The following is a 57671-nucleotide window of genomic DNA, read 5'->3' as shown; positions in this document are numbered from 1 at the left end:
GGGACCTCCGGCCGCGCTACGAGATCCACCTGTACCGCGACGGCAAGGAGATCCCGAACGCCCCCGTCGACCCGTTCACCACGCTGCCGCGCTACCCGCTGCCGGAGGGCGAGGGCGGCTACCGGCTGACGGCCGCGAACGACCTGCAGCACGTCGAGTGGACGTTCACCACCCCGCCGGGCGAGGACCACGCGAAGCCCGGTCTCAACTGCTATGCCTGGTGGATCGACGGCCCGATCGAGCACTGCCGGACCACTCCCGCCGTGTACGTCAGCTACGACCTCGGTGGCAGCCTGTCCATCGAGAACAAGGTGGCCGCCGGCCGCAGGCACACCTTCCAGCTGGAGGCCTACCACGGCCCCTCGTCCGCGAAGATGCCCGCCATCGCGGGCGTCAAGCTCTGGACGAGCACCGACGACGGCGCCACCTGGAAGCCCGCCGATCTCAAGCGGGGCCGTGACGGCGTCTACACCGCCGGCGCCACGTACCCGGCCTACCGCGCCACCAAGGGCGCGGTGAGCCTGAAGGTCGAGGCGTGGGACGCGGCCGGCAACCGCGTCAAGCAGACCACGCTCCGCGAGTTCGACCTCCGCTGACCCGAGGCCCGGTGCCCGCCCCGTCGGTGACGGGGCGGGCACCGGCGCGCATACCGCTCGATCGCCTTGAGTCCGTTCCGTCGGGTGCTCGGGAAAAGGGCCTTCGACCGGGTCTTGAGGGACGTTCGCCTCGGGTGTGAACCGGCGGCTGGGAGGATGGTGGGATTAAACGGCGAGGTTGTGGCGTGATGGGAGAAATATCGTGATCGTTGTCGGAGTGGACGGGTCCCGGGCCGGGCTGGAGGCCGCCGGATGGGCCGCGAGGGAGGCGGCGCTGCGCGAGGTGCCGCTGACCGTGGCGCACGCCATCGCCGCGTGGGCCGTCGACACGCGTGAGGGCCGCTTCGCCGAGGTGGCCCGGTGGATGCGTGAGGGTGGCATGACGGTGCTGGCCTCGGGGGAGGAGCGGGTCCACAGGGAGGCGCCCAAGGTGAGCGTCGAGACGACGCTGCTGCCCGGAGATCCCCGCACGGCCCTCATCAAGGCGGCGGCCGACGCCGAGCTGCTGGTGGTCGGCAACCACGGGCTGGGCGGCGTGCGCGGGATGCTGGTCGGTTCGGTCGCCTACGGGGTGGCCGGGCACGCGCCCTGCGACGTCGTGGTCGTGCGCGAGCTGCCTCCGTCCCCGCGCCCCGAGGTGGTCGTCGGCGTCGACGGCTCGGCCGCCGGTGAGCGCGCCCTCGACTTCGCCTTCGCCGAGGCGTCGATGCGCGGGGCGCGGCTGCGCGCCGTGCACGCCCGCACCTGGCCGGACGTGCCGGAGCCGACCTCGGTCGGCGGCGAGCTCGACCTGCTCAAGGAGAAGGTGGCCGGCCGGAGCGAGCGCCACCCCGGCGTGACCGTGATCGAGGAGGTCGTGCAGGGCCATCCGGTCGAGGTGCTGCGTCAGGCCGCCGAGGGCGCCGCCCTGCTGGTCGTCGGCTCCCACGGGCACGGCGTGCTGGCGGGCATGGTGCTCGGCTCAGTCAGCAACGCCATGTTGCAGCATGCGCCATGCCCGCTGGCCATCGTCCGCAGCGGCGGGTGACTCAGTCGCCCGACTTCCACTGGGCGATCAGCTTGTCGTAGTCGAGCGTCTCCGGCTTGCCGCGCTCGTCCGCGAGCTTCGGCACCGGGGCGCCCGGCTGGTCCAGCCAGTGCTGGGCGGACTGCTCCGGGTTCAGCTTCGGCGCGCAGGCGCCGCCGTAGCCGCGGCGTTCCAGCCGGGACAGGATGTCGTCCTGCTGCTTGGCGAGGTTGTCCATCGACTGCTGGGCAGTGGTCTCACCGGTGACGGCGGTGGCGACGTTCTGCCACCACAGCTGGGCCAGTTTCGGGTAGTCGGGCACGTTGGTGCCGGTCGGGGTCCACTGCTTGCGGGCCGGTGAGCCGTAGAACTCGATCAGGCCGCCGTACTTCTTGGCGTTGTCGGCGAAGTAGTCGCTCCTGATGTCGGAGTCGCGGATGAAGGTCAGGCCGGCGATCGACTTCTTCAGCGAGACCGTCTTGGACGTCACGAACTGCGCGTACAGCCAGGCGGCGGCCCGGCGCTCCTTCGGCGTGTTCTTCAGCAGCGTCCACGAGCCGGCGTCCTGGTAGCCGAGCTTGTTGCCGTCCTTCCAGTACGCGCCGTGCGGGCTCGGGGCGATGCGCCACTTGGGCGTGCCATCGTCGTTGACGACCGACAATCCGGGTTTGGTCATGTCGGCGGTGAACGACGTGTACCAGAAGACCTGCTGGGCGATGTGGCCCTGGGCGGGGACCGGGCCGGCCTCGCTGAAGTTCATGCCCGCGGCCTCCTTCGGGGCGTACTTCTTCAGCCAGTCGACGTACTTCGTGAGCGCGTAGACCGCCGCCGGGCCGTTGGTGTCGCCGCCGCGGGTCACCGACGAGCCGACCGGGCGGCAGTTCTCCACCCGGATGCCCCAGTCGTCCACCGGCAGCCCGTTGGGGATGCCGGCGTCGCCGTTGCCCGCCATGGACAGCCACGAGTCGGTGAACCGCCAGCCCAGCGACGGGTCCTTGCGGCCGTAGTCCATGTGGCCGTAGACCTTCTTGCCGTCGACGGTGCCGTTGCCGTTGACCTTGTTGGTGAAGAAGTCGGCGATGTCCTCGTAGGCCGCCCAGTTGACCGGCACGCCCAGGTCGTAGCCGTAGGCGTCCTTGAACTGCTTCTTGATGTCCGGGTCGGTGAACCAGTCGTAGCGGAACCAATAGAGGTTCGCGAACTGCTGGTCGGGCAGCTGGTAGAGCTTCCGGTCCGGCCCGGTGGTGAAGCTGATGCCGATGAAGTCGTCCAGGTCGAGCGTGGGGGAGGTGACGGCCTTGCCCTCCCCGGCCATGTAGTCGGACAGCGGCAGCACGTAGTCACCGCGCGAATGGGTGCCGATCAGGTCGGAGTCGTTGACGTAGGCGTCGTAGATGTTCTGGTCGCCCTGGATCTGGGTCTGCAACTTCTCGATGACGTCACCTTCCTGGATCAGGTCGTGCTTGATCCTGATGCCGGTGATCTCGGTGAACGCCTTGGCGAGCTGCCGTGACTCGTACTCGTGCGTGGTGATCGTCTCGGACACCACGTTGATCTCCATGCCCCGGTACGGCGCGGCGGCCTTGATGAACCAGTCCATCTCGGCGAGCTGCTGATCCTTGGACAGGGTGCTCGGCGTGAACTCCTGGGAGACCCACTTCTGCGCGGCGGCCTTGCCGCCGGCCTCGGTGTAGTCGCTCTGACCGGCGCCCTCGCCCTGCGAACAGGCGGCCGCGAGCAGGACCAGCGCGGCCGCGGTGGCCGTCGCCCGTCGTCGTGGGACTTTCCTGTGGAACGGCATGTTCGGGTCCCTCCTGTGTCAACCCCAGATACCGATGACCACCGCCACCAGCAGCGCGCACGCCAGTGCGAGCCACATGGACAGGTCGGTGACGGCGATCCACCCCGCGAGCACGACGGCCGCACTGATGAGGCCGATGTAGAGCCGGTCCCCCCGATCGGTCTCGATGCGCAGAAAGCCCCGCCGCGCGACGGGCGGGGAGAACCGGGCCCATACCGCCATGACGCAGAGCAGCAGGGCGAGGCCGGTGAACACCAGGGCCGTGGGAGGCGTCCAGACCATCCAGTCGGGCATCGTCAGACCCTCCCCAGCGCGAAGCCCTTGGCCACGTAGTTGCGTACGAACCAGATGACGACCGCGCCCGGGATGATCGTCAGCACGCCGGCCGCCGCGAGCAGCCCCCAGTCGACGCCCGCCGCGCTCACGGTGCGCGTCATGGTGGCGGCGATCGGCTTGGCGTTGACCGAGGTGATGGTGCGGGCGATGAGCAGTTCGACCCAGCTGAACATGAAGCAGAAGAACGCGGTGACCCCGATGGCGGAGCGGATCATCGGCAGGAAGATCTTGATGAAGAAGCGGGGCAGGGAGTAGCCGTCGATCGCGGCCGTCTCGTCGATCTCGCGTGGGATCCCGGACATGAACCCCTCCAGGATCCAGACCGCGAGCGGCACGTTGAACAGCATGTGCGCGATGGCCACGCCGAGGTGTGTGTCGAACAGCCCGACGCTCTGGTAGATCTGGAAGAACGGCAGCAGGAACACGGCCGGCGGGGCCATCCGGTTGGTCAGCAGCCAGAAGAACAGGTGCTTGTCCCCGGCGAACCTGAACCTGGAGAACGCGTAGGCCGCCGGGATCGCCACGATCAGCGACATGACGGCGTTCATCGAGGTGTAGATGATCGAGTTGAGGTAGCTGGAGTACCACGCCGGGTCGGTGAAGAAGGTCTGGTAGTTGTCCAGGGTCGCCCGCTGCGGGATGAGCGAGAAGCTGCCCAGGATGTCCTCGTTCGGGCGGATGGACATGCCGAACATCCACAGCAGCGGCAGCATCAGCGTGGCCGCGTAGAGCCAGAAGACGGTACGCGCCCAGGGAAGCTGCCGCCGGGCCCGCCTGGCCGTCGCGACCTGCCCTCCGGCCATCCCGCTCACCTCCCGGTCCTGGTCAGCACGGTGAAGAAGACGTACGAGACGATCTGCACGATGAGGAAGTAGAGCAACGAGAAGGCGCCCGCCGGCCCCAGGTCGAACTGACCGACGGCGATCTTCGACAGCAGGACGCTGAGGAACGACGTGGCGTTGCCGGGCCCGCCACCGGTCACCACGAACGGCTCGGTGTAGATCATGAAGCTGTCCATGAACCTCAGCAGGATCGCGATCGTCAGCACCCCGCGCAGCCGGGGCAGCTGGATGCGGCGGAACGTGGCCCACGCCGAGGCGCCGTCGATCTGCGCGGCCTGGAAGTAGGGGTCGGGGATCGACCGCAGCGCGGCGTAGGCGAGCAGCGCCACCAGCGGCGTCCAGTGCCACACGTCCATGATCAGCACGGTGAGCCAGGCGTCGGTGGAGTCCAGCGTGTAGTTGAAGTCGATGCCCAGCACGTGGTTGATCGTCCAGCCGCCGAGCCCGATGTCGGCGCGGGCGAAGATCTGCCAGATGGTGCCGACCACGTTCCAGGGGATGAGCAGCGGCAGCGCGACGACGACCAGGGCCACCGACACCCAGAACCCGCGGCGCGGCATCGCGACCGCGATCGCCACCCCCAGCGGGATCTCGACCAGCAGCACCTGCGCCGAGAACAGCAGCGTGCGCAGGAACGCGGCGCGGATCTCCGGGTCGCGCGTCACGGCGCGGAACCACTCCAGCCCGACGAAGATCCGGTCGTTCGGGCTGAAGATGTCCTGCACCGAGTAGTTGACGACGGTCATCAGCGGGATCAGCGCCGTGAACGTCACGGACACGACGACCGGCAGCACGAGCAGCCAGGCCCGGTTGTTCCTGGGCTTGGCGTCCGCCCGCCGGTCGGGCTCGTCGCGCGGCTCGGCGGCTCCGCCGCCCGCCTGGCCGCCCGCCCGGCCGTGCGCCCGCCCGCCCGTGACGGCGGTGGTCTGGTCGGTCAACTCTCACCCCTCCCGCTCACGCCTCGCCGCTCCTGCTCACCCGGTCCTCCGGTGCATGTGCCTCCGGCTCGCCCGGCGCTCCGTTCAGGGCGGCGACCGTGCCGCACCTGACGGCGTCGCGGAACAGGTACGCCCGGTCGGCGGCGAACCGCACGAACCCGGCGTCGCCCGGCTCGAACCGGGTGCCGGCGTCCGTCTTCACGACCAGCGAGTGCCCGACCCGCCCGCCCTGCCCGGCCCGCCCGCCCTGCCCGGCCCGCCCGCCCTGCCTGTCCTGCCCGTCCTGCCTGGTCTGGCCGGTCTGGCCGGTCTGGCCGGTCTGGCCGGTCTGGCCGTCCCGCTCGGCCGGCGGGGGTCCGTCGTGGCCGTTCACCAGGACGTGCACGAGGTCGTACGAGCCCATGCGGTCCACGCCGGTCACCCGGCCGGCCACTCCCGGCGTGGACCCGGCCGAGTCCAGCACGGCGAACTCCGGCCGGATCCCGATCCGCACGGGACCGGGCGGCAGGTCGCCCACCGCCCGCCCGACGGCCGCCCGCCCGACCGAGACCACGCCGTCGGAGACCTCGGCCGGCAGCACGTTCATGCCGGGCGAGCCGATGAAGTGGCCGACGAACTCGTGCGCCGGCGACAGGAACAGCTCGGTCGGCTCGCCGGCCTGCACGATCTCGCCGTCCTTGACGACGACCACCTCGTCGGCGAACGTCAGCGCCTCGGTCTGGTCGTGGGTGACGTAGACGAAGGTGTGCCCGGTGTCGCGGTGGATCTCCTTGAGCGTGCTGCGCAGCGTCCACTTCATGGCCGGGTCGACCACGGTGAGCGGCTCGTCCAGGAGCACCGCGGCCACGCCTGACCTGACCAGTCCGCGGCCCAGGCTGACGATCTGCTGCCGCCCCGGATCCAGCCGCCGTGACCTGCGGCGCAGGTGGTCGTCCAGCCCGAGCATCCCGGACACCTGGCGGACCCGGCGGTCGACCTCCGCCTTCGGGTACTTCCGGTTGCGCAGCGGGAAGGCGAGGTTGTCGTAGACCGACATCTCCTCGTACAGGACGGGGAACTGGAAGACCTGCGCGATGTCGCGGCCGGCGGTGGGCACGGCCGTCATCTCGCGGTCGTCGAACCAGATGCGGCCCGTCGTCGGCGTGAGCAGGCCCGAGATGATGTTCAGCAGCGTCGTCTTGCCGCACCCGCTCGGGCCGAGCAGCGCGTACGCCCTGCCGCTCCGCCAGGTCCAGGTCATCGGCTTCAGGGCCCAGGTGCGGCCGCCGTCGTAGCTGTGGCCCACGCCTTCGAGGCGGATGTCAGCCATGCGGGTCGACCTCCGCAGCGGTGGAGGCGGTGGAGGCGGTGGAGGCGGTGGAGGCGGCGGAGGCGGCGAGCAGGCGGCCACTGTTCTCGTCGAAGACGAACAGGTGCGCCGGGTCGACGAAGGCGGTGGTCGACTCGCCGGGGACGAACAGCTGGGTGCCCGGCAGCTGGGCGACCAGATGCCGCCGCCCGGTCAGCAGGAGGTGCAGGAACGTGGCGCTGCCCGTCACCTCCGCGAGCCGGATCTCGGCCGGGAACGCGAGCGTGCCCGGCCCGCCCTCGCCGATCGTGACGTGGTGCGGACGCACGCCCAGGACGACGTCCTGGGCGGCCTCCTGGGTGACGTCCTGGACAGGGGAGTGGGCGGGGCGATGAGCGTGCGGCGCGGGGAAGGAGGTGCCGAGGCACTCCACCCGGCCGTCGCGCACGACTCCTGGCAGCACGTTGAGCGGCGGGTCGCTGAGCGCCGCGGCGACCGCCAGCGTCGGAGGCCGGGCGTACATCTCGGCGACCTCGCCGACGTGCCGCACTCGGCCCTCGCCGAGCACGACCGTCGGCGCGGCGAAGGTCAGCGCCTCGGTGGGGTCGGCCGTGGAGTAGAGGACCACGCTGGACGAGCCCTGGAACATGGTCCTGAGGTCGGCCCGTAGCTGCTCGCGGAGCTTGAAGTCGAGGTTGGCCAGTGGCTCGTCCAGCAGCAGCACGTCGACGGGCCGGGCCAGCGCGCGGGCGATCGCGGTGCGCTGCTGCTGGCCGCCGGACAGCTCCGCGGGCCTGCGGTCGAGCAGCTCGCCGAGGCCCATGAGCTCGGCGACCTCGCGCACCCGCCGGTCGATGCCCGCCCGGGACAGGTCGCGGGCCAGGCGCAGCGGGGAGGCGATGTTCTCGTACACCGACAGTGAGGGGTAGTTGATGAACTGCTGGTAGACGAAGGCGACGGACCTCTTGCGCACCGGGACGGAGGTGACGTCGGCCCCGTTGACCGTGACCCGGCCGGCGTCGGGCGGGAGCAGCCCGGCGACGACCCGCATGAGTGTCGTCTTTCCCGCTGCCATGGGCCCGACGAGCATGGTCATTCCGCTCGATAATTCGAGGGAGATGTCGTCGAGCCAAATCTCTCCGCGCCGCCGGAGGCGGACCCCGTCGAGAATCAGCGCCATGTACCCGGTCCTCTCCGCCGGAGCATGATCAACCGTGCGCCGACAGCGAATGCGAGGTCAGCGCGGTGATCGCGACAGTCGAGACGCCCTGCAACCCCATCTAACATGCTCCGCTTCTACCTGCAAAGGGCAAAGTTGATGTTGAATTCCGTACGCCGGGGCATGGCGCATTAACCGGGAAAGAGAAAGCCCACGTCATACGGCCCGCGCCGGAAAAGGGTGCGGGCCGTATGGATGCCGTGATGAACGGATTCGGAGGGGACGGTCTCGGATGGGACTGTCTTGGACGAACGGAGTCGGGTGGACGGATTCGGGTGGACGCGTTCGGGGGGACCGATCGCGTTACCGGCTGATGCGCACCGCGTCCGCGATGACGTAGCCGGTGCCGGCGGTCCACCGGCTGACGCCCACGACGTTCTGCGTGCCCGCGTTGAGCGAGAACGAGCCGATGGTGCGCCAGGCTCCGCCGCCCGATCTCTGGTCGACGTAGACGGTCTGGTTGCCGCCGGACGCCGCCACGATGTACGGCGCCGAGCTGTTGTATCCGGCGTCCGCCGGATACCAGACCTCGATCTTGTAGGTGCCGGCGCTCGGGATGTCGGCCTGGAACCAGGCCCCGTCACTGCTGGTCACCGGGGTGGCGAAGCGGTAGTCCGCGCCGTTGCGCTGGCTGGAGTAGGAGGAGGTGCCCCAGTTGGCGCTGGCGGTGAACTGGCCGGCCGTGGCGTTGTCGATCGTGGTCGTCCACGTCGGCGGCGTGGTGCCGCCACCGGTCACGTAGTTCATGTACGTGGTCCAGTTCCAGTGCGAGCCCGGGTCGGTGTGCGTGGCTCCGGGCACCTGGTTGTGGCCGATGATGTGGGTGCGGTCCTTCGGGATGCCGTACTTGTCGCACATGTAGCGGGTCAGCGCGGCCGAGGCCCGGTACATCGCGTCGGTGAACCAGGAGGCGTCGCTGACGAAGCCCTCGTGCTCGATGCCGATGGACCGGGTGTTGTAGTTCCAGTTGCCGGCGTGCCAGGCGACGTCCTTGTCGCGCACCATCTGGGTGACGGCGCCGTTGGACGACTTGATCACGTAGTGCGCCGACACCTGGGCGCTCGGGTTCTGGAACCAGGAGATGGTGCCCGCGTACGAGCCCTGGGTGACGTGGATGACCACCCGGTCGATGGCGTAGCTCGACTCGCGGCTGGACACGGTGTAGTTGCTGGAGCTGGCCGCGACCCAGGCCGCGGGCGGGTAGTCGGTGCTCTGCACCTCGGCCTGCGCGTTCAGGTCGCGGGCCTTGGCGTAGGCGCCCCGGTCGGCGGTGACCTCCTGCGCCTTGACCGTCACGCCGCGCGCCTCCAGGCCGAGGCCCAGCAGCTCGTAGACGGCGTCGGCGTACAGGCGGGCGAGTTCGGGGGAGGAGGCGTTGCCGTACTTGGCGACGGCCTGGTACCAGCGGCCGGCGTCCTTCCTGGCGGCCTCGTCGAGGCCCAGCTCGTCGGCGTAGGCGCGCAGGACCGCGGCGCCGCCGAGGATGTTGGCCTCGTCGTCGGAGCGCAGCTCGGCCACCGGCAGCTTGGTGAGCTCGGCGGCCTTCTCGAGCGTGTGCGAGGTGGGGTTGCTGACCAGGTGCATGAGGCCGTAGCCGTTGCTGGCGCTGGGCTTGCCCTCGTGGCCGTCCAGGTGGGTCTCGGCGTAGCCGAGCGCGACGAGCAGGTCACGCGGAACGTCGTGTTCGGCGGCGGCCCGGTCGAAGGCGGCGGGCAGGGGCGCCTCCTTGGCGGCCAGGGCGGGCGGGGCGCCGGTGACCAGGAGGGCCGTGAGGGCGGTGGCGACGAGAGCTGCTAATCGCGTGCGGGCGAATGCCATGGGGAGCTCCTCGTTGGGGGGCAACGGCTTGCACATTAGGTGAGTTCGCTGACAAATGTCGATAATTGACATTACTGGGGAGTTGGAAGAAACTTTTCGCCCGCGCGGACAGACTGTGAAGGTGGGTGTAGGACTCGCAGGTGTCCAGTGTGTCCCGGAAGTGAAGTTGGGCCCCCGGATCGCGTGAAAACTATTGCGCCACGAAGGGTCAGTAGTGAAACTTCTCTTCGTGACCATGCATCGCGGGAGCCGGTCAAGGCGGCTCGTCGAGACCATCGCGGGCGCCGTCCCGCGCGTCGTCCTGGCGGCCCTCACCGCCGCACTCCTCTGCGCCGTCGCGCCCGCCCCCTCGGCCGCGGCCACCCTGACCACCCCGGCCGCCGTGTCGGCGGCCTGCGCCACCGACCCCGCGAAGCCGAAACGGCAGCTCCGTGCGATGTGGATCTCCTCCGTCGCCAACATCGACTGGCCGAGCCGCACCGGCCTCAGCGTGGCGGCCCAGCAGGCGGAGTTCCGCTCCTGGCTCGATCTTGCCGTGCAGAAGCGGATGAACGCCGTCATGGTGCAGGTCAGGCCGACGGCCGACGCGTTCTGGCCGTCCTCGTACGAGCCGTGGTCGCAGTGGCTGACCGGCACCCAGGGCGGCAACCCCGGCTACGACCCGCTCGCCTTCATGGTCAGCGAGGCCCACGCCCGCAACCTCGAACTCCACGCGTGGTTCAACCCGTACCGGATCGCCAACCACGACGACCCCAGCAAGCTGGTGGCGAGCCACCCCGCCCGGCAGCGCCCCGAATGGCGCTTCGCCTACGGCGGCAAGCTCTTCTACAACCCCGGCATCCCCGCTGTCCGCGACTTCATCGAGGACGCCATCATGGACGCCGTCACCAGGTACGACCTCGACGGCGTGCACCTCGACGACTACTTCTACCCCTATCCGGTGAGCGGCCAGGCCATCCCCGACTCCGCCACCTACGCCCAGTACGGGAGCGGCTTCGCCAACATCGGCGCCTGGCGGCGCGAGAACGTCAACCTGCTCATCAAGGAGCTGGACCAGCGCATCCACGCCGCCAAGTCCTGGGTCTCCTTCGGCATCAGCCCGTTCGGCATCTGGCGCAACGCCTCCACCGACCCGCTCGGCTCGGCCACCTCGGGCCTGCAGTCCTACGACGCGATCTACGCCGACAGCAGGCGCTGGGTGAAGCAGGGCTGGGTCGACTACCTCGCGCCGCAGCTCTACTGGCACATCGGGTTCGGCACGGCCGACTACGCGGTGCTCACCGCCTGGTGGTCCGAAGTGGTGCGCGGCACCGGGGTCCAGCTGATCATCGGCCAGGCCGCCTACCGGGCGGGCGCCTCCGGGCAGGACGCCGCCTGGCAGGACCCCGCCGAGCTGAGCGACCACCTGACCGTCAACCGGGGGCATCCCGAAGTGTCCGGCGACGTCTACTTCAGCGCCAAGGACGTCAGGGCCGACCGGATCAGCTCGTTCACCACCCTGGCGAACGCCCACTACACCCGGCGGTCCCTGCTTCCGGCCCGCGGCTCGGCCGCCGCGCCGGCCGCGCCCTCGATCACCTCGGCCACCCGCGGGTCGAGCGGCGTCGCGCTCGCCTGGCAGGGCTCGGCCACCTCCTACGCGGTCTACCGCGTGGACGGCACCCCCGGCGCGGCCGATCCCTGCTTCTTCGCCGACGCCCGCAACCTCGTCGGCACCACCCGGCAGACCACCTTCACCGACACCACCGCCTCGGCCACCGCCCCCTACACCTACTACGTGACCGCGCTCAACCGGACCCACCAGGAGAGCGCGGCGAGCGCCGGCAAGCCCGCGACCGGCTCCGGCACCGGGTTCAGCGTGATCGTGGACAACGCCGGCACCGGCTTCACCGCCGGGTCCGGGTGGGGCACCTCCACCTACTCCACGCAGTTGTACGGCTCCGACTACCGCTTCGCCGACCCCGTCGCCGCCAGCGACCCCGCCTGGTTCAGGACGGCCATCCCCAGCGCGGGCAGCTACCGGGTGGAGATCTGGCATCCGGCCAACGCCGGCTACAACAGCGCCGTGCCGTACATCGTGGCGGCCAGTGGCGGCAACCAGACGATCAACGTCGACCAGCGCTCCAACGGCGGCCAGTGGCGCTCCCTCGGCACCTTCACCCTCGCCGCGGGCACCTACGACGTGGTCGGAGTCAGCCGCTGGACCTCGGCCACCGGCTACGTCATCGCCGACGCCGTCCGCATCACCCGGCTCTGACGTCGGCCTACCTCGGCTATGAACGGCCGCCCGCCGCCGCGACTATCTCGGCAGCGAGCGGCCGTTCGCGTCGAGGTAGTCGCGCCACGAGCGTTTCGGACGCCAGCCGAGCAGGCGCGCCGCCTTCGCGCAGGAGATGCCGGAGGCGTCGGGGCGGGAGAGGGGGCGCAGCTCGATCCGGTCGCCGTACCGCTGCCGCAGCACCGTGGCGAAGTCGTGCCCGCCGGCGTTGTCCGGCGAGGCGATGTAGAGCACCTCGTGGCCCGGCAGGTCGGACTCCGCCGCCAGCACGATGGCGTCGGCCAGGTCATGGACGTCGATGTAGCTCCACAGCCCGGCGGCCTGCTCGGACGCGTCGCGGACCAGCGGGCCGAGGTTGCGCTCGTAGTTGCCCTCGTGCTGCACCCAGCTCGGCCGCAGCGACAGGCACCGGATGTCGGCGCGGCGCACGGCCGCGTCCATGAGCTGCTCGCCGAAGTGCTTCGCGATGGCGTACGGGTCCTGCGGCCGGATCGGGTGGTCCTCGTCCACCGGCGCGTAGTCGGGGAGACAGGGCCGGTCGGCGAAGAAGAAGCCGGTCACGGCCTCGCTGGAGATGTTCACGAAGCGGGGGACGCCGAACCTGATGGCGGCCTCCAGCACGTTGAAGGTGGACATCAGGTTGTTCTGGAAGACCACGTGCGGGGCGTTGCCGGTCGGGTCGGGGATCGCGGCGGCGTGCACGACCGCGTCGGCGCCCCGGACGGCCGCGTACGCCTGCCCCGCGTCGGTCAGGTCGGCCTGGAAGTAGTGCGGGGCGCCGGGCTCGGGCCGTTCGAACACCGGCCGGCCGACGTCGACTGCGGTCACCTCGTGACCGGCGTCGAGCAGCACCCGGGTGGCGGCCCGTCCGACCTTGCCGTGCGCACCGGTGACGACGACGTGCATGGGCCACTCCCTGGGAAGCCGTGCCTGTTGTGTCGCGCTGTCCAACCGGAGAATGCCCGGTCGGTCAGGAAATCACCAGTCATGTCCGGTCGCTCGTGATGCGCCGCCGAGCCCGTACGGGCTCGTGGATCACCCGGGGACGTAGAGGTACATCACCACCGTCCGGGGACCGCCCATCGTGAACGCGCAGGACTTCGACTGCCCGCCGCAGGGGCCCTGGCGCCATTCGGCCAGGTCGTCCGCCGCCTGCAGCGTGACCTCGGCGCCCTCGGCCACCTGCCACGAGCAGTCGTGATCGGTGTTGCCGGGCTGCTCGCAGATGCCGAGGCTCTTGCCGTCGGCGGTCGCCTTCAGGTGGGCGCCGTAGCCGGTGAGCCGCACGGTCAGAGTGTGGAGGGGCGTCGCGGGCACGGGTTGCGGCTGCACCGGCTGCACCGGCTGCACCGGCTGCACCGGCTGCACGACGACGGGATGCTGCTGCTGGTCGGCCGGGGTCTGCGCTTGCTGCTGCTCCGAGGTCGCGCCCTGCCCGGAGCCCGAGTCCTGCCCGGAGCCCGACTCCTGCTCGGGTGCGGTCTCCGCCTCGGGGGCCTTGGGGCCATGTTCCTCCTCGGTCTCCGCCTCGGGATAGGTCTCGACCTCCGGGCCCGACTCCTGTCCGGGGGGCGTCCCCTGGTCCGGCTGGGTGAGCCGTGGGGCGTCGGTGGTGTCCTCGCCGTCCCCGTGCCGGTCGGCATCGGACGTCGCCGCCTGGCGGCCGGGGTCGTGGTCCCGCCGCCCGGTGCGGTCGCCGCCCTCCTCGCCGCCTCCGGCGTCGTCGTCGCGCCGGGGCCGGCCCTCCTGCCGGGAGTCGTTGCCCCCCGAGGGGCCCGCCGCCCCCACGTACGGGTCGCGCGCCAGCGCGGGAACCAGTTCGGAGGCCAGCTCCAAGGTCTGCGGCCGGACCGCGAGCAGCAGAGCACCGAGTAGGAACACCAGCGTCCACGCCGTGAGCGCCCGCCCCGTATGGGCAGGCCCACGCGGCGGCCGGGGACGGCGGGACCTCGGCACCCTGGCAGGGCGGGATCTCGGCACCCTGGCAGGGCGGGATCTCGGCACCCTGGCAGGGCGGGTGGCCGTCTCGGCGCTGACCAGTTCGAGGGTGTCGCGGATCTGGTCGACGAGCTCGGGACCGAGCAGGAACGGAGCGCCGCGGAGCGTTCGGGCGAGCGGGTCCCATTCCGCCTTCGCGCAGACCGGGCAGGTGCCGAGATGCGTGACGACCGCGTTCAGGTGCGTGCGACTGATGCGGCCCGCGCGCCGGCCCTCGTGCGCGGTCTGGACGGCACTCTCCAGGCCGGGACAGGCGGACGGCTGCGCGCCGGGCCGCCCGCGCATGACGACGTGCGCGGACGCTCTGATGCGGGGACGGCCCCTGGAGCGTTCCTTCCGCTCCTTGTCGGTCAGCGGCGCGAGCGGCCCGAGGACGTCGTACTCGATCACGGAACGGGCGGCCTGCTCGAACGGCTCGGGAAGCGCGGCCAGTGCCTCGTCCAGCGTCCTGGTGAAGTCGGTGTCCAGGAACGTCTCCAACGGGTCGTCCGGAGCCGGGCGGTCGAGGACGGACAGGTCGTCTTCGCGGTATTCGGCGACCGACTTGCGGTGTCTCGATTCGCGGTACTTGAGGCTGGCGTTTTTAGCAGCCTTCGCGATATATGCCGTGATGTCCTGGATTTTGCCTAGTTCGCCCGGTGTGCGGAAATGCTGGAAAAGCGTGACCATCGTTTGCTGGATGGCCTCGTCGGCGTCGTGGCGATCGACGAGGATCTCGTTGCAGATCTTGGCGATGTACGGCCGGTGGCGGCGCAGTAGTTCCTCGACCGGTCGGCCGTTCCTTTCGATGTCAGACATGCCGTCGCTCCTCCTCCTTGTCCAGGATGCTGCGAAAACGCCGCGTACGCGGACGGAAGCGAGAACCTCGCAACATTCGTTTCGCGTAAAACCAGAGCGTTGCTGTTGATATGTCGGCAATAATCGCGACGAGAATCGCGTCGATCAATGTCCCGTCGTTCATGGATTCACCTCCCGGAGGATCGGCCGAGTGGTCTTCGCCCGGCCTTCTTTGCTCCTCTAGAGGCCGGCGGCGCCATGATCGTGACGGTTTCCGGGCAGGGAATTTCTCGCCGTTACGCGCGAGCGGTCGCGCCCCCGTCGGCTCGCCCGGACCGGTGCCCCCGGGCGGGCCACAGGATGTGGCGCTAGCCTTCGGTCATGTCGACGCACGAACGGGAGATAACAACCCGTACCGACCTATGTCTGCCCAACGGGCGGCTCAACCCGGACGCGGTCGGATGGACGCGGCGCCCGCTGCACCGGGGCAACCTGCGCGGCTGGGGCCGGGCCAAGCGCTGGGAGTACTGGGGGATCGTCACCCCCTCACACGTGATCGGGCTCGTGGCGTCGTCACTCGACTACGCGGGCGTCCACGGCGTCTACGTCCTCGACCGCGCCACCGGCGTCGAGCTCTCGAAGGACGCCGTGGTGCCGCTGGCCCGAGGAGCCGTCTTCCCCGACCGCAGCGGCGAGGGCACGGCCCGTGTCAGCGGCGGCGGCGTGACCATCGACATCGTCCAGTCGCCCGGCGGCACCTCGCTGCGCGCCCTGGCGTCCGGCATCGAGCTGGACGTCGAGATCCCGTCGCCGGAGGGCCACGAGTCGCTCGGCGTGGTGGTGCCCTGGGGGCCGACGCGGTTCCAGTACACGGTCAAGGACCTCGGCCGGCCCGTACACGGCGTGCTGCGGCTGGCGTCGGGAGAGCACCGGCTGACCGAGGCCGACTCGTTCGCGGTGCTCGACCACGGGCGCGGCAAGTGGCCCTACTCCATGACCTGGAACTGGGCCGCCGGCTGCGCGCCCGGCCTGGCGATCCAGCTCGGCGGCAAGTGGACCGACGGCACCGGCATGACCGAGAACGCGCTGTTCGTGGACGGCCGGCTGCACAAGATCGGCGAAGAGCTGACCTGGACCTACGACCGCGACGACTGGCTGCGCCCGTGGCGGATCACCGGTGAGCGGGTCGAGGTGGAGTTCACCCCCTTCCACGACAAGATCTCGCGGACCGAGCTGGGTGTGGTGGGCAGCCTGACGCACCAGTGCTTCGGCCACTTCACCGGCCGGGCGCGCGCCGACGACGGCGGCTGGGTCGAGTTCGACGGCCTGACCGGCTGGGCCGAGGAGGCGCGCCAGCGCTGGTGATCGCCTCGCCCGACCGGCCGTGCGTCAGCCGATGCCGGCCGGGTCATCCCAGGTCGGCCGCCAGTGTCCGGGCGAGGCGGAGGATTCTGCCGGTGCCTCTGCGGGCCGCGAAGGCGGTCAGGGCCGGGAGCTCGCCGCGCGCCTCCGACCAGCGGGCCACCCGGATGGCCAGGACGACCAGGTCGAGGTGCGCCTTGGTCGGGTGGGCGGTGTTCTCGGGAAGCAGAGGCGGCATCGCCGTGGTGAGGATCCGCCACACCTCGTGGTGCATGCCGTGGCGGGCCTCCGCGTCCAGCCTGTCGACGAGTGCGCGCAGGGTGATCTCATCCCTGAGCACCCTCTGGGCCAGCACGACGCCCAGGTGCTCGGCCGGGAGGTCGCCGGCGGCGGCCAGCCGGCGCAGGGCGCGCAGCGCGGGCGCCGTGTCGTTCTCGGCGTAAGGCCGGGGGAAGATCCGGTACGCCAGCAGGAGGGCGAGGGCCGATCCGGCGGGCCCGGCGGTCTCGGCCAGGTCGCACAGGAGACTGGACGGCATCTGCGCCTGCGGCGGGAGCAACTGGTGCCCGATCAGGTGGGCTGCCACGACCTCCCGGTGCGACGGCAGGACCCCGGGCCAGCGGTCCATCATGTCGCCGAGGTGCCCGTCGCAGACGTAGTTGACGTGCCGGGGCTGGTCCGCGAGCAGCTCGTCCACCAGCGGCAGGCCCGTCGGCGCGGCCTCGACCGTGGTGACCATCCAGATCCGGCTACCCAGGCCGTCGTCCGCTCCCGACCGGGTGATCCGCACGACGGGGTCGGGCAGGCCGTCGCCCGCCAGCCAGCGGGCCGCCCGGCGACCCGCGTCCGACGTGAGGCGCGCGGCGCGTGCGGTCACGGCCGGGTCGATCTCGCGGGGCAGCCTGACCAACGCCTGCTGGAAGTCGGCGGGCAGCGGCTCGGCCCCCGCCGCCTCCAGGGTCTCCAGCCCGGCCACCAGCTCGTCCGGATCGACGTGACCGGTCGACAGGGCGGGCCGGGCGAGCAGCAGCGGCGGCAGGGTCCCGGAACGGGCGGCGGCGCGGACCTCCGCGTACCTGTGCAGGATGAACCGGTGCAGCGGCGAGGCCCGCCTGGCCACCGGAAGCCGGTCGGGCTCGTCGTGCATGGTCGCCGGAAGCCGGTCGGGCTCGTCGTGCATGGTCGCCGGAAGCCCACGGTCGCGGCGCAGCTGGTACATGAACGCGGCGCTCTCGGTCGGGTACGCCCGCCCCGGGTCCACCAGGTCGCCGGCGAGAACGCGCATCCAGGTGCCGTGCTCGCGCCACTCGTCGCGGAGGAGGCGCCAGTCCTCGGTCTCGGCGACGGGGGCCAGCGCCGTGCGCAGCGCCCGCGGATCGCGGGTGGCGAGGTGGACGAAGGCCGCGAGTGTTCGCTCGGCCGCCTGCGGCGTCTCGTCCAGGCACAGCTCGGCCAGCTCCCTGGCGGCGCCCGGAGGCGCGACGGCCGGGACCGGCCGGCGCGGCGCGGGCAGCCGCTGGGGGACGAACGCCTCCTCGGGGTCGGGCACGGGCTCCGGCTGCTCGACCGGCTCGCCGCCGATGGCGGCGACCAGCCGGTTGTGCAGGTCGGGCGGCAGTGTGCCGGTGCCCTCCCGCAGGGTCTCCAGGCCGGCCTCCGTGAAGTGCCGGGCGTGCCGGACCGCGAGCCGCACCGCCGTCTCCTGTACGCTCCACGACTCGTGGCCGAAGGCCATGGCCAGGGCGGGCGACAGGTCATCGGCCCGCCCCGGCGCCTGACGTAGCGACTCCCGCAGCCAGCTCAGCCCGGCCCGGACCAGCCCGGCCTCCGCCCGGAACAGCAGCCCCTCCAGCGCCTCCACCACGTCGGCCGGGTCGAGCGCGGGCAGCGCACGCAGGTGCCGCAGCGACAGCTCGGCCACCGGTCCCGGCGCGGTGGGCAGCAGCCGCGCGTAGTCGATGGCGTGCGGCGCGAGCTCGGCGGGCGTCGGTTGGAGCTGCTCGTGCAGCCGGGCGAAGAACCGCAGGTCGGGGCCGTCTCCGCCACGCAGGAAGCGGCGTCGGCAGCCGTCGAGCAGCAGGTCGCGGCTCACCTCGCCCTTCGCGGCGAGGTCGCACAGGAGTGAGAGCCACGTGCGGTCGTCGCGGAGTCGCCGCCCGACGCCCTCGGCCTCGAAGATCCGCGGCAGCAGGTGCTCGCGCAGCGGATCGTCCCGCCTCGGCTCCTCTGACACCCATCCGACGACCAGCGGGTCGTGCTCGGGCGGCGTCGCCCCCGTACGGCGGAACAGGGCCAGGGCCAGCGGGAGGTTCAGATTCCGAGGGGCGCGGCGGCGCACGGGACGCAGGCGCAGCGCCAGCCGCGTGGCCAGCTCGGCCTGCCAGGCGGCGGGACGCGCGGCGATCACCTCGATCAGCGGCTCGAACGCGGCCGTGGGATCGCCGGCGGCGTCCCAGCGATCGAAGTCGCGCCGGTTGATCCAGGTCACCACGGCCTTCGCGGAGCTGATGGTGCCCGCGCCGGCGACCCGCATCGGCTCCATCCACCCGTTGGTGTCGGGCAGGCCGTGGTCGGGCTTCGGACCGTGATGGATCCAGATCCTGGACCATGACTGCTCGAACTCGTGCTGGGAGATCTCGCCGCGTTCCTTCCGCCCCAGCAACTCCTTCTGCGTGGCCAGGAGCGCGCGCTCACGCGCCGCCGCATGATCCGCGCGCGGTTGGTGGGCCCGCTGCCGGGCCACGGCGATGTGGCCGGGCAGCTCGGCGGCCACCTCGCGCCGGGCGGGTTCGTCCAGCGCCGTCACGGTCTCGACGAGCTTGGCCAGGTCGCCGGCGTCGATGAGCTCGCGCACCACGGTCCAGGCGGCGGGGTCGGATGGCATGGCGCGTCTCCTCTGGTCGGTGCGCGGAGTCGTGATCTTGCCAGGGGCCGCCGACATTTCCCGGCTTGTCGTGAACAAAAGTCGATCAGCATCGCACAAACCGACGAGACCGGGTATGTGCGGGTATGTGCGACAACGGGTTCGGCTCATTCTCTGGTTGGTCGTGATCTTCGCGGCGGGCGCGGCCGTGGTGCCGGACGCCGGCTCCGCCGGCGAGGCCGAGTGCCCGCCGAGGGACACCCGCGTCACGGCCCCGTACGCGATCAGCGGCTACTGGGTGGTGCCCCGCGCCGACCCGTGCCTGACCCGGCGCACCGTGGAGGCGATGCACGCCGTGGGCGGCGACACGATCATCACGTTCGGCCCCCGGTTCGCGCTGAGCACCGTCGACGCGGGCGGCCGGGTGCGCACCAAGGGCGAGCCCGCTCCGGGCTTCGCCGACTGCCTGGACAACGGGAAGCCCTGCTACCTGGCCGCCCGCGACGCGATCCCCGGCAAGACGATCCGCCGCGTCTTCACGTACGTGACCAGCGAGCGTTTCGGGTCCGGCGTACTGCGCTGCGAGGGGTTGGACCGGCGGATCGAGAGCCGCGGACGCGTCTACTACCGGCTGCTGCTCGGCCGCTCCTGCGACGCCGGCGAGTACGACCTCGTCCTGGTCGCGACCGACGGCGACGGCCTGGGCAACCTGCTGACCGAGGCCGCGGGCTACGGCATGAAGGTCTACCCGGGGCTGCCCGCCGCCCCGCAGGACCCGGACAAGCCGTGGCTGCCCGACCTCGCGCACCTGGACGTGCTCAACGCCTTCACCGGGCGGGTGCTGGCCGACTACCGGGAGAGGTACGGCACGTGGCCGTCGCTGGGCGGGGTGTACCAGTCGTTCGAGCTGGCCATGCGGGACCGGGCGCCCCGCGACGAGGTCCTCACCCTGTACGCCGCCCAGCACGCGGTGGTCGCCGCCACGCTGCCCGGCCGGACGATCACGGTCAGCCCCTACTGGGACGCGCGCAGGTCACGGGGATTCCCGCCGGACTCGGTGGGCCGGGGCTTCGCGGAGATAGCGGCCACCCGGGCCGGGGCGCCCATGGCCATCGCCATCCAGGACGGTCGCGGCGTGGGCAAGGTGCCCGTGCACGGCCCCGACGAGGCCGACGCCCAGGTGGCCGAGCGGCTGGTGCCGGTCGTGGGCAGGCTGACGAACCGGCAGGCCTACCACGGTTCCACCCGTGACTACGTCGAGGCGGCGGCCCGGCACGTGACGCCGGGGGTGGAGCTCTGGGTGAACGTGGAGGTGTTCGAGCCCACCCCGGTGGCCGGCGAGTGCGGCAGGTCCGATCCGCTGCCGTTGCGCGGCCGGGCCGCGAAGAGCCGGGTCGACCGCCAGATCATGGCGGTGGGCCGGCACGCCACCAAGATCATCGCCTACGGCTGGGACCCGTTCCTGACCTGCCGGCTCAACTGGGACACCCCCTCGCTGAGCGACGACCTGGCGGCCGGCTGGCAGGAGCCGATCATCGTGCACGCCGCCCTGGACGGAGGCGACCTCGCGGTCGAAGGCCACAACCTGCGCGGCGGCACGCTGCAGATCGCCTACCGGCAGGCGGGGGCGGGCGAGGTGCGCGTGGACGTTCCGCAGGCGGCGCACACCGCACGCGGCGGGTTGGAGTCGGCCCGCGTGCCCTTCGCTCCCGACCGGCTGGATCCCGCTCACCCCTGGATCACGGTCAAGGCGGTGAACGGCGCGGGCCGTACCAGCACGAGCGGTCACACCTTTCGCGGCTGACAGCCGGCCGGGCCGGGCCCTTTCGCCCGGCCCGGCCTCGCCGGCGCACGCGATCCGTGCGGAGTTCGGTCAGGTCAAGGTGGATTCGTGTGGGTTCCAGTCAGGGGGCAGCGGCTCGGGGATCGGGCACGTGGACGCGACCGGGCGGAACTCTCCTCGCTCGGCCGACTCCTCGATGGTCGTCATGAGTTCCAGGACGTGCAGCGCGAGCGCCCCCGACGCCCGGTGCGGGGTCCCGGCGCGGAGCGACCGCGCCAGGTCGAGCACCCCGATGCCGCGCCCGGCCGTCGTACCCGCGAGGGGCAGCTCACGCCAGTCGAAGTCGCGCGGGCCACGAGCCAGCAACGGGCCCTCGAAGGTGTTGGGATCGGGCAGCGACAGGGCGCCTTCGGTGCCGATGACCTCGATCATCCTGCGGTTGACCGGAGAGTCGAAGCTGAAGGTGGTGGCCGCCATCGCGGTGCCGGGGAAGTCGATCAGGGCGTTGACGTGGGTGGGCACCTCCACCGGGAAGACCGTGCCCGCCTTCGGGCCGGAGCCGACGACGCGCTCCGGCCGGGCCCGGCGGGCGCCGGCGGCCACCCGCGCGGCCGGCCCGAGCAGGGCGACCAGCGTGGTCAGGTAGTAGGGGCCCAGGTCGAACAGCGGCCCGGCGCCGCGCTGGTAGAGGAACTCCGGGCTGGGATGCCAGGACTCCGGGCCGAGCCCCTGGGTGGCGGCGGTGACCGCGACCGGGACGCCGATCAGGCCCGAGCGCACCGCGTGGATCGTCGACTGGATCCCGGCGCCGAGGAACGTGTCGGGCGCGTTGCCCACGCGCAGGCCCAGCCTGTCGGCCTCCGCCAGCACCTGGGCCGCCTCACCCAGGTCGAGCGCCAGCGGCTTCTCGCCGTACACGTGCTTGCCCGCGCGTAACGCCCGGAGCGCGACGGACGCGTGCGCGGCCGGGATCGTCAGGTTGACCACGATCTCCACCTCGGGGATCGCGAGCACGGTCTCCACCGTGCCGGACACGGGCACGCCGTGCTCCTCGGCCACCTCCGCCGCCCGCGCCGGTTCGAGGTCGGCCACACCCAGCACCCGGACGTCCGGGAACGCGCCGAGGTGACGGAGGTACTGGCCGCTGATCACACCGGCGCCGACGACGGCGACGCCCACGGGTCCGCCGCTCAAGAGACCTCCAGCGAGGCGAGGTAGGCCCGGCTGCCGGCGAGGGCGTCGAAGACGTCACCCGCGCAGCTGTCCAGCTCGACGATCCGCCAGGCGCCGGGGGCGGCGGCGAGGATCTCCGGCACCGGCATGACACCCTGCCCGACGGCCGTGTGCGGCTCCTCCTTGACGCCGGGCCCGTCCTTGACGTGCAGCGCGAGCACCCGATCGGCCAACCGGCCGAGCAGGCCGGGCACGTCCGCGCCGCCCACCGCGGCCCAGTACGTGTCGATCTCCAGGAACACCTCCGGCGCCAGCAGGTCGGCGAGGGCCTCCAGCGCGTGGCGGCCGTCGATCCTCGGCTCGATCTCCCACCAGTGGTTGTGGTAGCCGAGCCGCATCCCGTGGGCGGCGGCCTGCCCGGCCAGGCCGTTCAGCAGGTCGGCGGTCCGGGCCAGGCCGTCGCGTGAGGTGAACTCCTCGTGCGCGATGCCGCCGGGGATGATGACCAGATCGGTGCCGATCGTGGCGATCGCGTCGAACACCGCCGCCGGCTCCTCGCCGAGTAACGCGTACGCGTGCGTGCTGGAGACGGTCAGCCCCAGGTCGTCCACCACCTGGCGGAAGCCCTTGGGGTCACTGGTCGGATCGTACGGCTCGACGGCGCCGTACCCGAGACCGGCGATCCGGCTCAGCACGCCGTCCCGGTCGGCCGCGAGCCGGTCTCTGACGGTGTAGAGCTGCACGCTCAGCGGCCTGGTCACCGGTCCACCCCGCCCCGCACGCCCAGCAGGTGCTCCAGCGCGAGCTGGTTGAGGTGGCTGAAGTGGTAGCCCCGCTCGGCCGCCGCGTCCGGGTCGAAGTCGTCGGCCGCGAGATCGGCGAGCGTCTCGCCCTCGGCCAGCGTGGGCACGGCCAGCTGGTCGACGCGCGAGGCCCGCAACGCGTCCTGAACCTCCGGGTCCGCCCGGAAGGCGCGCGCCTTCTCGCGCAGGATGAGGTAGGTGCGCATGTTCGCCGCGGCCGACACCCACACGTCGGCGGGGTCCTCGGTGCGCAGCGGTTTGTAGTCGAAGTGCCTGGGCCCGTCGTAGCCGCCGTGCTCCAGCAGGTCGACCAGGAAGAACGCGCTCTTCACGTCGCCGTGGCCGAACACCAGGTCCTGGTCGTACTTCGGGCCGTGCTGCCCGTTGAGGTCGATGTGGAACAGCTTGCCGTGCCACAGCGCCTGCGCGATGCCGTGCACGAAGTTCAGCCCGGCCATCTGCTCGTGTCCCACCTCGGGGTTGAGCCCTACCATTTCCGGGTGTTCCAGCTCGTTGATGAAGGCCAGCGCGTGCCCGATCGTGGGCAGCAGGATGTCGCCGCGCGGCTCGTTCGGCTTGGGCTCGATCGCGAACCTGATCTCGTACCCCTGGTCGAGCACGTAGCCGCCGAGCAGGTCGAGCGCCTCCTTGTACCTGGCCAGCGCCGAGCGCACGTCCTTGGCCGCGTCCGACTCGGCGCCCTCGCGCCCGCCCCAGCACACGTACGTCCGCGCGCCCAGCGACGCGGCCAGATCCAGGTTGCGCATGACCTTGCGGATCGCGTACCGCCGCACGTCGCGGTCGTTGCTGGTGAACGCGCCGTCGCGGAAGACGGGGTGGGTGAAGAGGTTCGTGGTGGCCATGGGCACCTTCAGCCCGGTCTCGCCGATCGCCTTGCGGAACGCCGCGACGGCCTTCTCCCGGTCGGGCTCGACGGCGAGCAGGTCGTCGTCGTGGAACGTGACTCCGTACGCGCCGAGCTCGGCGAGGCGGTGGACGCTCTCCACCGGGTCGAGCGGCGGACGACTGGCGTCGCCGAACGGGTCGCGCGCCTGCCAGCCGACGGTCCACAGTCCGAAGGTGAAGCGGTCGTCGGGGATTGGCACGAACGCGGTCATGGTGGGACCTCCCGCAGCTTTACCATTAAGTCCACAATCTGCACATAATCCTCGGAGGCGGATGTGGCATCGTCAAGAGGCGTGCGGCACGATTCCATGCGTGCCCGCAATCTCGCCGTGGTGCTCGGCGAGATCCGCGACGCGGGCCCGCTCACGAGGGCGGCGCTCGCGGAGCGGACCGGGCTGACCAAGACCACCGTGTCCAAGCTCGTGTCCGACCTGCTCGACGCGGGCGTGGTGGCCGAGAACGGCGCCGTGCGCGACGGCGAACGCGGCCGTCCGGGCGTCGCGGTGCGCCTCAGTGGCCACCGGGTGGCCACGCTGGGCCTGGAGATCAACGTCGACTACCTCGCCGTCTGCGTCGTGGACCTCACCCTCTCGGTACGGCTGCGCCGTACGAAAGCGGCCGGCAACCGCGACTCGCGACCGGAACGCATCCTCGCGGAGCTGCGCTCGCTGGCCGAGTCGGCCCTGATGGAGGCGGAGGCCGCCGGGCTGCGGGTCGCCGGCGCGGCGCTGGCGGTGCCGGGTCCGGTCGAACACGGGCTGCTGCGCAACGCCCCGCACCTCGGCTGGCGCGACGTCCGGGTGACGGACCTGCTCGACCTGCCGTTGGAGGCGGCCGGCCCCGAGGCACGCAACTTCCAGGCGGGCAACTCCGAGGCGGCCGGCTTCGAGGCGGTCGGCTTCGAGGCGGTCGGCTTCGAGGCGGGCAACTTCGAGGCGGACAACGAGGCCAATCTGGCGGCCCTGGGCGAGCTCTGGTTCGGCTCCGGGGCCAGGGACTTCCTCTATGTCTCGGGGGAGATCGGCATCGGCGCCGGGCTGGTGGTGGACGGCTCGGTCTTCCGCGGCACGTACGGGCTGGCCGGGGAGCTCGGCCACGTCGTCGTCGCGCCCGACGGCCCCGCCTGCCGGTGCGGCGGGCGGGGCTGCCTGGAGGTCTACGCGGGACAGGACGCGCTGCTCGGAGAGGTGGGCTCGATCCCCGAGCTGGTCGCGCGGCTGGAGGCGGGCGATCCGGCGGCGCTGGGGGCCTGCGACACGGCGGGGCGGGCGCTCGGGCTGGCCCTCACCTCGGCCGTGCACCTGCTGGACCCCGGCATGGTCGTCCTGGGCGGCGTCTTCGCGCCGCTGTTCCCCTGGCTGGAGGGGCCCGCGCGGGAGACCCTGTCCGCCCGGCTCGGCCAGATGCGCCGCACCCCGCCTCGCCTCGCCGTCTCGGCGATCGGCGCGGACGCCGCCATTCTGGGCGCGGCGGGCCTGGTCATCCAGCGGGTCTTCGCCGACCCGGCCCGAGCGCTCGGCCTCTGACCCGACCTAGCCAAAGGACGATCACCGTCTGAAGGGCGTGCACGGTCGCGGGGGCGCGGGCGGCTGGGGGTGATTGGGGTGACCTGGGGGCGGGGCTGGGGTCACTGGGGGTGACTGGGAGCCACGTCGAACGCTGTAGTTCGGACGACGACAGCCCTGTCACTTCTTGCCAAGGATCATCCGTTGTGGCGAGCCCCTTGATCTCGTAGCGTGGGTCAAGTCATCAAAGCTAACTTTTTGGGGAAAAGTGCTTATGAAGATTCGCTCAGCCCGCGTGTTAGCCATCCTGTCCACAGCCGCCCTTTCCTCGGCCGTGCTGGGGTCATCGTCCGCGGCCCAGGCCATCCCGTCCTCGTGCAGCTTCGGCTTCTACAACACCAACTCGGCGAGTTACGCCTCGTGCAGCGTGGGCACCGGGCAGTTCCGGGCCAAGCTCAGGTGCGACATCCCGTGGGGCATCGACACGGTCGCGCGCGGGCACTGGCTGAACGTCACAGTGCCGCCCAGCAACAGCATCGCGACCTGCCCGCCGGACGCGCGCAAAGGTTACGAGCCCGGCATCGAACGGCAGTAACGCCTGATCAGGCTCCGACCTGAGCGTCCTGCCGGGTCGGAGCCCGTTCCTGGGACGGGGTGCGGGCGACGGCCGGCGACAGAGGTCAGGCGGCGAGGGCTTCGGCCAGGATGTCCACCAGCAGGGCGGCCTGGGCCCCGTCCTCGTCCAGGTCGGGATCGTAGATGGTGATCTGCAGCCCGGCCGCTCCGGGCAGGCCGAGCAGCCCCCGGAGCAGGCTCCCCAGGCCGGCGGCGTCGAGCCCGCCGGGGGTGGGCGAGTCGACGGCCGTCAGCACCGACGAGTCCAGCACGTCGGCGTCGACGTGGATCCAGAAACCGTCCAGGTCGTCACGGACCAGCACCTTCCTGGCCGCCTCCAGGCCACCCAGCTCGGGGTCGGTCACGTGGGCGATGCCGGTGTCCACGAAGTCCCGTAGATCCTCCTCGTCCCGCACGCCCAGCACGATCACGTCCTCGTCGCGGACGTACGGCCGCAACCCGTCGAGATCCGTCAGATAGTCGTCGCCGCGCCCGGTCGCCAGTGCCAGATCCTCCCCGGCCGCCGAACCCACGTGCGGGGAGTTGCCCAGGTGCCGGAAGTCGGAGTGCGCGTCCAGGTACGCCAGGCCGTAGCGGCCCGTCCTGCGCAGCGCCAGCGCCGAGCCCAGCAGGATCGAGCAGTCACCGCCCAGCACGACCGGGAACCGTCCCGCCTCCCTGATCTCCGCGACCCGCTCCGCCAGCTTCCTCGTGTAGCGGGCGATGGCCGGGCCGTTCCTGACGCCGTCGCCAGGCTGCCAGGTGGCCACGTACCGGGGCGGCACCACGGCTCCCGCGTCGCTCGCCCCGATCCGCTCCAGCAGGCCGGCGTCCCTGAGCGCCCACGGCGCCTTGTAGCACCCGGGGGCCGCTCCGTCGGCCGGAGGCCGCAGCCCCAGGTTCGACGGTGCATCGAGTACAGCCAGTCGTCTGTCAGTGGTTACAATGCTCATAGTCCTGACGTTAGCAAGGGGGGCCCCGATGCGCCAGCTGGCCGAAACGGGATGGGTGGCATTGGACCTGGCCAACACCTGGGACGAATACCTCGACTCGCCGGAACGCCTGCCGGACGTCGCCGCCCTCCGCCGCTTCTGTCACGAACTGATCGCGGACCAGGTCACAGGGCGGCCGAGCAGGCCGGCCGGGGAGGTGAGAGAGGGCGACCTGGTCGCGGTGCGGGCGGTGCGAGACCGGTTGCGGGCCGTGCTGGCGGCCGAGCCGCGCGAGCGGGCGCGCGCCCTGGCGTCGTGGGTCGCCGAGCTGCCCGTACGCGCGACCGTCGAGGAGCGGGACGGCGTGCCCGAGCTGCGCCTCGCTCCCGCCCACGACGCCGGTCTCGCCGAACGGTTGGCCGTGTGCGCGATCCGCGAGCTGCTGGACCTAGCCGCCAAGGGCGACTGGGCACGGGTACGGCTCTGCGCGGCCATCCCGTGCCGCGACGCCTTCGTCGACCGCAGCCGGCCGGGGCGACGCCAGTTCTGCTCCACTCGCTGCGCCAACCGCGCCCACGCCGCCGCCTCCCGTGCCCGTCGCAGCCCCTGAAGGGTCCCCCGGGGCAGCCCCCCAGGCGGCGCCGTGGTCACCCGAAGCACGGCATCGTGACCTGTCGCTCGAACGCTCGCGAGGGCCACGACCCGGGCATCGAGCGAAACCGGGCTCCGACCTGCTTCGCGTCGGGTCGGAACCCCGTGATCGCGGACCTCGCGGCGACGGGTGGTCACCTGTCGCCGCGAGCGGCCCGGGACAACACCTCCGTCGTGTCGATCCAGCCCACTCCGCGCGCGACCCTGACGCGCACCACGTCTCCCTCCGACAGCAGCGCCCACTGCTCCCCGGCCATCCCGTACGCCCTGAGCTCGCGGCTGGTGCCCTCGTCGATGGCGCACCAGTGGACGTACTTCGGCTGGTTCTCGTTGCCCCCGGAGCGCTGCCGGCGCAGCCGTACGATCTGGCCTTCGGCCCAGCCGTGGCCGCCGAAGAGCGCGCGGACGGCCGGGACGGCGGCCACCGCGAGACCCACGGCGAGCGCGCCGGGCCGCACCAGCCCGCTCGGCCACAGATCGAACGCCGAGAGGACCAGCAGCCCGATCCACGTCCAGAAGCCCAGGAAGAACCCCGCGACCAGGCTCCTGCCGACGACGTGCAGCGGTTTGCGGCCCCAGATGAGGCGGGCCGGGTAGCGCACCTCGACGGCGTGCCACATGCCGCCGTAGTCGGACCAGGCGCGCCGGTCGTCGGCGGGCACGCTCACCGGCAGGCTGCGCACCGCGTGCGGCGCGAGCCCGAGCGCGGCGGCGTAGGCGAGCGGACGGCCCCAGATGGCGACGGCCGCGGCGGGCTGCTCGGCGAACCGACCGGCGGACAGATGGGCGCGGACCCCCAGCCAGTGGGCCGCCGCCTGGGCTCCCAGCTCGGTGCCGCGCTCGCGGTTGAGCCGCCGGGTCAGGGCCATCAGCCCGAGGAAGGCGACCACGCCGGCCCCGATCCCGCCCTCGTGCTCGGCGTCGGCCAGGGTGACGGCGACGGCGATGACCACGGCGGGCAGGGCGGCGCCGGCCGTCAGCAGCGCGAGCTGGGCCCGGCTCCAGCGGGCCCGCGACAGACCCCGCTGCCGCGCGTCGGCGATGACCTGCTTGCGGAAGCGCTTCCACCAGCTCCCGAGGTCGCGCGCGCCTTCGGCCAGCGCGCCGGTGGCGACGACGCCGTCGCGCGAGAGCGATCGGACGTGGTCGTGGACGAGCCGCTCGTACGGGTTCAGCCCGTCGGCCTGGCGGAGCCGTACCAGGGACAGCTCGGGACCGATCTCCTCGATCTGGACGGCGCCCCTGGCCGCGAGGTCGAGCAGCGTGGCCGCCGCGGCCTCCTCGCACAGCCGCCAGCCGCCGGTGAGGAGGTCGACCACGGCGGGCGGCTCGGCGGCGAAGACGCTGGTCGGCGGCACCGGGTCGGCGTCCGGAGTGCGGGTGGCGAGCGTCAGGGCGAGCAGCAGCAGCGCCCACAGGCCCAGGGCCGCGGCGACGGCCGGCCAGAGCACCATCAGAACCGCACCCGCGCCGGCCCGCGCTCCTCACCCGGTGCCTGGAAGTACTCGCGACTCGCGAACCCGCCGAGGCCCGCGACGAGGTTGGCCGGAACGGTCTGGATCGCGTTGTTGTAGGTGAGGACGGCGTCGTTGTAGTACTGCCGGGAGTAGGCGATCCGGTTCTCGGTGGTGGCCAGCTCCTCCTGCAGCTCGGCGAAGTTACGGCTGGCCTTCAGGTCGGGGTAGGACTCGACGACGGCGAGCAGGCCGCGCAGCGCGCCGGTCAGCATGTGCTCGGCGTTCGCCTGCTCGGCGGGGGTGCTCGCGCTGACGGCCTGGGTGCGGGCGGCGGTGACGGCGGACAGCGTCTGACGCTCGTGCCCCGCGTAACCGCGTACGGTCTCCACCAGGTTGGGCACCAGGTCATGGCGGCGCTTGAGTTGCACGTCGACCTGAGCCCAGGCGTTGTCGACGGCGTTGCGCCTGCGCACGAGGCCGTTGTAGACGGCGATGACGCCGACGAGGGCGAGCAACACGAGAGCGCTGATGACTACGACCATGATCACGACGGCCTCCACTGGGGGGTGAATGGGCCCATCTGAACAGGTCCGGCTTGCAGCTCGCTGTACGGCCCGCGCCCGGGCGGCTCGCTAGGCGACGGAGCCGTACGAGGGCTTGCCCGCCCACTCGTAGGTGACGTACACGACGCCGGCGCCGGTCATTGTCGACCCGGTGGCCTTCAGCCCGGCCGGCGTGGTGCCCTCGGCGAAGAGCCGCTTACCCTGACCGAGGACGACCGGGAAGATCAGCAGGCGATACTCGTCGACCAGCTCGGCGTCCTGCAGCGTGCGGATGAGGCCGCTGCTGCCCTGGACGAGGATCTCGCCGTCGGTGCTCCGCTTGAGCTCGGCGACCGTCTCGGCGGCCTCGCCCACCAGGACCCGCGTGTTGCGCCACTCGGCGTTCATCGGCGTCCGCGTGGTGACGTACTTCGCCATGCCGTTGATCTCGGCGCCGCCCTCCTCGTCGGGCACGCCGGGCCAGTGCGCGGCGAGGATGTCGTACGACCTGCGGCCCAGCAGCATGCCGTCGGCCCGCTCGAACTGCTCGCCCATGATCTCGCCGAACCCCTCGTCGACGTGCGGGGCCAGCCATCCGCTGTGCGGGAAGCCGTTGGAGTCGTCCTCGCCGGGGCCGCCGGGGGCCTGCATGACTCCGTCCAGCGACACGAAGGTGGAGACCACCAGTCTGCTCGCCATCTGACACTCCTTCTCTCGGTGTGACAGCGGGGCCCCTGAGATCCCGCCGCTCTCGGCTGCCTTCAGCATGGTGGAGTCGCCCTACGGAATTCTTAAGGTTTCCCTCGGCCGGTCTTTCAGCCGGACAACGAGTGTCCCCGGCCGTGGCCAGGGACGGTCTATGGGGCCCTATTTCACCGCGCATATCAGGTAAAGGCGGGTGGTGCGACGTTCCCCCCAGGCAGGGAGAGAAAGGAAGGTGTCGCCAGGAGTCCACACAGCAGGAGTCCACACAAGGGGAGCACCATGGACTATCGGGTGGGTGAGGTCTTCGGCGTGCGGGTGGCGGGACTACCGGTCGGCGAGCTGGACGCGCTGAGGTTCGCGCGCACCTGGGAACTGGTCGACCGGCTCGTCGCCGACGGAGAGGAGCCCGGCACCGAGCTGTCACGGGTGCTGGCCGCCGAGACGGCCGGCCGCACCGAGGCGCTGCGGCTCCTGGCCTGCGACGAGGACTTCCGGCGCGGGCTGGCCGCCGCGAACCCCGCGCTCTCCGCCGAGCTGGACGGCTGGCTCGCCCGGCCCGACGAGCCGCCCGAGCGGGCCGTGCTCGCCCGCCTGGCCAGGTACGCCGCCCGCCTGGCCACCAGGACCAGCCCGTACGCCCCCTCCACGATCAGCGGCCTGGGCCGGTGGGACGACGACGGCGACGCCCCGGCCGCGACCGCGCCCGACGAGCTGCGCCGTTGCGTCGTCCCCGAGTCCGATCTCGCCACGGTGGGACGCATCTGGGACGCGCTCGCGACGCGCCCCGGCCTGCGCGAGGCCGTGCGGGTGCGGGTCAACCCGAGCCTGCGGCAGGAGGACGGCTGGCTCTGGTTCCTGGGCAGTGGCCCCGAGGAGACGCCGGTCCGCATGCCGGCCGAGCCCATGCTGGCCGGGTTGCTGTCCTGGGTGCGCAACACGTCCGATCCCACGGTCGGCGGGCTCGAACGGGCCGCCGCCTCGCCCGGCCTGGTGGCCCGGCTGCTGGCGGCCGGGCTGCTGGAGCGGCGGCGGCCGTTCGCCGACCAGTCCCTCGATCCGCTCGCCGACCTGGCCGCCTGGGTCGAGGAGGTGCTGCCCGGCGACTCGTCGGACCGGCCCTGGCTGCCCACCGCGCTCCGCGAGGTGGAGCAGGCGCCGCACGACCGGATCGGGGACGTGACCGGCTGGCTGCTCGCCCGGCTCGGCGACCCGGCCGAGCTCGCGGTCAGGAACGTGCGGCTGGAGACCGCCGTGTCGCCCGAGCCGGTGGCCGTCTGCGGGCGTGCCGCCTGGGAGCCGGTGCTGCGCGACCTCGACACCGTGCGCCGGCTGGCCGCCGTGTTCGACCCCGACCTGCCGGTCAAGCTCGCGCTGGCCGAGCACTTCGTACGCTGCCACGGCGAACGGGCCACCGTCCCGTTCGTCCGCTTCTATCACGACGCGCACCTCGTCGACCGCGACTCCGCGCCGGCCGGTCCGGCGGTGCGCGAGCTCGCCCGGCTGCGCCGGGAGACCTGCGAGATCCTGTACGGCGGGTCGCCCGACGAGCGCGGCGCGATCGTCGCCGACCCCGACCTGGTGGACAAGATGGCGGCCGCCTGGCCCAAGCACCTCCGGCCGCCCGGCTCCATCGCCTGCCACGGCCACCTTCTGCCGGGACCGGAGTTCGTGCTCGACTCCGTCACCGCCGGCTACGGCCGGGGCATCGGCCGGATCCGCCACCTGCTCGCCCTGGCCGGCGCCGACGCGCCCGCCGTGCGGCCGCGGCCGGTGGCCGAGTGCCTGGGCGGCTTCGGCGCCCACCTCAACCTGCGGCCCTCCTCGGGCGTCACCGTCGACTACCCGTTCACCGTCACCGGCTGGCCGGGCCCGTCGGTGGCCGACCTGCGCGTCTCCTACGATCCGGGCAGCCTGCGCCTGCTGCTGTCCGACGGTGACGGCAATCCGGTGCGGCCCGCCCACCTGGGGCTGGCGCCCGAGGCCACGCTGCCGCCGGCCTGGTCGTTCCTGGTCCGTGTCTTCGGCGAGCCGTGCGTCGCCCTGCCCGAGCCGTGGGAGATCGGCGGGAGCGCGGAGGAGCCGCACGCCTGGCCGCGGCTGCGGGTCGGGCGGGTCGTGCTGGTCCGCGCCGGCTGGCGGATGAGCGCGGCCGACCTGCCCGTCCCGGTCGCCGGCGAGCCGGACGCCGCCTACCTGACGCGGACGGCCCGTTGGCTGGACCGGCACCGGATCCCGCGCCGTTTCTTCGCCCGCCTGGCCGGCGCCCGCCCCGGCTCACTCCGCAGGCCGTTCTACGTGGACGTGACCGACCACTTCCTGCTGCTGTCGCTGGCCAGGGCCGCCACCCGCCGGGGCGGGCCGGTCGTGCTGGAGGAGGCCCTGCCGGACCCGGCCGCCGCGCCCTGCTACGGCCCGCAGGGGCAGCGGGTGACCGAGTACACGCTGGACGTCTCGGCCCGGGACTCCTGAACCTCCGGTCGAAAGATTTCGCGAAACCACCGACAATTTCGTTGCCAGGAGCACAGGTAACCGGGGTGTTACGGGTGCGTCGCAGGAGTGAGCGGGAGTCCAAGCCGAAAGTTTCGGTACACTCCCGACCATGCCAGCGAAGAGGCGGGTGACGATCGCCCTGATAGCCGAGGAGGCCGGGGTCTCGATCCCCACGGTTTCCAAGGTCGTCAACGGCCGCCCCGAGGTCGCGCCCGCGACCCGGCACCGGATCGAGCGGCTGCTGCGCGAGCACGGTTACCAGCGGCGGGCCAGCCAGGGCGACGCCCCGGCCGGGCTGGTCGACCTGGTCTTCGCCGAGGTCGAGTCGCCCTGGGCGATGGAGATCGTGCGCGGCGCCGAGACCGTGGCGTACGAGGCGGGGGCCAGCCTGGTGATCTCCGTGCTGCACACGCACGCGGGCCCCGGCCGCGACTGGCTGGAGCGCCTGGCCGCGCGCCGCACCGACGGTGTGGTGATCGTCGCCTCACGCCTGTCGGCGGGAGTGCAGTCGCAGCTCAGCGCCCGGTCGCTGCCGTTCGTCGTGGTCGATCCGGAGGGCGAGCCGGCGGCCGGCGTCGTCTCGGTGGGCGCCACCAACTGGAACGGCGGGCTGGCCGCGACCCGCCACCTGATCGAGCTGGGCCACCGGCGGATCGGGATGATCAGCGGCCCCGCCGACATGCTCTGCGGTCAGGCCCGGATCGACGGCTACCGGGCGGCCCTGGAGACCGCCGGGATGCCGCTCGCGCCCGAGCTGATCCGGCGCGGCACCTTCCTGGTCGACTCCGGTCACGACGAGGGGCACGCGCTGCTCTCGCTCGACGACCCGCCCACGGCCATCTTCGCGGGCAGCGACCTGCAGGCGTTCGGCGTCTTCGAGGCGGCGCGGCAGCGTGGCCTGCGGGTGCCCGAGGACCTCAGCGTGGTGGGGTTCGACGATCTGCCACTGGCCAAGTCGGCCTGGCCGCCGCTGACCACGGTGCGCCAGCCGCTGCAGGAGATGGCCGCCCTCGCCACCCGTACGGTGCTGGGCATGGGACGCGGCGAGGTGCCGGAGAGCCGCCGGGTGGAGCTGGCCACGGAGCTGATCGTCCGTGAGAGCACGGCCCCACCCGGGTGAGCGGCTCAGGCGGGGGTGGAGACGCCGTCGCCGGCGGGCTTGCGGCCGAGCTCCTCGGTCGGCACGTGGGCGGTCTCCTTGGCCGTCAGGACCGCGATGGCGCTGATCGCGCAGAGGATGCCGGTGAAGATCGCCACCCCGGTCCAGCCCTGCAGGCCGAGCCAGCCTGACGGCGAGACGATCCCGGCGGCCGAGGCCACCGCGAAGCCCGCGATGGCGAAGCCGATCTGGGTGCCGATCGCCATGCCCGACAGGCGCACCTTGGTGGTGAACATCTCGCCGTACAACGACGGCCAGATGCCGTTGGAGGCGCTGTAGACGACGCCGAGCGTCAGGATGCCGACCAGGAAGATCAGCGGGTAGCTCTTCGAGTTGATCGCCGCCAGGTAGACGAAGATCATGATCGGGCTGCCCACGGCGCCGATCAGGAAGACGGGCCGGCGGCCGATCCGGTCCGACAGCCGCGCCCACAGCGGGATCGTCACGAGGGCCACGCCGTTGGCGGCGACGCCGACCCAGAGCATGGTGGCCTTGTCGAGCCCGATCGCGTCGCTGGTGGCGTAGTTGAGCGCCCAGACGGTGAAGATCGTGCTGACCGTGGCGATCAGGGCCGCGCAGACGACGCGCAGCACGCTCGCCCAGTGGTCGCGGAAGAGCAGGGAGAGCGGCATCTTCGGCACGGTGCCCTCGGCCACCTCACGCTCGAAGGCGGGGGTCTCGTCCAGCTTGCGGCGGATGATCCAGCCGGCGACCGCGACGGCCACGCTGAGCCAGAACGGCACCCGCCAGCCCCAGCTGAGCAGCTGCTCCTCCGGCAGGGCCGCGACCGGGATGAACGCGAAGGTGGCCAGGATCTGGCCGAACTGCGTGCCGTTGAGCGTGAAGCTGGTGTAGTAGCCGCGCCGGTCGGCGGGGGAGTGCTCCAGCGTCATGGAGTTGGCGCTGGCCTGCTCGCCGGCCGCCGACAGGCCCTGCAGCACGCGCAGGAACACCAGCAACGCAGGCGCCAGGCCGCCGATCTGGTCGCGGGTCGGCAGGCAGCCGATGAGGAAGGTCGAGACGCCCATCAGGACCAGCGTGAAGACCATGATCTTCTTGCGGCCGAACCTGTCGCCGACGTGCCCGAGGATGAAGGCGCCGACCGGCCTGGCCGCGTAGGCCACGCCGAAGCTGGCCAGCGACTGGAGGGTGGCGGTGGCGGGGTCCGACTCGTCGAAGAACACCTTCGAGAAGATCAGGGCCGCCGCGCTGCCGTAGATGAAGAAGTCGTAGTACTCCAGCGCGCTGCCGATCCAGGCGGCGAGTGCCGCCTTGCGCGGCGTGCCCTGCTGGTCGCCGGGTGATCGATCGGTCACGAGTGCTCCTTGCGGCTTCGATGGAGGTGGTCGGCTGCCCCCCGGCGCGCGTCGTGGGAGGCCGGGGCTCCCGCCACGCGAGTCCGCCTTCCAGAGATTTCCGGCGAGTTACGAACTAGATAGTTAATTGCAGATGCTGCAGTGACTCATTTCACCTGTCAAGAGCCGGACGGAGAACCGGGCGAGAACCGGAGGAGACCCAGGAAAGAGGTCGCCCCTTTCCTCCTGGCCCGGGATGAGATATGACTAACTCACTAGTTCGTACATTGAGGCGAGGGTGGATGACCTCCTATCTGATCGGGCTGATCGGCGCCGGCATCGGCGCCTCCCTCAGCCCTGCCCTGCACGAGCGCGAGGCACGCTTCCACGGCCTGCACTACACCTACCGGCTGATCGACCTCGCCGTCCTCGGGCTCACCGCCGACGACGTGGGAGACCTGGTCCGTACGGCCAGGCGGCTCGGCTACGACGGGCTGAACATCACCCATCCCGGCAAGCAGACCGTCATCCCGCACCTCGACGACCTGTCGGAGGACGCGGCGGTCCTCGGCGCCGTCAACACCGTCGTCTTCGACGGCGACCGGGCCATCGGGCACAACACCGACTGGACCGGCTTCGCCGAGTCCTTCGCCCGCGACCTGCCCGGCGCGCCCACCGGGGAGATCGTGCAGCTCGGCGCGGGAGGCGCGGGCGCCGCGGTGGCCCACGCACTGCTCACACACGGAGCCGGCCGGTTGACCGTCGTCGACGCCGACCCCGGCCGGGCCGGCTCGCTGGCCGCCGAGCTGGAACGCCGGTTCGGCGCCGGCCGCGCCCGCGCCGCCGACCGCGCCGACCAGGCCGGCCTGGCCACCGCCGACGGCCTGGTGCACGCCACCCCCACCGGCATGGCCCACCACCCCGGGCTCGCGCTGCCCGCCGAGCTGCTGCACCCCGGGCTCTGGGTGGCCGACATCGTCTACCTGCCACTGGAGACCGAGCTGCTGCGGACGGCGCGGGCGATCGGCTGCCGGACCCTGAACGGCGGCGGGATGGCCATGTCCCAGGCGGCCCACTCCTTCCGCCTCTTCACCGGCAAGGAGCCCGACGCCGCCCGGATGCTGACCCACCTGACCGACCTCGTCACCACCTGACAGGAGCACGGATGCGCAAGTCCATCGCCACGGTCTCGGTGAGCGGCACGCTGGCCGAGAAACTGCACGCGATCGCGGCCGCCGGCTTCGACGGTGTGGAGATCTTCGAGAACGATCTCATCGCCAGCCCGCTGTCACCCGAGGAGGTGCGCGCGCGGGCCGCCGACCTGGGCCTGGGCATCGACCTCTACCAGCCGCTGCGTGACTTCGAGGCGGTGCCCGCCGAGGTGCTGGCCGGCAACCTGCGCCGGGCCGAGCGCAAGTTCGACCTCATGCGGCGACTCGGCGCCGACCTGCTGCTCGTCTGCTCCAGCGTCTCGCCCGACGGCATCGGCGACGACGACCTGGCCGCCGAGCACCTGCACCTGCTCGCCGACCGGGCCGCCCGGCACGGCATCCGGATCGCGTACGAGGCCCTGGCGTGGGGCCGGCACGTCAGCGACTACCTGCACGCCTGGCGCGTCGTGCAGCTCGCCGGCCACCCCAACCTCGGCACCTGCCTCGACAGCTTCCACATCCTGTCGCGAGGGTCCGACCCGATCGGCATCGAGGCGATCCCCGGCGACAAGATCTTCTTCCTCCAGCTCGCCGATGCGCCCCGGCTGGCGATGGACGTGCTGCAGTGGAGCCGCCACTACCGCTGCTTCCCCGGCCAGGGCGGCTTCGACGTGGCCGGGCTGGTGACCCACGTGCTCAAGGCCGGCTACCAGGGGCCGCTCTCGCTGGAGGTGTTCAACGACGTCTTCCGCCAGGCCGACACCGGCCGTACGGCCAAGGACGCGATGCGCTCGCTGCTCGCCCTGGAGGAGGCGGTCGGCCTGGCCCCCCAGATCCCTCCTCCCGTGATCCCCACCGGCTTCGCCTTCGCCGAGCTGACCGTTTCGGAGTCCGAGCCGACCGGCTCCGAGCCTGAGCCGACCGGCTCCGAGTCCGGGCCGGGTGACACCGACGGCGATCGGCTGCGTGACCTGCTCGCCGCGCTCGGCTTCGCGCGCACCGGCCGGCACGCCGCCAAGCCGGTGGAGCTGTGGGAACAACGCGACGCCCGGATCCTCCTCAACACCACCGGCACGGAGTCCGCGCCGGAGCGCGCGGCTTCGGTCCCGCAGTCCCCGCCGGAGCCCGCGGCTGCTGCGCCGGAGTCCACGCGGGTGGCGCCCGCGCTGGCGGCCCTCGGGCTGGAGAGTCCCGATCCGGCGGGCTCGGCCGCGCGCGCCAGATCGCTGCTCGCACCCGTGCTGCCGCGCGAGCGCGGACCGGACGAGGCGGCGCTCGACGCGATCGCCGCGCCCGACGGCACCCGGCTCTTCTTCTGCCGCACCGACCGACCCGGCCCGCTGGGGCATCCCGGCCTGTCGGACCATCCGGGGCAACGCGATCAAGCCGGTCTGCCGGGCGACGTCAGGCGCGCGAGCTGGGTGGGGGACTTCGGCCCGCGTGAGCCGGTCGCCGGGCCCGTCTCGCACATCGACCACGTGGCGCTCACCCAGCCGTTGCACCACTTCGACGAGGCCGCGTTGTTCTACCGCGGCGTGCTGGGGCTGCGCCCGCTGCCGAGCCTCGAACTACCCGACCCGTACGGCCTGCTGCGCAGCAAGGCGATGGCCAGCGACGACGGCGCGGTGCGGATGGTGCTGAACATCGCGCGGGTCGGCGGGCAGCACGTGCCGTGGCAGCACATCGCGCTGGCCTGCGACGACCTCGTGACCACGGCGCGCGGGCTGCGCGACGCCCGGCCGGACCTGCTGCTGCCGATCCCGGCCAACTACTACGACGACCTGGAGGCCCGGCACGACGTGCCGCCGGAGCTGAGGGAGCTCGGGCTGTTGTACGACCGGGATGAGCACGGGGAGTTCCTGCACCTCTACACGATCACGGTGGGGCGGGTCTTCTTCGAACTGGTCCAGCGGCTGGGCGGCTACCGAGGCTACGGCGCCGGCAACGCGCCCGTGCGGCTGGCCGTACAGCATGCCGGAACTCGTGGGTGAGCCAGCGACCTTAGGATGAGGCGGACCGGTCCGACAGCTTCGTGGAGCCTCATGACCTCGCAGCCCGCCAGCCCAGCCGCGGCAGAGCGCCGGCGCGACGCCGACCGCACCAGGGCCGAGATCCTCGAGGTGGCGCAGCGGGAGTTCGCCCGGGCGGGCTACGCCGGAGCGAGGGTCGACGAGATCGCGGAGCTGACGCGCACCACCAAGCGCATGATCTACTACTACTTCGGCAGCAAGGAGCGGCTCTACATCGCGGCTCTGGAGAACGCCTACTCCGAGGTGCGCGAGGTCGAGCGGACCCTCGACGTGGAGCATCTGGCGCCCGTCGAGGCGATCCGCACGCTGGCGGAGCTGACCTTCGACCACCACGAGGCCCATCCCGACTTCATCAAGCTCGTCGCGATCGAGAACATCCACGAGGCCGAGCACATCCGCAAGTCCGAGGCGCTGGCCAACCTGGGCACCCCGGTGCTCGACGTCATCTCGCGCATCCTGGAGGCGGGCCGCCGGAGCGGCGACTTCGTCACCGAGGCCGACGCGGTCGACGTGCACATCATGATCAGCGCGTTCTGCTACTTCAGGGTCGCCAACCAGCACACGTTCGGGGCGCTGTTCGGGCGCGACATGACGGCGCCCGAGCACCGGGCGCGGCTGCGCGCCATGGTCGGTGAGATGGTCGTGGCCTACCTGCGCGGCGCCGGCGCGCCCTGACGCGAGCGCGGCCTCCGGGATCCGCCGTCGCCCTGAACATCGGCCCGCTGATCTGCGGTTTCCCGTCCGGTCCGGAGGGCAGCCGATCCACCATGATGCGAAATCTTGTCAAAGGGGCCGCGAGCGGGGCGCTGGCCACGGCGATGATGAGCGCTGTGATGGTCGCCGGTGAGCGCGCCGGGCTCATGGGCGGCCAGCCGCCCAAGCACATCGTCCGGTCCTTGCTGCCGGGCAGCGAACGCAAGCGCAAACCGGGCGAGGGGGCGCTGGCCGCCGTCGCCCACTTCGGTTTCGGGATCGGCTCGGGCGCGCTGTTCGGGCTGATGGCCCGCCGTCGCCGCGCCCGGGTGCCGGCGGGCATCGCCTATGGCCTGATGATCTGGCTCGTGAGCTACGCGGGCTGGGTGCCCAAGATGACCGTCCTGCCGCCGATCCACCGCGACCGGCCCGGCCGCCCGGTCGTGATGGCCGCCGGTCACGTCGTGTACGGCACCGCCCTCGCCTGCGCGCTCAACCGCCTGGACAAGCCCGGGGAGTGACCGGTGGGCTCAGCGGGCCCACCGGCCGAGGGCGTCGTCGAGGTAGTAGGCCGGGCCGAAGTAACCGGGGAAGCACCGACCCCGTGGCTGCGCAGGTCGGTGGCGGTCGCGGACATGTCAGTAGCGGTCGAGGTCGGGGGAGTAGGGACGGATGCCGCGAGCCTGCGGCACTTCCTGGGACAGCCCCGGGTGGCCGGAGAGCAGCGTCTCCGCGGCCTCCTGGACGTTCGTGCCCTGTGCCATGGCGACGGCCACCATCGCGCCGGCCGCGTACGCGGCGGCCGCGGACGTGCCCGGCCAGTTGGCGCCGCCGCCGAAGTCCACCGGCTTGCGCTCGACGTTGGCGACCAGCGCACCGTGCGCGTCGCGGGTGAGGAGGGAGGCCCGCTCCAGGAACAGGCCGTCGTGCGCGCCCGGCGCCATCAGGCCGATCCACGGCCCCGACTGGGAGTAGCCCGCGCGCCTGCCGTCGTCGGCCAGGGCGCCCACGGCGATCACGCCGGGCAGCGCGGCGGGGAAGATCGCGCTGTCACGCGTCGGGCTGGGGTAGGACCCGGGCCGCAGGACGTTCCCCCAGTTGCCGGCGCTGGCGACGTGCACGCAGCCCAGCCGCGACTCGGCCCGCTCCAGCACGAACGGCGGCCTGTCGTCCCAGGTCGCCCCGCCGAGCGAGGTGAGCAGGAGATCCACCTCACCGCTGAACCGGACCATCGCCTTGGCCAGCGTCCAGGAGTCGACCTCGTTGGACGCGTTGAGCGCCTGGCGGATCACCAGGTCGGCGCCGGGCGCCTGCCGGGCCACGATGCCGGCCAGGTGGACGGCGTGTCCCAGTGTGGCGGGCGGGTCGGTGTGGTCGGCCGCCCCGAACAGGGAGGAGTCGGCGAGATAGTGCCCGGCGAGCTTCGGGTGGCGGTAGAGCGCGCCGTCCAGGATGCCGATCGTGAACCGGCGTCCCCGGTAGGACTCGCGCGGCTCGATGACCACCTCGGCCCTGGCGGCCAGCTGCTCCGGGTCGCCCTGGCCGCCGCCCGTGTAGGGCGTGCCCTCGGCGTACATGCGGATCTTGGCCATCCGGGGCACCCACTGCTTCGTCGCCTTGAACCTCTCACGCAGGTGGTACAGCACCCGGTCGAGGTCGCTCGGCGCCGCGCCGCGCGCGGTGGCGCCCGCCTCGGCCCGCATCCGGGCGTCGAGGTCGGGGTCGTACGGGAAGCGGTCGAGGGCGTCGAGCCTGATCCGGGTCAGCCCGAGCACGAGGTCGCCGTCGGGCTCTCCGCTGACGAACCCGTCGAGCTCGGCCAGCAGCAGCCTCTCGTCCCGGGACTCCACCACGATCTCGTGGGACAGGTATCGGTCGGTAGGGGTGGTCGCGTCCGAGTACGGCATGGGGGTCTCTCCTTCGATGGCTCCGTACCTGACGGAGGGCTCGGAGAGCCGCCTGATACAGACCTGACCTGAAGCGGACACGCCTAGAGGGTGATCCAGCTCGTCGCCACGCTGACGCCGTCGGAGGTGCGGCACCGCAGGTGGAACGGGTGATCGGGGATCGGCCTGATGGCGAACCCGCCCACCTCGTCGGTGCGGACCGTGGTGGTCACGCCGGACAGGACCCGTACGTGGATGTCGGCCACCTGGCTCGGCACCACCTGGCCGATCAGGGCGTCGCCGGCCACTTCGAGCTCGATGGTCAGCGACCGGCAGACGAAGGTCATGGCCCGCAACGGGGCGGACTCCGACCGGGTGAGAGCCCCGGCGGGCTCGCCGTCCACCTCGGAGTCGTAGGCGAGGCGGGCGAGCTCGTCGTCGATGTCGCGCCAGGCGAACGCCGCCCGCGCCGCCTCGACGACCTCGCGGGGGACCTCCTCGGCCGCGCGCCTCGCCGCCGCGAGCTCGTCCAGGAGCCTGTCGTCGCTCCATCGGCGTTCAGACATCGCCGCCGCCTTCTCCCGGCAGGTAGCCGTTCAGGTAGGGGCTCTGGCGCAGCTTGGCCAGGCATCGGGCACGCGTGGGGCCGATCCCGCCGACCGGGGTGCCGAGCCGGTCGCCGATCTCGGCGTACGAAGGGGGCGGGTCGCGCATGAGCAGCGTGAGCAGCTTCCGGCACAGGGCCGGCAACTGGGCGAAGGCCGCGCGCAGCGCCGCCTGCCGCTCCGCCCGCTCCAGCTCGTGTTCGATCATCGTGGTGACCTCGTCGTCGGCTGCCAGGTCGACGGTCATGGGTTGCTCGGCGACCTCGCGCCTGCGTACTGCCCGCAGAACGCGGACGCATTCGCGCTGGGTGGTGACGGCGATCCAGCCGGGCAGCGCGGCGGGGGTGCGCAGCACGGCGAGGTGCTCGACCAGGCGCAGGCAGACGGTCTGGGCCACGTCGTCGGCGTCGGGGCGGCTCAGCCGGTGCCGGAGACAGATCGACCAGATCAGCGGCAGGTAGCGCTCCACGAGCTCGTTCCAGGCGTTCTGGTCGCCCTTGCGCGCGCGGGCGACCAGCGCGATGACGGTCGGATCATCACGCATCGGGCGCCTCCCATGCCTAGAGCTCGTATTGTCGGGATTTCCGGCGCGGACGGCAACAGCGCGCCCGGTCCGGCCAAGGACGGGTTGTCTCCCGGCTGATACATCACAGACGTGGGGTCGTCCGCCACACTGCGAGAGGTGAGCCGGACTCCAACCGACTCGGCCGAGGCCATGCTGCGCCTCGCCGAGGCCGACCCCGCCCAGCTGACGTCCGTCGCGGCCGGCGCGGCCCGCCGGGCCCGCGCGCGGGGGGACACCGCGCTGGAGTCGGTCGCGGAGCGGGCCATGGGGGTGGCGGCGACCCACCTGCTCGACCTGGCCACCGCGACGCGCCACCTGCGCGCCGCGATGCGGCTCGGCGAGCGGGCGGGCTCGCCGGAGCTGGCCGCCGAGGCCCGGATCAGGCTCGCCTTCGTGGCCAGCCTGCGCGGCCGGCCCCAGCACGCGCTGGACGAGATCGAGAGCGTGCTGCCCACCGTGCACGGCGTCCTGCGCGCCCGGGCCGAAGCCCAGCGGGCGGCGATCTTCAACCACCTCGGCCGCGGTGACGACGCGCTGGCCGGCTACCGCCTGGCCGTTCCGGCGCTGCGCCGCGCCGGGGACCGCCTCTGGCTGCAGCGGGTGCTGTCCAACCGGGGCATCGTGCACGGTTACCGGCACGAGTTCACCGCCGCCGAGACCGACCTGCGCGAGGCCGAGGAGCTGTGCACCGAGCTCGGCCTGGACCTCTCGCTGGCCATCGTCAGGCTGAACCTGGGGTGGGTCACCGCCCTGCGCGGCGACGTGCCGTCCGCCCTCGCCTATCTCGACGGCGCCGAGGAGCGTTTCCGGGCGCTCGGCACGCACCAGCTCGGCTGGCTGCTCGCCGACCGGGGTGAGCTGCTGCTCTCGGTGGGCCTGGTGTCGGAGGCCCGGCTCGCCGCGCGGGAGGCGGTCGAGCAGCTGAGGCGCAACCGCCGCGCGATCGGGCTGCCGGAGGTGCGGCTGCTCCTCGCCCGTACGGCCGGCCTGGAAGGGGACCACGACGAGTCCGTACGGGAGGCGAGGCGGGCCGTCACCGAGTTCACCCGGCAGGGCAGGCCGGAATGGGCGGCGCTGGCCAGGTTCGCGGTGCTGCGCTCGCTGGCCATGGGCCGGACCCGCGCTCCGGCGGCCACGCTGCTGGAACGGGTCGCGGTCGACCTGACCGCCGCGGGCTGGCCCGGCGCGGCCGTGGAGGCCCGGATCCTCGCGGCCCAGCTCTCCCTGCGGCGCGGCCGGCCGGAACAGGCCCGCAAGCAGCTGGAACAGGCGGCCAGGCCACGCTTTCGCGGCCCCGCCCTGCTGCGCGCCAGGGCCTGGCACGCCACCGCGCTGCTGCGGTTGAGCAGGGACAACCAGCGGGGCGCGGTGACGGCGGCCAGGGCCGGGTTGCGGGTGCTCGACGAGCACCGCGCCACCCTGGGCGCGACCGACCTGCGCGCCTACAGCGCCCAGTACCGGTTGGACCTGGCCGCGCTCGGCCTGGGCATGGCCCTGCGCGCCGGCCGGGCCGAGGCGGTGCTCGCCTGGGCCGAGGAGGGCCGGGCGAGCCACCTGCTGATGCCGCCGGTCCACCCGCCGGACGACCCCTACCTGGCCGGGGCGATGGCCGAGCTGCGCGCGGTGATGAGCGAGATCAACGAGCGACGGCGGGCGGGGCAGGGCACCGGGCGGCTGGGGCAGCGTCAGCTCGCTCTGGAACGTGACATCCGCGACCACCGCCGCCGCCAGCCCGCGGTCGGCTCGCCGATGGGCGCCCGCCCGGTCGGGGTGTCCACGTTGGCCGGCGCGCTCGCCGACGCGGCGCTCGTCGAGTTCGCGCTGCTCGACGGTGAGCTGCACGCCGTCACGGTCGCGCGCGGCCGGCCGGCGCTGCACCGGCTCGGAGCCGCCGCGCCGGTCAGGGATCTGGTCGACCGCATCCCCTTCGCGCTGCGCCGCCTGGGCGGCCGTGCCGACGGGGTCAACCGGGTCGCGGCCGGCAGGATGCTGCGGCACGCCGCCGAGCACCTGGACCGGATGCTGTTCGGCCCGCTGTCGGGGGTCATCGGCGACCGGCCGCTCGTGGTGATCCCCACCGGTTTCCTGCAGGCGCTGCCGTGGTCGATCCTGCCCTCCTGCGCCGGGCGGCCCGTCACCGTCTCGCCCTCGGCGACGCTGTGGCACGCCGCCGCCGACGCGCCCGGCGAGAGCGGGCACGTGCTGGCCGTGGCGGGGCCGGGACTGCCGGGGGCACGGGCGGAGGCCGAGGCCGTCGCCGGCATCCACGAGGCGGCCGTGCTGGTCGGCGCCGAAGCCAACGCCGAGGCCGTGCTCACCGGCCTGGACGGCGCCCGGCTGGCCCACCTGGCCGCGCACGGGCGGCTGCACGCCACCAACCCGCTGTTCTCCTCGCTGCACCTGTCGGACGGCCCGCTCACCCTCTACGACCTCGAACGGCTCCGCCGCTCGCCGCAGATCGTGGTCCTCGCGGCGTGCGACAGCGGGCGCTCCATCGTGCGCGCCGGCGACGAGCTGCTCGGGCTCAGCGCCACGTTCCTCGCCCATGGCGCGCGTACGATCATCGGCTCGGTGGTCTCCGTCCCCGACGCCGAGACCGCCGAGCCCATGATCACCCTGCACCGCCTGCTGGCCGCCGGTCACTCTGCGGCGACCGCGCTGGCCGAGGCGCAGCGGGCCACCTCCGGTGAACTGCTGGCCGCTTCTGCCGGTTTCGTGTGCATCGGGGCTGACGTGCTCCTTCAGGATGACCTGGCCTCCGACGGCGCCACAGGGACCGCTCATGCGGTGGCCCTTCTGTCGGGGAGTTCGCGCCGTCACCCATCTCGGAGGGCGGCGCGCGGCGTCTGATACCTGTCCGCGGCGCGCGCCCGATAGGGTCGCCTGGCGTGAGCACCGAGTTGGAACGGCTGGCCGCGAGGTTGAGCGAGTTCGCCCGAGTCAGAGACTGGGAGAGATTCCACACGCCGAAGAACCTGGCGATGGCCCTGTCCGGTGAGGTCGGCGAGCTGGTGGCCGAGCTGCAGTGGCTCACCCCCGACGAGTCCGGCGACCTCGACCCCGCCACCCTGGCCAGGGTGCGTGCCGAGCTCGGCGACGTCACCGCCTATCTGGTCCGCCTGGCCGACGTGCTCGGCGTCGACCTCGTGGCGGAGGCCAACACCAGGCTCGACGTCAACGACCGCCGCTACGACCCCGAGCTCTACCACGGGTCGATGCGCAAGGCGCCCCCGCTCGACCCCTGACCGCCTGGCCGAGGTGCGCCGCCGGACCGGGTGCCGCTCAGCCCGGTGCGCGGCCTCGTCCGTTACGTGGTGACCCGCTCCTCCATGGTGTGCCGCCTGAGCAGCGCGACCGTGAGCACCGCGAGGCCGGCGAAGATCAGCGCGCCGGTCAGCGCCACGGCGTTGAGACCCGTCGTGAAGGCGGCACGGGCGACGTCCAGCACCTCGGGCACGCCCAGGGCGGCGGTGATGCTCTCGCGGACGCTCTCCGAGGGCAGCGTCTCCGGCAGCGTCGCGCGGTAGACGGCGGTGCCCAGGCTGCCCAGCACGGCCACGCCCACGGCCACCCCGAACTCGCCGCCGGTCTCCGACAGCGCCGCGGCCGAGCCCGCCTTCTCCGGCGGGGCCGCCGTCATGATCACGCTGTTGCCCACGCTCATCGGCAGCGCGATGCCGGCCGAGGCCAGAGCCAGGCCGATCACCAGCAACCCGGTGCCGCCCGCACTGGGCACCTGGGTGTGCACGACCAGCCCGAGCGTCGCCACCACGAGCCCGATGCCCATCACGTACGCGGGACGCATCCAGCGGGTCAGCGCCGGGCCGAGCGCCAGAGCGACGATCATGGCGAAATTCTGCGGCAGCAGCCAGAGCCCCGCCCGCAAGGGAGAGAGCCCTTCCACCATCTGCAGGTACATCGTGGACATCAACGTGGTGCCCGCCATGACGATGCCGCCGAGCAGCAGGAGCGACAGCGTGGTCGCGAAGGCACGGTTGTCGAACAACCGCAGGTCCAGCAGCGGGTTCGCCAGGTTGCGCTGCCGCCGTACGAACACCACGCCGAGCACCAGGCCGACCACGACGGCGCCGAGGGGCAGCGGCTGCCAGCCGCCCCTGGCCACCTCCTTCAGCCCGTAGATGATCGGCAGGATGGTCCCCAGCGACAGGGCGACGCTGACCAGGTCGAGCCGGCCCGCCTCCGGGTCGCGATACTCGGGCAGCAACGTCCGGCCGGTGAGCAGCAGCACGACCATGAACGGCACACCGAGCAGGAACGCCGACCCCCACCAGAAGTGCTCCAGCAGCAGCCCGCCGACCAGCGGCCCGAGCGCCATGCCCACCATGAAGCAGCCGAACCACAGCCCGATGGCCGCGCCCATCTGCTTGGTGTCGGTGAACATGTTGCGGATCAACGCCATCGACGACGGCATCAACGTCGCCCCGGCGATCCCCAGCAGCGCCCGGGTCACGATCAGCATCTCGGCGGTCGTGGAGTACGCGGCGGCCACGGAGGCCACGCCGAACGCCGCCGCCCCGATCAGCAGCAATTTCCGGCGGCCGATCCGGTCGCCCAGCGTGCCCATCGTGACCAGGAAACCGGCCAGCAGGAACGAGTAGATGTCCATGATCCACAATTGCTGCGGCGCGGTGGCCCCGAGATCTCCGCTGAGATGGGGCAGTGCCAGGTAGAGCACGCTGACGTCGAGTGAGAGCAACAGGGCGACCGAGGCCAGCACGGCCAGTCCGATCCACTCCCGCCGTCCTGCGAGGGTTGCGGTGTCCATCAAGCCTTTCCTTTTCCTTGCGGCATACGGTTGTGGGGAAACAGTGTGCGAAAGCGCTTAAGGACTTCTTCTCGTGGGCTTAAGGCGGCGCATAAAATATCGAACGTGCGTTTTGGTGTGCTCGGGCCGCTGGCCGTCTGGACCGACGCCGGGGACACCGTCACGGTCCCGGGTCTCAAGGTGCGCGCGCTCCTCGCCGACCTGCTCGTCCACGAGGGACAGGTCGTGTCCGCCGACCGGCTGGTCGACGACCTGTGGGGCGGCGAGCCGCCGGGCAACCCCGCCGCGGCGCTCCAGGTGCGCGTCTCGCAGCTGCGCCGCACGCTGGAGGAGGCCGAGCCGGGCGGCAGGCGCCTGGTGGTCTCCCGCGCCCCCGGCTACCTGCTCGACACCGGCGCGGTCGACGCCGCCCGGTTCGCCGCGCTGCTGGCCCGCGCCGAGACCGCCGAGAGCCCGCGCGCCAGGGCCGATCTGCTGGCCGAGGCGCTCGGGCTGTGGCGAGGTCCGGCCTACGCCGACTTCGCCGACGAGGAGTTCACCCGCACCGCCATCGCCCGGTTGACGGAGCAGCGGCTGTCGGCCCTGGAACAGTACGCCGACGCCCGTCTCGACCTCGGAGAGCACGGCCTGCTGGTGGGCGAGCTGGGCGATCTGGTGGCCCGCCACCCGCTCAGGGAACGCCTGCGGGCCGCACACATGCGCGCCCTCTACCGCACCGGTCGGCAGGCCGAGGCGCTCGCCGGCTACGGCGAGCTGCGCGACCTGCTCGCCGGCGAGCTCGGCCTCGACCCCGGGCCCGAGCTCGCCGGCCTGCACCAGGCGATCCTCACGCAGGACCCCGCGCTGGGCGGCGGCGCCGAGCGGCCCGCCACCAACCTGCCCGCCGCGCTCAGCGAGCTGATCGGGCGGGATGGCGCGGTGGCCGAGGTGCGCTCGCTGCTGCGCGCCCACCGGCTCGTGACCCTCACCGGCACCGGCGGCGTGGGCAAGACGCGGCTGGCGGTGGAGGTCTCCGCCCGGTCGCTCGGCGACTTCCCGGACGGGGTGTGGCTGGTCGAGCTGGGCCCGCTCGACCCGGGCACGGGCTCCGCGGCCGAGGTCGTCATGGCGGCGCTCGACATCCGCGACGGCACCGAGCGGGCGGATCCGGCCGACCGGCTGGCCGAGGCGCTGCGGGCCCGGCGGCTGCTGCTCGTCCTGGACAACTGTGAGCACCTGGTCGAGGAGGTCGCCGCCCTGGCGGAGCGGCTCCTGCGCGCGGCTCCCGGCCTTCGCGTCGTGGCCACGAGCCGCGAGCCGCTGGCCGTGCCCGGCGAGGCTCTGTGGAGCGTTCCGCCCCTCAGCCTCCCCACGCCTTCCGAGCCCGGCCCGTCCTCCGGCGCGGAGTCCCGTACGGAGACCGGGGTGGAGTCTCGTACGGAAATCGAACGGGTGGGGCGGGCCGACGCGGTGCGGTTGTTCGTGGCACGAGCCGCCGCCTCCGCGCCCGGGTTCACGCTGGACGAGGCGAACACCGGCGCGGTCGCCGAGCTGTGCCGCCGGCTCGACGGGATCCCGCTGGCGCTGGAGCTGGCGGCGACCCGGGTGCGGGCGCTCGGCGTGCGCGGCGTGCTCGACCGGCTCGACGACCGGTTCCGGCTGCTCGCCTCCGGCCGGCGCGGCGCGCCCGAGCGCCAGCGGACACTCACGGCGGTGATCGACTGGAGCTGGCGGCTGCTGACCGAGCCCGAACGCGTGGTGCTGCGCCGCCTGGCCGTCCACGCGGGCGGCTGCACGCTGGAGGCGGCCGAGCAGGTCTGCGGCGGCGACGGGCTCGACGTGCTCGACCTGATCGCCCGGCTGGTCGACCGCTCGCTGGTGGTCGTCACCGAGAGCCCGGCGGGGGTCCGCTACCGGCTGCTGGAGTCGGTGGCCGCCTACTGCCTCGACCGCCTGTCCGACGCGGGCGAGCTGGAGCCGGTACGACACGCGCACGCCGGCCACTACCTGGCGCTGGCCCTGCGGGCGGAGCCCGCCCTCTACGGCCCCGAGCAGGGCACCTGGCTGCGGCGGCTCGACGCGGAGGCGGCCAACCTGCGAGCGGCGCTCGACACCCTGGCCCGCGAACGCGACGCCGGCGACGCGCTCCGGCTGGCGAACGCGCTGAGCTGGTACTGGTTCCTGCGCGGCAGAGCGGCCGACGCCCGGCGGTCGCTGGAGGCGGCGCTGGCCGTCGAAGGCGAGGCGCCCGGCCGGGCCAGGGCCGCCGCGTGGCACGCGGGGTTCGCGCTGATGCTCGACCAGGACGTCACCTGGGACACGAGCGCGGTGCGCGATCCGCGCGAGCGGGCCCGCGCCGAGCTGTTCCTGGCGCTGTCCGCCGCGGAGATGTCCGTCGAGCAGGACCTGGTGACCTCCGCGCTGACCGCCTGCCGCGCCGTCGGCGACGAGTGGGGCATCGCGACGGCGCTGAGCAGGCGAGCGCGCAACGCCTACACGCAGCGCGACCTGAGCGCCCTCGAACGCGACGGCGAGGAGAGCCTGCGCCTGTTCAGGAAGCTCGGCGACCGCTGGGGACAACTCCAGGCCATGGAGTGGCTGGCCGGAGAGGCCGAGATCGCGGGCGACACCGAACGAGCCGCCCGGCTGTTCACCGAGAGCCTGCGCCTGGCCGAGGAGCTGGGCCTGTGGCCCGAGGTCGCCCGGCGCACCTCCTGGCTGGGCTGGGTCGCGCTGCGGAGCGGGGCGTACGAGCGGGCGATGGAGCTGTGCGGACGCGCGCTGCGCCTTTCGATCGAGCAGGGCTACCGGGAGGGGCGGCTCATGTCCGCGATGGGGCTGGGCTGCGCCGCGCGCCGCGCCGGACGGCTCGACCTGGCCGAGACCCACCTGACGGGGCTGCTCGACGGAGTGTCGCGCGATCCGGCGGACCGGCCCGCCCTGCAGCTCCCCACGGCCCTGATCGAGCTGGGCTTCATCCGGGCGACGCGGGGCGACCCGCAGGGGGCCAGGGAGCTGCACCTGGAGGCGTACGCCGCCTCGCGGAAGATCGGCGATCCGCGTTCGATCGTGCGGGCCGTGGAGGGGCTGGCCGCCGCGCTGGCCGCGACCGGCCGCCACGACGGGGCCGCCCGGCTGCTCGGCCTGGCCGCCGAGGCCAGGCGGGCCAACCAGACTCCCGCCGGCCCGCCCGACCACACCGAGATCGACCAGGCCACCGCCCTGGCCCGCGAGGCGCTGGGCGAGCGGGCGTTCGCCGAGGCGTACGAACAGGGTGGACGCCTCAAGCTCGACGATGCCGAGGATCTGGCCTGACCCGCCCGGCGGGCGGGCCCGGGTCAGGCCGCCTACACGCGGGCGCGGGCCCGGCGGCCTGGGTGGGTGGTCAGGCCGCCTACACGCGGGTGCGGCGGCCTGGGTGGGTGGTCAGGCCGCCTCGACCAGCGGGTCCGCGGCGAGGTAGCCGAGGTAGTCGGGGTCATCGGGACGGGCCAGCACGTGCCGCACCCAGGCCCGCCGCTCGTGGTCGATGGCCAGCAGCTCCCACACGCACGCGGCCGGCCCGTCGGCCGGCGCCCGCACCAGCTCGGTGGTGCCGAGGCCGGCCCGCCACACCCGGTGATAGAGGATGTCGGCCTGCCACCAGCAGATGTTCACGCACAGTGCCTCGGTGCCGCGGTGCACCACGACGAACGCGATGCCGGCCCGCTCGGGGAGCTCCCGCTCGGCCGCCAGCATCGCGGCCTCCACCTCGAAGTCGTCGGGCAGGTCCTGGCCGGCCGTGATGCCGATGACCTTCACGTTCCATCCGCGTGTCTCGGTCACCCCGAGGGAGCGGGTCCGGCGTGGGCGATAGGGGGTCAAATCACTGCTCCAGTACGGTCACAGGTTCAGACGGCAACCCCGCACGAGACGGAGTCCGAAGGCATTCACCTTGTTTGACGCCGGTTGTCACGCTGAAGGTCGGTCACGAAGCATCGTCATTTTCTCAAGTCGATCTTTCTCGGGCCGATCGATCGCCACCGCTGCCGGAACGCGGCGTCACTCCACGTTCCTGCGGCTGGAGTCCGCGTGGCGCTCGTCCCCGTCCTCGCCCAGCATCGCGTCATGCAGAATGCTCAGACCGACGCCGCCGAGATTCAGGGCTTCACGGTGAAAGGCGGTGAGATCGAACGCAGCGCCCTCGCGCAGCCGGACCGCCTCCCGCAACCGCAGCCAACTCCGCTCGCCGATCTTGTACGAAGAGGCCTGCGCCGGCAGGCCGAGGTAGCGGTCGATCTCGAAGCGGGCCCGCTCCTCGCTCTTCGTGGAGTAGGCGCGCAGCAGGTGGTACGCCTTGTCGTAGGTCCATGAACCGCCCCCCGCCTCGGCGGGGGCCGGCAAGCCGCAGTGCATGCCGATGTCGATGAGAACGCGCACAGCCCGGAAGGCCTGGCTGGCGAGCATGCCCAAACGATCTCCCGGATCGTCGAGAAAGCCCAACTCGGCCATCAGGCGCTCGGCGTACAGCGCCCATCCCTCACCATGACCGTCGACCCAGGCCAGCCGACGCCAGCGGTTGAGGTCGTGGTGCCGGTGAGCGGTCTGAGCCACCTGGAGATGATGGCCCGGCACACCCTCGTGATAGACGGTGCTCAGCTCTCGCCAGGTCGTGAATTCCGTCGCGGTCGGCGACACCCCCCACCACACGCGTCCAGGGCGGGACAGATTCTCGCTGGGCCCGGTGTAGTAGATCCCCCCGCCGGTCGGCACCACGATGCACTCCACCGCTCGAATCGGCGAGGGAATGTCGAAGTGCCCAGCCCCCAGCACGACGACGGCCTCGTCACAGGTGTGCTGCATCCAGGCCCGCAGGGCCTCGGCGCCGTGCAGTCGGCGTGCCGGATCGGCGTCCAGAACGCGCATCGCCTCCTGGATCGAACCTCCCGGCGTGATCCGCTCGGCCAACTCCTTCATCTGCTCGTCGATGCGGCGTAGTTCCCCTCGCGCCCAGGCATAGGTGTCGTCGATGTCGATGGACATGCCGAGACTTGAGCGAGCGAATCGGATATATCGCTCCTGTCCGACGCCATCCCTGTCGACGGCCTTGTCCTGCAGGTCCCCGGCCAGGGCGTCGGCTACGCGGGCATACGCACTCCTCGCGACGCGGGCGCCTCGCTCGACCTCCTTCAGCAGGGCGGGTGTCAGCCCCTGCGTGCGCCCGGCCTGTGCCGCCAGGTCGGCGAAGAACCCGTCGTCGGCGAAGACGGCCGAGCACTGAGCGATGCCGACGTCGAGCTGACGCCGCGCGATCCCGTCACCCCGCCAGACGGCATGGCGCAGTGAGGCGATATAGCCGTCCATCGTCACCGGCACCCGCATCAACCGGTCCGCGACAGCCACCCAATCCTGCGCCGTCTCCTTCGGCATCAGGTCGAAGACCAGCCGGATCTTCTGCAGAGGGCTGTTCACGTTGTTGAGCTGCGACTCCTCGGCGCCCGTCTCTCTCAGCTCCTCGGCTGCCCGCAGCCGCTCCCGCAGCGCCGCCACCGTGATCCGATCGACACTGTCCTTGGGGACGACGCCCTGGAGGGCTGCCAGTGTCCGGCGCCGCAATCTGGACACGTCAGCCAATCCGTCGGGCGAAAGATCCGGTAGCTCCGTCCTGTGCTCGGCCATCCCCAGCTCGGTGGCCATGATGGGATCCAGCGCAGCGTGTTGCGCGAGGTAGGTCTCCGCCAGATCATCGACGGCGGTCCTCGCCCGTGCGCCGTTGTCCGTCATCGCCGGTCCTTCTCTCATCCCTGGTCAGGCAGTCCATGTCAGCCGCCGTGCGGTGACGGCGTCACGCTAGGCCACCCACCAGGCTCTAAGGAAGTGGGCAAACTGTTGGAAGGGCCATAATGATTCCTTATGGCCAAAGGTCTGGATGTCATGTTGCTGAGGGCGTTCGTCACCACGGTCAAAGCCGGGAGCATCAGCCGTGCGGCGAGTGCCCTGAAGCACACACAGCCTGGTGTGAGCCAGCAGTTGCGCCGGCTGGAGCAGGCGATCGGCCAGCCACTGCTGCACCGCGCCTCCACCGGAGTTTCGCTGACCCGAGCCGGGGAGACCCTGCTGCCCTACGCCGAGCGCATCATCGCACTGTCCGCACAGGCCCTGCGCAGCACGAATGAAGCCCTGACCGGCCACTGCGGCATCGGGATCCTGGAGGACCTGGCCGTCGCGCGGGTGCCGCAGCTGCTTGCGGACTTCGCTCGCCTGCATCCCGAGGTCACGCTCGAAGTCATGATCCTTTCAGGGCCTCGCATGCATGAGGCGATGACGGAAGGACGCATCATGCTTGCCCTGACCGACGTCGGCTACCTGTCCCAGCCGCCACGATGGCTGGCACGGCACCCCCTGGTCTGGGTCAGTGGCCCGGGAATGGACCTGCACGCCGACCCGCTGCCCCTGGTGCTGTTCTCCCAGCCCTGCCGCTGGCGTTCCTCGCTCCTCCAGGCGCTGGACCAGGCTGGCCGTGCCTGGCGGGTGGCCTTCGAGAGCACCGGACTCGCCGGCGTCCAGGCGGCGGTGCGGGCCGGGCTCGGCGTCAGCGCCTTCCTGTCGGCCAACGTCGGCCCCGACCTGACGATCGTGTCGGCTCCCCACCTCCTGCCGCCGTTGCCGGACATCGAGATCGGTCTCGTACGCCGACCCGGCACACAAGGAGACCTGCTGGTCGACGCTGTGGAGACAGCGCTGCAGGCGATGATGCGCTGACCATGAGACCACGCGCCGACGATCGCACCGTCACCGACTTCGGCCGCGCACCCCGCGGTGATGGGCCGGCGGCCACAGCGCGATCAACCGGGCTGTTCCGCCGGACGGGCACGGTGCGGCGGCAGCCGGAACAGCCGAGTCAGCCGGCTCAGTTGCTCGCGGTCGCCGCTCACGTCGGCGGCTCCGCTGGCGACCGCCTCCGCCAGCGGCAACGTCAGACCGATGACCTCGACGAAAGCGTCTTCGCCGATGGTGATGACCACATCGGGATGTTGGGCCGGACCGTTCAGTGCCTCGATCGTCCCGTCGTCGACGCGCGTGTGAAAGACCTCGTCATCAATGCGGAACTCACACACCAGGCGCACCCCGGCCGCGGCGTCGGCGTCGAAGCAGGCCCGCAGGCCCAGCACGGCCCAGCCGGGGTGAAATGTCTCATCTTCCCGCCTCTCGCCCATCGCCCACTTCAGGCCCCAGCGGGCCAGTTCCAGAACCGCCGGGGCGAGCTCCTCGCCTGCCTCCGTCAGCGCGTAGGCGGAGGTGCGGGCGGGGGGCGGGAGAGTGATCTTGCGGGCGAGCCCTTCGTGTTCCAGGTGCTTGAGACGAGCTGCCAAGAGCCCGGTTCCCAGCCCGCGCAGGCTCGCCTGCAGATCACTGAACCTCTTGGGGCCGGTCAGCAGTTCGCGGATGAGAAGCAGCGTCCAGCGCTCGCCGACGAGGTCGAGGGTGCGGGCGGTCGCGCAGTACTGTCTATACGTTCGCTGCTCCACCTCCTCATTCTAAACTTCGGGCTTCCTGCTTCCGAACTGAGTCGTCTCCATGAGCAGGCGGGCGAGCTGGTAGGGGTGGGTGAGCATGACGTCGTGGGGGCCCTCCATGGCAAGCGTCCGATAGCCGACCTCCTTGCCGAAACGGTCGAAGGGATAGGTCTGCGGAGTGCAGTAAATGGCGGTCCCGGGAATCCGGTCGACCGCTCCGCTCAGGTGGGTCGTCTCGGTGAAGGTGCGCAGCGGCTGGGGCAGCAGGCGTTGCGCCAGCCACGCCACGTCGTCAGGATCGACAACGCCGAAGAGCTCAGGAGGCGGGGCCGGGATGCGGCGCCCGTCACCGTGGACTTCCGCGGCCGTGAGCACCGCGACGGTGAAATCCGGCGGCGCCAGAGTGAGCATGCCGGCCCCGTCGGCGCCCGCCCATCCGTCCACCAGAACGATGTGGTCGATGGCCTGGGGGCGCAGGTCGGCGGCCTCGCGCACGACCAGTCCCGCGTAGCTGTGCCCGACCAAGATGAGCTCGTCCCTGTCATCGGCCGCGTCGATGGCCGCGTCGATTTCGGCGACGACGGCTTCGGCGTGATCATGTAGGCCGTGGTCGCCCGGGTCGCTGAGATCCGGGGTCAGGGTCCGAGCTCCCGCGGCGTGCAGCACCGGGACGACACGGTCCCAGGACGATGGGCCATGCCAGGCGCCGTGAACGAGAACGAACGTGGTCACTGGTATTCCTCCGTGCGTAGCAGGGGTAGAACGCGGTCGGCGAGTTCTTCCAAACCCGTCTCCTGGTCGTCGGCGGCCAGGCGGATCACGAGGTGGCGGGCTCCGGCTGCCACGTATCCCGCCAGCCATCCGGCGGCGTCGCGCGCGGTGCCGGCGAATACGGCCTGGACCTGTTCGACCAGTTCGAGGGGTGTGTCGTAGTAACGTTCGATGCTGGTGCGCAGGCTTTGACGTGCGCGTTCGGCATCCTCGTCGAGAGTCAGGGTGGCGTAGAAGGCGGGGGTGATCGGACGAGCCGCACTCTGCTCGACGATGTCGCGTTCCGTCGCGTACGTCGTCGGACTGGGCGAGTAGGGGAGCCACCCATCAGCAAGGCGGGACACCCGGCTCAGCGCAGGGCGACCGCTGCCGGCCAGCCAGATTTCGGGGCCGGACGGGCGAAGGGGCGCGGGCACCAGCCGGACGTCGTCAAAGCCGAAGTGCCGGCCTTCATGGGACACCGACTCTCCGGACCAGAGCCGTCGCATGACGGTGATCGATTCCTCCATGCGGCTGATGCGCCGGGCATGGTCGACCCCGATGGCCGCGCATTGGGCCGCGGTGTCCGCGCGTGGGAAGCCGCCGCCCATGCCCGCGATCAACCGCTCTCCTGACAGCCGGTCGAGGGTGGCGAGTTGATGAGCGAGCAGAATCGGATGCCGCAACGCCGGTAGGAGAACCGCCGTTCCGAGTGCGATCCGTTCGGTGGCCGCACTCACGGCGGCCAACAGCATCAGTGGATCGGCTCGAGGTCTGGCCAGCGGACTGTCGCCCGCCCACACCGAATCCAGGCCGAGCCGCTCGGCCCGTTGCGCCTGTCTGACGAGGGGAGCCGGATCATGCTCGCCCAGGACGGCCCGCTCGCGCGTCGGCAGCACGTAGCCGATCTTCACTGTCGCCACCTTGAACCCGATTTTCTCGATGAAGTAGCTACTTGTTTCCTGAATCTTAAGTTAGCACTTCAAAAAAAGGTAGTGAGGATGTGAAGAGGAGTTCTCGATGCGCGTCAGCCCGTCTCGCTCGGTGGGGGACACGACCGACGCCTGTCCATCAGGTGGTGTCTCGGGCGCCACCCCGGCCTGGGCCCGCGGCCGGACGGTCGCGTCGTTTCTCGGCGGCTTGATGTCACAACCGGTCGTGCTGCCTCGTCTCCTATCACAGCGGACTTCAAAAACAGGTAGGTGATGAGGATGCGAGTCTTCGTGGCAGGAGGGTCCGGTGTCGTGGGACGGCGACTGGTGCCCCAGCTCGTGGCACGAGGTCACCACGTGACGGCGACCGCGACGAGTCCGGCCAAGATGGACATGCTGGAGAAGTTGGGTGCCGAGGCAGTCGTGATGGACGGACTGGACGCGGCCTCGGTGGGCGAGGCGGTAGCCATGGCAAGCCCAGACGTGATCGTGCACCAGATGACCGCCATCTCGCCGGCGCACGCCGGCAAGCCGGACATGAAGCACTTCGACCGCTGGTTCGCCCTCACCGACAGGTTGCGCGTCGAGGGCACGAATCACCTGCTGGCAGCCGCCGATGCCGCAGGTGTGGGCCACATCGTGGCGCAGAGTTACGCCAGCTGGAACGGCCTGCGTCAGGGCGGATGGGTGAAGACCGAGGAGGACCCGCTGGACCTGGGGGTGGGCACGATCATGCACCAGGGGGCGCTCGCCATCCGCCACCTGGAGGAGGCCGTCCTCAAGGCGGATGGCGCCGTGTTGCGCTACGGCGGACTGTACGGGCCGGGCGCCATCGACGATCAGGTCGAGCTTGTGCGCAAGTGGCAGTACCCCGTGGTGGGAGGCGGTGCCGGCCACAGCTCGTGGGTGCATGTGGAGGATGCCGTGAGCGCGACTGTCCTGGCTGTGGAGCAGAGGGCGAAGGGCGTGTACAACATCGTCGACGATGAGCCGGCCCCGGCCCATCAATGGCTGCCGCATCTGGCCGCGTGCGCGGGGGCCAGGCCGCCGCTGCGGATTCCCAGCTGGCTGGCTCGGCTGCTGGCCGGAGAGGCGGCCGTGACGATGATGACCGCGGGACGCGGCTTCTCCAACGCCAAGGCCAAGCGGGACCTCGGCTGGCAGCCGCGCTACCCCTCCTGGCGGCAGGGCTTCAAGGAGGCACTGACATGAATCGCCTGGAGGAGTTCGAACCGCTGCGATCCCTGCTGTTCTCGATCTCCTACCGGATCCTCGGCAGCGTGAGCGAGGCCGAGGACGCCGTCCAGGAGACCTGGCTGCGCTACGAGACGTCGACGACCGAACCCGTTTCGGCCAAGGCGTTCCTGTCGGCCGCGGTGACCCGGATCTCGATCGACGTGCTGCGCTCAGCCCGGGTCCGGCGGAAGGAATACGTCGGACTGTGGTTCCCCGAGCCGCTGCTCGCCGACCCCTACCAGAATCCGGAACGGGCGGCGGAGCTGGCCGACTCGATGTCCATGGCGGCGCTGCTGCTGCTGGAGCGCCTGTCTCCGCTGGAGCGGGCGGTGTTCGTGCTCCGCGAGGTGTTCGACTTCGGCTTTCCCGAGATCGCCGCGGCGATAGGCCGCTCGGAGGCGGCCTGCCGCCAGCTCGCAGTGCG

The 57671-nt window shown here is 71.9% G+C and carries 48 protein-coding genes (2 of these 48 running past the window's edge); 20 read left to right on the top strand and 28 right to left on the bottom strand.

Annotated features, from left to right (window positions below):
- Positions 1-596, top strand: the end of a protein-coding gene (locus IEY82_RS14675; RefSeq protein ID WP_189124661.1) for a S8 family serine peptidase. The gene continues 3427 nt to the left of window position 1, outside the view; 596 of the gene's 4023 nt are visible here — the last part of the coding sequence; the start codon falls outside the window, past its left edge; its stop codon occupies positions 594-596.
- Between the two features lie 202 nt (positions 597-798).
- Positions 799-1623, top strand: coding sequence for a universal stress protein (locus IEY82_RS14670; protein WP_189124660.1), 825 nt, complete (start codon positions 799-801; stop codon positions 1621-1623).
- 1 nt (position 1624) lies between these two features.
- On the opposite strand, the gene IEY82_RS14665 is transcribed toward IEY82_RS14670, so the two are convergent.
- From IEY82_RS14665 to IEY82_RS14635, 7 genes are all read right to left on the bottom strand, one after another.
- The gene (locus IEY82_RS14665; protein WP_189124659.1) at positions 1625-3403 is read right to left on the bottom strand and encodes an ABC transporter substrate-binding protein; all 1779 of its coding nucleotides are present in this window, start codon (positions 3401-3403) and stop codon (positions 1625-1627) included.
- An 18-nt stretch (positions 3404-3421) separates the two neighbouring features.
- Complete coding sequence (locus IEY82_RS14660; protein ID WP_189124658.1) at positions 3422-3697, bottom strand: DUF2160 domain-containing protein; 276 nt, start codon at positions 3695-3697, stop codon at positions 3422-3424.
- Between the two features lie 2 nt (positions 3698-3699).
- Positions 3700-4542: a carbohydrate ABC transporter permease gene (locus IEY82_RS14655; protein WP_189124657.1), complete on the bottom strand. Its 843-nt coding sequence runs from the start codon at positions 4540-4542 to the stop codon at positions 3700-3702.
- Between the two features lie 5 nt (positions 4543-4547).
- On the bottom strand, positions 4548-5519 hold the full coding sequence (locus tag IEY82_RS14650) for a carbohydrate ABC transporter permease (protein ID WP_225262752.1): 972 nt from the start codon (positions 5517-5519) through the stop codon (positions 4548-4550).
- A 16-nt stretch (positions 5520-5535) separates the two neighbouring features.
- On the bottom strand, positions 5536-6828 hold the full coding sequence (locus tag IEY82_RS14645; protein WP_225262755.1) for an ABC transporter ATP-binding protein: 1293 nt from the start codon (positions 6826-6828) through the stop codon (positions 5536-5538).
- Entirely contained in the window at positions 6821-7987 is a 1167-nt protein-coding gene (locus IEY82_RS14640) for an ABC transporter ATP-binding protein (protein ID WP_189124656.1), read from the bottom strand. The genes IEY82_RS14645 and IEY82_RS14640 overlap by 8 nt, the downstream gene beginning before the upstream one ends.
- Positions 7988-8329: 342 nt before the next feature.
- Positions 8330-9844: a golvesin C-terminal-like domain-containing protein gene (locus tag IEY82_RS14635; protein WP_189124655.1), complete on the bottom strand. Its 1515-nt coding sequence runs from the start codon at positions 9842-9844 to the stop codon at positions 8330-8332.
- A gap of 235 nt (positions 9845-10079) precedes the next feature.
- On the opposite strand from IEY82_RS14635, the gene IEY82_RS14630 reads away from it, so the two are divergent.
- Positions 10080-12101, top strand: a complete 2022-nt coding sequence (locus IEY82_RS14630; protein WP_189124794.1) for a family 10 glycosylhydrolase — start codon at positions 10080-10082, stop codon at positions 12099-12101.
- A gap of 42 nt (positions 12102-12143) precedes the next feature.
- On the opposite strand, the gene IEY82_RS14625 is transcribed toward IEY82_RS14630, so the two are convergent.
- From IEY82_RS14625 to IEY82_RS14615, 3 genes are all read right to left on the bottom strand, one after another.
- Complete coding sequence (locus IEY82_RS14625; RefSeq protein WP_189124654.1) at positions 12144-13028, bottom strand: NAD-dependent epimerase/dehydratase family protein; 885 nt, start codon at positions 13026-13028, stop codon at positions 12144-12146.
- A 129-nt stretch (positions 13029-13157) separates the two neighbouring features.
- Positions 13158-14918: an RNA polymerase sigma factor gene (locus tag IEY82_RS14620; protein WP_189124653.1), complete on the bottom strand. Its 1761-nt coding sequence runs from the start codon at positions 14916-14918 to the stop codon at positions 13158-13160.
- Positions 14911-15081 carry a hypothetical protein gene (locus tag IEY82_RS14615; RefSeq protein WP_189124652.1) on the bottom strand — a complete coding sequence of 57 codons (171 nt, stop codon included), beginning with the start codon at positions 15079-15081 and terminating at the stop codon, positions 14911-14913. Before IEY82_RS14615 ends, IEY82_RS14620 begins: the two co-directional genes overlap by 8 nt.
- Before the next feature lie 197 nt (positions 15082-15278).
- Here IEY82_RS14615 and IEY82_RS14610 point away from each other — a divergent pair, with 197 nt between their 5' ends.
- Entirely contained in the window at positions 15279-16262 is a 984-nt protein-coding gene (locus tag IEY82_RS14610) for a DUF2804 domain-containing protein (protein ID WP_189124651.1), read from the top strand.
- 43 nt (positions 16263-16305) lie between these two features.
- On the opposite strand, the gene IEY82_RS14605 is transcribed toward IEY82_RS14610, so the two are convergent.
- Positions 16306-19143, bottom strand: coding sequence for a DUF6493 family protein (locus tag IEY82_RS14605; RefSeq protein ID WP_189124650.1), 2838 nt, complete (start codon positions 19141-19143; stop codon positions 16306-16308).
- A 163-nt stretch (positions 19144-19306) separates the two neighbouring features.
- Between IEY82_RS14605 and IEY82_RS14600 the strand changes: the two genes are divergently transcribed.
- Positions 19307-20926: a DUF4434 domain-containing protein gene (locus IEY82_RS14600; protein ID WP_189124649.1), complete on the top strand. Its 1620-nt coding sequence runs from the start codon at positions 19307-19309 to the stop codon at positions 20924-20926.
- Between the two features lie 69 nt (positions 20927-20995).
- Here IEY82_RS14600 and IEY82_RS14595 read toward each other — a convergent pair whose 3' ends face one another.
- The 3 genes from IEY82_RS14595 to xylA are packed head-to-tail and all read right to left on the bottom strand — an operon-like array spanning position 20996 to position 23999.
- Positions 20996-22099, bottom strand: coding sequence for a Gfo/Idh/MocA family protein (locus tag IEY82_RS14595; protein ID WP_189124648.1), 1104 nt, complete (start codon positions 22097-22099; stop codon positions 20996-20998).
- Positions 22096-22839 carry a sugar phosphate isomerase/epimerase family protein gene (locus IEY82_RS14590; protein ID WP_189124647.1) on the bottom strand — a complete coding sequence of 248 codons (744 nt, stop codon included), beginning with the start codon at positions 22837-22839 and terminating at the stop codon, positions 22096-22098. Before IEY82_RS14590 ends, IEY82_RS14595 begins: the two co-directional genes overlap by 4 nt.
- Positions 22836-23999 (bottom strand): xylose isomerase, encoded by a 1164-nt coding sequence (gene xylA, locus IEY82_RS14585; protein ID WP_189124646.1) that lies wholly within the window; start codon positions 23997-23999, stop codon positions 22836-22838. The genes IEY82_RS14590 and xylA overlap by 4 nt, the downstream gene beginning before the upstream one ends.
- An 81-nt stretch (positions 24000-24080) precedes the next feature.
- On the opposite strand from xylA, the gene IEY82_RS14580 reads away from it, so the two are divergent.
- A complete protein-coding gene (locus IEY82_RS14580; RefSeq protein WP_225262757.1) occupies positions 24081-25313 on the top strand; it encodes an ROK family transcriptional regulator in 1233 nt (410 codons plus the stop codon).
- Between the two features lie 253 nt (positions 25314-25566).
- Positions 25567-25887 carry a hypothetical protein gene (locus IEY82_RS14575; RefSeq protein WP_189124645.1) on the top strand — a complete coding sequence of 107 codons (321 nt, stop codon included), beginning with the start codon at positions 25567-25569 and terminating at the stop codon, positions 25885-25887.
- Positions 25888-25972: 85 nt separating this feature from the next.
- On the opposite strand, the gene IEY82_RS14570 is transcribed toward IEY82_RS14575, so the two are convergent.
- Positions 25973-26860, bottom strand: coding sequence for an arginase family protein (locus tag IEY82_RS14570; RefSeq protein ID WP_189124644.1), 888 nt, complete (start codon positions 26858-26860; stop codon positions 25973-25975).
- 28 nt (positions 26861-26888) lie between these two features.
- On the opposite strand from IEY82_RS14570, the gene IEY82_RS14565 reads away from it, so the two are divergent.
- Positions 26889-27449: a CGNR zinc finger domain-containing protein gene (locus IEY82_RS14565; RefSeq protein ID WP_189124643.1), complete on the top strand. Its 561-nt coding sequence runs from the start codon at positions 26889-26891 to the stop codon at positions 27447-27449.
- A gap of 175 nt (positions 27450-27624) precedes the next feature.
- Here IEY82_RS14565 and IEY82_RS14560 read toward each other — a convergent pair whose 3' ends face one another.
- From IEY82_RS14560 to IEY82_RS14550, 3 genes are all read right to left on the bottom strand, one after another.
- Entirely contained in the window at positions 27625-28944 is a 1320-nt protein-coding gene (locus tag IEY82_RS14560) for a DUF2207 family protein (RefSeq protein WP_189124642.1), read from the bottom strand.
- On the bottom strand, positions 28944-29489 hold the full coding sequence (locus tag IEY82_RS14555) for a LemA family protein (RefSeq protein ID WP_189124792.1): 546 nt from the start codon (positions 29487-29489) through the stop codon (positions 28944-28946). The genes IEY82_RS14560 and IEY82_RS14555 overlap by 1 nt, the downstream gene beginning before the upstream one ends.
- A 90-nt stretch (positions 29490-29579) precedes the next feature.
- Positions 29580-30188, bottom strand: coding sequence for a dihydrofolate reductase family protein (locus IEY82_RS14550; RefSeq protein ID WP_189124641.1), 609 nt, complete (start codon positions 30186-30188; stop codon positions 29580-29582).
- A gap of 285 nt (positions 30189-30473) precedes the next feature.
- On the opposite strand from IEY82_RS14550, the gene IEY82_RS14545 reads away from it, so the two are divergent.
- Both IEY82_RS14545 and IEY82_RS14540 read left to right on the top strand, forming a co-directional pair.
- Positions 30474-32663 (top strand): lantibiotic dehydratase, encoded by a 2190-nt coding sequence (locus IEY82_RS14545; protein WP_189124640.1) that lies wholly within the window; start codon positions 30474-30476, stop codon positions 32661-32663.
- Between the two features lie 130 nt (positions 32664-32793).
- Positions 32794-33804, top strand: coding sequence for a LacI family DNA-binding transcriptional regulator (locus tag IEY82_RS14540; protein ID WP_189124639.1), 1011 nt, complete (start codon positions 32794-32796; stop codon positions 33802-33804).
- Positions 33805-33809: 5 nt separating this feature from the next.
- Here the strand turns inward: IEY82_RS14540 and IEY82_RS14535 are convergent, their stop codons facing one another.
- Positions 33810-35159 (bottom strand): MFS transporter, encoded by a 1350-nt coding sequence (locus tag IEY82_RS14535; RefSeq protein WP_189124638.1) that lies wholly within the window; start codon positions 35157-35159, stop codon positions 33810-33812.
- 281 nt (positions 35160-35440) lie between these two features.
- Between IEY82_RS14535 and IEY82_RS14530 the strand changes: the two genes are divergently transcribed.
- The 4 genes from IEY82_RS14530 (at position 35441) to IEY82_RS14515 (ending at position 39533) form a co-directional block, all read left to right on the top strand.
- Positions 35441-36292: a shikimate dehydrogenase gene (locus IEY82_RS14530; protein ID WP_189124637.1), complete on the top strand. Its 852-nt coding sequence runs from the start codon at positions 35441-35443 to the stop codon at positions 36290-36292.
- Between the two features lie 11 nt (positions 36293-36303).
- Positions 36304-38280, top strand: coding sequence for a bifunctional sugar phosphate isomerase/epimerase/4-hydroxyphenylpyruvate dioxygenase family protein (locus tag IEY82_RS14525; protein WP_189124636.1), 1977 nt, complete (start codon positions 36304-36306; stop codon positions 38278-38280).
- A gap of 51 nt (positions 38281-38331) precedes the next feature.
- Complete coding sequence (locus IEY82_RS14520) at positions 38332-38994, top strand: TetR/AcrR family transcriptional regulator (protein WP_189124635.1); 663 nt, start codon at positions 38332-38334, stop codon at positions 38992-38994.
- Positions 38995-39086: 92 nt separating this feature from the next.
- Positions 39087-39533, top strand: a complete 447-nt coding sequence (locus IEY82_RS14515; protein WP_189124634.1) for a DUF6789 family protein — start codon at positions 39087-39089, stop codon at positions 39531-39533.
- A 117-nt stretch (positions 39534-39650) separates the two neighbouring features.
- Here IEY82_RS14515 and IEY82_RS14510 read toward each other — a convergent pair whose 3' ends face one another.
- The 3 genes from IEY82_RS14510 to IEY82_RS14500 all read right to left on the bottom strand — a co-directional run bounded on the left by IEY82_RS14510 (position 39651) and on the right by IEY82_RS14500 (position 42047).
- Positions 39651-40919, bottom strand: a complete 1269-nt coding sequence (locus tag IEY82_RS14510; protein WP_189124633.1) for a S8 family peptidase — start codon at positions 40917-40919, stop codon at positions 39651-39653.
- A gap of 83 nt (positions 40920-41002) precedes the next feature.
- Positions 41003-41464, bottom strand: coding sequence for a hypothetical protein (locus tag IEY82_RS14505; RefSeq protein ID WP_189124632.1), 462 nt, complete (start codon positions 41462-41464; stop codon positions 41003-41005).
- Positions 41457-42047: an RNA polymerase sigma factor gene (locus IEY82_RS14500; protein WP_189124631.1), complete on the bottom strand. Its 591-nt coding sequence runs from the start codon at positions 42045-42047 to the stop codon at positions 41457-41459. Before IEY82_RS14500 ends, IEY82_RS14505 begins: the two co-directional genes overlap by 8 nt.
- Positions 42048-42185: 138 nt before the next feature.
- Here IEY82_RS14500 and IEY82_RS14495 point away from each other — a divergent pair, with 138 nt between their 5' ends.
- Entirely contained in the window at positions 42186-44918 is a 2733-nt protein-coding gene (locus tag IEY82_RS14495; RefSeq protein WP_189124630.1) for a CHAT domain-containing protein, read from the top strand.
- Between the two features lie 38 nt (positions 44919-44956).
- Complete coding sequence (locus tag IEY82_RS14490) at positions 44957-45313, top strand: nucleotide pyrophosphohydrolase (protein WP_189124629.1); 357 nt, start codon at positions 44957-44959, stop codon at positions 45311-45313.
- A 62-nt stretch (positions 45314-45375) separates the two neighbouring features.
- Here the strand turns inward: IEY82_RS14490 and IEY82_RS14485 are convergent, their stop codons facing one another.
- Positions 45376-46854: an MFS transporter gene (locus IEY82_RS14485; protein WP_189124628.1), complete on the bottom strand. Its 1479-nt coding sequence runs from the start codon at positions 46852-46854 to the stop codon at positions 45376-45378.
- A gap of 105 nt (positions 46855-46959) precedes the next feature.
- Here IEY82_RS14485 and IEY82_RS14480 point away from each other — a divergent pair, with 105 nt between their 5' ends.
- Positions 46960-50148, top strand: a complete 3189-nt coding sequence (locus IEY82_RS14480) for an AfsR/SARP family transcriptional regulator (protein ID WP_189124627.1) — start codon at positions 46960-46962, stop codon at positions 50146-50148.
- A 111-nt stretch (positions 50149-50259) separates the two neighbouring features.
- Here IEY82_RS14480 and IEY82_RS14475 read toward each other — a convergent pair whose 3' ends face one another.
- Positions 50260-50658 (bottom strand): hypothetical protein, encoded by a 399-nt coding sequence (locus IEY82_RS14475; protein WP_189124626.1) that lies wholly within the window; start codon positions 50656-50658, stop codon positions 50260-50262.
- A 216-nt stretch (positions 50659-50874) separates the two neighbouring features.
- Positions 50875-52596, bottom strand: a complete 1722-nt coding sequence (locus IEY82_RS14470; RefSeq protein WP_189124625.1) for a DUF885 domain-containing protein — start codon at positions 52594-52596, stop codon at positions 50875-50877.
- A 129-nt stretch (positions 52597-52725) separates the two neighbouring features.
- Here IEY82_RS14470 and IEY82_RS14465 point away from each other — a divergent pair, with 129 nt between their 5' ends.
- Positions 52726-53574, top strand: coding sequence for a LysR substrate-binding domain-containing protein (locus IEY82_RS14465; protein ID WP_189124624.1), 849 nt, complete (start codon positions 52726-52728; stop codon positions 53572-53574).
- A gap of 83 nt (positions 53575-53657) precedes the next feature.
- Here the strand turns inward: IEY82_RS14465 and IEY82_RS14460 are convergent, their stop codons facing one another.
- Genes IEY82_RS14460 through IEY82_RS14450 form a run of 3 tightly spaced genes read right to left on the bottom strand, consistent with a single transcriptional unit; the run spans position 53658 to position 55993 of the window.
- Positions 53658-54341 carry a winged helix-turn-helix transcriptional regulator gene (locus tag IEY82_RS14460; protein ID WP_189124623.1) on the bottom strand — a complete coding sequence of 228 codons (684 nt, stop codon included), beginning with the start codon at positions 54339-54341 and terminating at the stop codon, positions 53658-53660.
- Positions 54342-54350: 9 nt separating this feature from the next.
- The gene (locus tag IEY82_RS14455; protein WP_189124622.1) at positions 54351-55061 is read right to left on the bottom strand and encodes an alpha/beta hydrolase; all 711 of its coding nucleotides are present in this window, start codon (positions 55059-55061) and stop codon (positions 54351-54353) included.
- Complete coding sequence (locus IEY82_RS14450; RefSeq protein WP_225262761.1) at positions 55058-55993, bottom strand: LLM class flavin-dependent oxidoreductase; 936 nt, start codon at positions 55991-55993, stop codon at positions 55058-55060. Before IEY82_RS14450 ends, IEY82_RS14455 begins: the two co-directional genes overlap by 4 nt.
- Before the next feature lie 291 nt (positions 55994-56284).
- Here IEY82_RS14450 and IEY82_RS14445 point away from each other — a divergent pair, with 291 nt between their 5' ends.
- Both IEY82_RS14445 and IEY82_RS14440 read left to right on the top strand, forming a co-directional pair.
- The gene (locus IEY82_RS14445; protein WP_308425820.1) at positions 56285-57223 is read left to right on the top strand and encodes an NAD-dependent epimerase/dehydratase family protein; all 939 of its coding nucleotides are present in this window, start codon (positions 56285-56287) and stop codon (positions 57221-57223) included.
- A protein-coding gene (locus IEY82_RS14440) for an RNA polymerase sigma-70 factor (RefSeq protein ID WP_189124619.1) crosses the window boundary here: on the top strand, positions 57220-57671 show its 5' end (the start). It continues 481 nt past the right edge of the window; 452 of the gene's 933 nt are visible here — the first part of the coding sequence; its start codon is at positions 57220-57222; its stop codon lies off the right edge, out of view. The genes IEY82_RS14445 and IEY82_RS14440 overlap by 4 nt, the downstream gene beginning before the upstream one ends.

Origin of the sequence: Nonomuraea cavernae (genome assembly GCF_014646355.1) — a bacterium.
Lineage (GTDB): Bacteria > Actinomycetota > Actinomycetes > Streptosporangiales > Streptosporangiaceae > Nonomuraea > Nonomuraea cavernae.
The sequence above is the reverse complement of the archived record's forward strand: the minus strand, read 5'-3'. Positions and strand labels throughout refer to the sequence as shown.

Bases quoted from the DNA above. Each gene is read 5' to 3' on its own strand.
- IEY82_RS14665 (WP_189124659.1), bottom strand. From the start codon at position 3,403: ATGCCGTTCCACAGGAAAGTCCCACGACGACGGGCGACGGCCACCGCG.
- IEY82_RS14660 (WP_189124658.1), bottom strand. From the start codon at position 3,697: ATGCCCGACTGGATGGTCTGGACGCCTCCCACGGCCCTGGTGTTCACC.
- IEY82_RS14655 (WP_189124657.1), bottom strand. From the start codon at position 4,542: ATGGCCGGAGGGCAGGTCGCGACGGCCAGGCGGGCCCGGCGGCAGCTT.
- IEY82_RS14645 (WP_225262755.1), bottom strand. From the start codon at position 6,828: ATGGCTGACATCCGCCTCGAAGGCGTGGGCCACAGCTACGACGGCGGC.
- IEY82_RS14640 (WP_189124656.1), bottom strand. From the start codon at position 7,987: ATGGCGCTGATTCTCGACGGGGTCCGCCTCCGGCGGCGCGGAGAGATT.
- IEY82_RS14635 (WP_189124655.1), bottom strand. From the start codon at position 9,844: ATGGCATTCGCCCGCACGCGATTAGCAGCTCTCGTCGCCACCGCCCTC.
- IEY82_RS14630 (WP_189124794.1), top strand. From the start codon at position 10,080: ATGCATCGCGGGAGCCGGTCAAGGCGGCTCGTCGAGACCATCGCGGGC.
- IEY82_RS14625 (WP_189124654.1), bottom strand. From the start codon at position 13,028: ATGCACGTCGTCGTCACCGGTGCGCACGGCAAGGTCGGACGGGCCGCC.
- IEY82_RS14620 (WP_189124653.1), bottom strand. From the start codon at position 14,918: ATGTCTGACATCGAAAGGAACGGCCGACCGGTCGAGGAACTACTGCGC.
- IEY82_RS14615 (WP_189124652.1), bottom strand. From the start codon at position 15,081: ATGAACGACGGGACATTGATCGACGCGATTCTCGTCGCGATTATTGCC.
- IEY82_RS14610 (WP_189124651.1), top strand. From the start codon at position 15,279: ATGTCGACGCACGAACGGGAGATAACAACCCGTACCGACCTATGTCTG.
- IEY82_RS14605 (WP_189124650.1), bottom strand. From the start codon at position 19,143: ATGCCATCCGACCCCGCCGCCTGGACCGTGGTGCGCGAGCTCATCGAC.
- xylA (WP_189124646.1), bottom strand. From the start codon at position 23,999: ATGACCGCGTTCGTGCCAATCCCCGACGACCGCTTCACCTTCGGACTG.
- IEY82_RS14575 (WP_189124645.1), top strand. From the start codon at position 25,567: ATGAAGATTCGCTCAGCCCGCGTGTTAGCCATCCTGTCCACAGCCGCC.
- IEY82_RS14570 (WP_189124644.1), bottom strand. From the start codon at position 26,860: ATGAGCATTGTAACCACTGACAGACGACTGGCTGTACTCGATGCACCG.
- IEY82_RS14565 (WP_189124643.1), top strand. From the start codon at position 26,889: ATGCGCCAGCTGGCCGAAACGGGATGGGTGGCATTGGACCTGGCCAAC.
- IEY82_RS14560 (WP_189124642.1), bottom strand. From the start codon at position 28,944: ATGGTGCTCTGGCCGGCCGTCGCCGCGGCCCTGGGCCTGTGGGCGCTG.
- IEY82_RS14555 (WP_189124792.1), bottom strand. From the start codon at position 29,489: ATGGTCGTAGTCATCAGCGCTCTCGTGTTGCTCGCCCTCGTCGGCGTC.
- IEY82_RS14550 (WP_189124641.1), bottom strand. From the start codon at position 30,188: ATGGCGAGCAGACTGGTGGTCTCCACCTTCGTGTCGCTGGACGGAGTC.
- IEY82_RS14545 (WP_189124640.1), top strand. From the start codon at position 30,474: ATGGACTATCGGGTGGGTGAGGTCTTCGGCGTGCGGGTGGCGGGACTA.
- IEY82_RS14540 (WP_189124639.1), top strand. From the start codon at position 32,794: ATGCCAGCGAAGAGGCGGGTGACGATCGCCCTGATAGCCGAGGAGGCC.
- IEY82_RS14530 (WP_189124637.1), top strand. From the start codon at position 35,441: ATGACCTCCTATCTGATCGGGCTGATCGGCGCCGGCATCGGCGCCTCC.
- IEY82_RS14525 (WP_189124636.1), top strand. From the start codon at position 36,304: ATGCGCAAGTCCATCGCCACGGTCTCGGTGAGCGGCACGCTGGCCGAG.
- IEY82_RS14520 (WP_189124635.1), top strand. From the start codon at position 38,332: ATGACCTCGCAGCCCGCCAGCCCAGCCGCGGCAGAGCGCCGGCGCGAC.
- IEY82_RS14515 (WP_189124634.1), top strand. From the start codon at position 39,087: ATGATGCGAAATCTTGTCAAAGGGGCCGCGAGCGGGGCGCTGGCCACG.
- IEY82_RS14510 (WP_189124633.1), bottom strand. From the start codon at position 40,919: ATGCCGTACTCGGACGCGACCACCCCTACCGACCGATACCTGTCCCAC.
- IEY82_RS14505 (WP_189124632.1), bottom strand. From the start codon at position 41,464: ATGTCTGAACGCCGATGGAGCGACGACAGGCTCCTGGACGAGCTCGCG.
- IEY82_RS14500 (WP_189124631.1), bottom strand. From the start codon at position 42,047: ATGCGTGATGATCCGACCGTCATCGCGCTGGTCGCCCGCGCGCGCAAG.
- IEY82_RS14485 (WP_189124628.1), bottom strand. From the start codon at position 46,854: ATGGACACCGCAACCCTCGCAGGACGGCGGGAGTGGATCGGACTGGCC.
- IEY82_RS14470 (WP_189124625.1), bottom strand. From the start codon at position 52,596: ATGACGGACAACGGCGCACGGGCGAGGACCGCCGTCGATGATCTGGCG.
- IEY82_RS14465 (WP_189124624.1), top strand. From the start codon at position 52,726: ATGGCCAAAGGTCTGGATGTCATGTTGCTGAGGGCGTTCGTCACCACG.
- IEY82_RS14445 (WP_308425820.1), top strand. From the start codon at position 56,285: ATGAGGATGCGAGTCTTCGTGGCAGGAGGGTCCGGTGTCGTGGGACGG.